Source organism: bacterium (assembly GCA_030697795.1).
Taxonomy (GTDB): Bacteria; Patescibacteriota; Minisyncoccia; order JACQLN01; family JACQLN01; genus JACQLN01.
The window spans coordinates 1-57278 of sequence record JAUYOV010000001.1; the positions used below are offsets into that span (position 1 = coordinate 1).

At 36.0% G+C, this 57278-nt stretch carries 61 protein-coding genes, 1 tRNA gene and 1 pseudogene (1 of these 63 running past the window's edge); 15 read left to right on the top strand and 48 right to left on the bottom strand.

What is annotated here, in order from left to right:
• Positions 1-612: hypothetical protein (locus Q8Q95_00005; GenBank protein ID MDP3763992.1), on the bottom strand; the 612-nt coding region annotated here is incomplete at its 3' end.
• Positions 613-753: 141 nt separating this feature from the next.
• Between Q8Q95_00005 and Q8Q95_00010 the strand changes: the two genes are divergently transcribed.
• Complete coding sequence (locus Q8Q95_00010) at positions 754-1239, top strand: hypothetical protein (GenBank protein ID MDP3763993.1); 486 nt, start codon at positions 754-756, stop codon at positions 1237-1239.
• Between the two features lie 361 nt (positions 1240-1600).
• Here Q8Q95_00010 and Q8Q95_00015 read toward each other — a convergent pair whose 3' ends face one another.
• The 7 genes from Q8Q95_00015 to Q8Q95_00045 form a co-directional block, all read right to left on the bottom strand.
• Positions 1601-1732, bottom strand: coding sequence for a hypothetical protein (locus Q8Q95_00015; GenBank protein MDP3763994.1), 132 nt, complete (start codon positions 1730-1732; stop codon positions 1601-1603).
• Between the two features lie 92 nt (positions 1733-1824).
• Positions 1825-2406: a GNAT family protein gene (locus tag Q8Q95_00020; GenBank protein MDP3763995.1), complete on the bottom strand. Its 582-nt coding sequence runs from the start codon at positions 2404-2406 to the stop codon at positions 1825-1827.
• Between the two features lie 73 nt (positions 2407-2479).
• Entirely contained in the window at positions 2480-3721 is a 1242-nt protein-coding gene (locus Q8Q95_00025; GenBank protein ID MDP3763996.1) for a pitrilysin family protein, read from the bottom strand.
• Between the two features lie 50 nt (positions 3722-3771).
• The gene (locus tag Q8Q95_00030; GenBank protein ID MDP3763997.1) at positions 3772-4302 is read right to left on the bottom strand and encodes a class I SAM-dependent methyltransferase; all 531 of its coding nucleotides are present in this window, start codon (positions 4300-4302) and stop codon (positions 3772-3774) included.
• A complete protein-coding gene (locus Q8Q95_00035) occupies positions 4302-4895 on the bottom strand; it encodes a lysophospholipid acyltransferase family protein (GenBank protein ID MDP3763998.1) in 594 nt (197 codons plus the stop codon). Before Q8Q95_00035 ends, Q8Q95_00030 begins: the two co-directional genes overlap by 1 nt.
• Entirely contained in the window at positions 4896-5348 is a 453-nt protein-coding gene (gene def / locus Q8Q95_00040; GenBank protein MDP3763999.1) for a peptide deformylase, read from the bottom strand.
• Between the two features lie 10 nt (positions 5349-5358).
• Positions 5359-5649 carry a hypothetical protein gene (locus Q8Q95_00045; protein MDP3764000.1) on the bottom strand — a complete coding sequence of 97 codons (291 nt, stop codon included), beginning with the start codon at positions 5647-5649 and terminating at the stop codon, positions 5359-5361.
• Between the two features lie 65 nt (positions 5650-5714).
• Between Q8Q95_00045 and fmt the strand changes: the two genes are divergently transcribed.
• The gene (fmt, locus tag Q8Q95_00050; protein ID MDP3764001.1) at positions 5715-6692 is read left to right on the top strand and encodes a methionyl-tRNA formyltransferase; all 978 of its coding nucleotides are present in this window, start codon (positions 5715-5717) and stop codon (positions 6690-6692) included.
• Here the strand turns inward: fmt and Q8Q95_00055 are convergent.
• The 5 genes from Q8Q95_00055 to Q8Q95_00075 all read right to left on the bottom strand — a co-directional run bounded on the left by Q8Q95_00055 (position 6689) and on the right by Q8Q95_00075 (position 10616).
• Positions 6689-7483 (bottom strand): metal ABC transporter permease, encoded by a 795-nt coding sequence (locus Q8Q95_00055; protein MDP3764002.1) that lies wholly within the window; start codon positions 7481-7483, stop codon positions 6689-6691. The two genes, fmt and Q8Q95_00055, sit on opposite strands and share 4 nt — an antisense overlap.
• 110 nt (positions 7484-7593) lie before the next feature.
• On the bottom strand, positions 7594-8334 hold the full coding sequence (locus Q8Q95_00060) for a metal ABC transporter ATP-binding protein (protein MDP3764003.1): 741 nt from the start codon (positions 8332-8334) through the stop codon (positions 7594-7596).
• 112 nt (positions 8335-8446) lie between these two features.
• Entirely contained in the window at positions 8447-9049 is a 603-nt protein-coding gene (locus Q8Q95_00065; GenBank protein MDP3764004.1) for a hypothetical protein, read from the bottom strand.
• Entirely contained in the window at positions 9046-9501 is a 456-nt protein-coding gene (locus tag Q8Q95_00070) for a DoxX family protein (protein ID MDP3764005.1), read from the bottom strand. The genes Q8Q95_00065 and Q8Q95_00070 overlap by 4 nt, the downstream gene beginning before the upstream one ends.
• Complete coding sequence (locus Q8Q95_00075) at positions 9453-10616, bottom strand: putative glycoside hydrolase (protein MDP3764006.1); 1164 nt, start codon at positions 10614-10616, stop codon at positions 9453-9455. Before Q8Q95_00075 ends, Q8Q95_00070 begins: the two co-directional genes overlap by 49 nt.
• Before the next feature lie 189 nt (positions 10617-10805).
• Here Q8Q95_00075 and dnaX point away from each other — a divergent pair, with 189 nt between their 5' ends.
• Positions 10806-12335, top strand: a complete 1530-nt coding sequence (gene dnaX / locus Q8Q95_00080) for a DNA polymerase III subunit gamma/tau (protein ID MDP3764007.1) — start codon at positions 10806-10808, stop codon at positions 12333-12335.
• Positions 12336-12432: 97 nt separating this feature from the next.
• Here dnaX and Q8Q95_00085 read toward each other — a convergent pair whose 3' ends face one another.
• Positions 12433-12738 carry a hypothetical protein gene (locus tag Q8Q95_00085; GenBank protein ID MDP3764008.1) on the bottom strand — a complete coding sequence of 102 codons (306 nt, stop codon included), beginning with the start codon at positions 12736-12738 and terminating at the stop codon, positions 12433-12435.
• 201 nt (positions 12739-12939) lie between these two features.
• On the opposite strand from Q8Q95_00085, the gene Q8Q95_00090 reads away from it, so the two are divergent.
• Positions 12940-14550, top strand: coding sequence for a hypothetical protein (locus Q8Q95_00090; protein ID MDP3764009.1), 1611 nt, complete (start codon positions 12940-12942; stop codon positions 14548-14550).
• Positions 14551-14581: 31 nt separating this feature from the next.
• On the opposite strand, the gene obgE is transcribed toward Q8Q95_00090, so the two are convergent.
• Together obgE and Q8Q95_00100 are read right to left on the bottom strand one after the other, a co-directional pair.
• Positions 14582-15694 (bottom strand): GTPase ObgE, encoded by a 1113-nt coding sequence (gene obgE / locus Q8Q95_00095; GenBank protein MDP3764010.1) that lies wholly within the window; start codon positions 15692-15694, stop codon positions 14582-14584.
• Between the two features lie 62 nt (positions 15695-15756).
• Complete coding sequence (locus tag Q8Q95_00100) at positions 15757-16965, bottom strand: DEAD/DEAH box helicase (GenBank protein ID MDP3764011.1); 1209 nt, start codon at positions 16963-16965, stop codon at positions 15757-15759.
• A 382-nt stretch (positions 16966-17347) separates the two neighbouring features.
• Here Q8Q95_00100 and Q8Q95_00105 point away from each other — a divergent pair, with 382 nt between their 5' ends.
• Positions 17348-19744, top strand: a complete 2397-nt coding sequence (locus Q8Q95_00105) for an ATP-dependent RNA helicase (GenBank protein ID MDP3764012.1) — start codon at positions 17348-17350, stop codon at positions 19742-19744.
• Between the two features lie 82 nt (positions 19745-19826).
• Here the strand turns inward: Q8Q95_00105 and Q8Q95_00110 are convergent, their stop codons facing one another.
• The 10 genes from Q8Q95_00110 to Q8Q95_00155 form a co-directional block, all read right to left on the bottom strand.
• Complete coding sequence (locus Q8Q95_00110) at positions 19827-20045, bottom strand: hypothetical protein (protein MDP3764013.1); 219 nt, start codon at positions 20043-20045, stop codon at positions 19827-19829.
• A 16-nt stretch (positions 20046-20061) separates the two neighbouring features.
• On the bottom strand, positions 20062-20505 hold the full coding sequence (locus Q8Q95_00115) for a GNAT family N-acetyltransferase (protein MDP3764014.1): 444 nt from the start codon (positions 20503-20505) through the stop codon (positions 20062-20064).
• Positions 20506-20510: 5 nt separating this feature from the next.
• The gene (locus Q8Q95_00120) at positions 20511-21254 is read right to left on the bottom strand and encodes a hypothetical protein (protein ID MDP3764015.1); all 744 of its coding nucleotides are present in this window, start codon (positions 21252-21254) and stop codon (positions 20511-20513) included.
• Positions 21255-21256: 2 nt separating this feature from the next.
• Positions 21257-21898 (bottom strand): MBL fold metallo-hydrolase, encoded by a 642-nt coding sequence (locus Q8Q95_00125; GenBank protein MDP3764016.1) that lies wholly within the window; start codon positions 21896-21898, stop codon positions 21257-21259.
• 11 nt (positions 21899-21909) lie between these two features.
• Positions 21910-22872, bottom strand: coding sequence for a hypothetical protein (locus Q8Q95_00130; GenBank protein MDP3764017.1), 963 nt, complete (start codon positions 22870-22872; stop codon positions 21910-21912).
• Positions 22873-22876: 4 nt separating this feature from the next.
• Positions 22877-23227, bottom strand: a complete 351-nt coding sequence (locus Q8Q95_00135) for a hypothetical protein (protein ID MDP3764018.1) — start codon at positions 23225-23227, stop codon at positions 22877-22879.
• A gap of 65 nt (positions 23228-23292) precedes the next feature.
• Positions 23293-23508, bottom strand: coding sequence for a hypothetical protein (locus Q8Q95_00140; protein ID MDP3764019.1), 216 nt, complete (start codon positions 23506-23508; stop codon positions 23293-23295).
• A 272-nt stretch (positions 23509-23780) separates the two neighbouring features.
• Positions 23781-24017 (bottom strand): GIY-YIG nuclease family protein, encoded by a 237-nt coding sequence (locus tag Q8Q95_00145; protein MDP3764020.1) that lies wholly within the window; start codon positions 24015-24017, stop codon positions 23781-23783.
• A gap of 372 nt (positions 24018-24389) precedes the next feature.
• Positions 24390-24695, bottom strand: coding sequence for a winged helix-turn-helix domain-containing protein (locus Q8Q95_00150; GenBank protein MDP3764021.1), 306 nt, complete (start codon positions 24693-24695; stop codon positions 24390-24392).
• A gap of 20 nt (positions 24696-24715) precedes the next feature.
• Positions 24716-25279, bottom strand: coding sequence for a nucleotidyltransferase (locus tag Q8Q95_00155; GenBank protein ID MDP3764022.1), 564 nt, complete (start codon positions 25277-25279; stop codon positions 24716-24718).
• Positions 25280-25545: 266 nt separating this feature from the next.
• Between Q8Q95_00155 and Q8Q95_00160 the strand changes: the two genes are divergently transcribed.
• Complete coding sequence (locus Q8Q95_00160; GenBank protein ID MDP3764023.1) at positions 25546-25935, top strand: type II toxin-antitoxin system PemK/MazF family toxin; 390 nt, start codon at positions 25546-25548, stop codon at positions 25933-25935.
• A 283-nt stretch (positions 25936-26218) separates the two neighbouring features.
• Here the strand turns inward: Q8Q95_00160 and Q8Q95_00165 are convergent, their stop codons facing one another.
• The 10 genes and pseudogenes from Q8Q95_00165 to Q8Q95_00210 form a co-directional block, all read right to left on the bottom strand.
• Positions 26219-26419, bottom strand: coding sequence for a hypothetical protein (locus Q8Q95_00165; protein ID MDP3764024.1), 201 nt, complete (start codon positions 26417-26419; stop codon positions 26219-26221).
• Positions 26420-26521: 102 nt separating this feature from the next.
• Positions 26522-27469, bottom strand: coding sequence for a DUF4268 domain-containing protein (locus Q8Q95_00170; protein ID MDP3764025.1), 948 nt, complete (start codon positions 27467-27469; stop codon positions 26522-26524).
• Between the two features lie 81 nt (positions 27470-27550).
• On the bottom strand, positions 27551-28372 hold the full coding sequence (locus tag Q8Q95_00175) for a hypothetical protein (protein ID MDP3764026.1): 822 nt from the start codon (positions 28370-28372) through the stop codon (positions 27551-27553).
• 31 nt (positions 28373-28403) lie between these two features.
• A pseudogene (locus Q8Q95_00180) lies at positions 28404-28949 on the bottom strand (Bro-N domain-containing protein).
• A gap of 40 nt (positions 28950-28989) precedes the next feature.
• Complete coding sequence (locus tag Q8Q95_00185; GenBank protein MDP3764027.1) at positions 28990-30264, bottom strand: aminoacetone oxidase family FAD-binding enzyme; 1275 nt, start codon at positions 30262-30264, stop codon at positions 28990-28992.
• Between the two features lie 55 nt (positions 30265-30319).
• Positions 30320-31774 (bottom strand): ATP-binding cassette domain-containing protein, encoded by a 1455-nt coding sequence (locus tag Q8Q95_00190; protein ID MDP3764028.1) that lies wholly within the window; start codon positions 31772-31774, stop codon positions 30320-30322.
• 95 nt (positions 31775-31869) lie between these two features.
• Positions 31870-32193 carry a hypothetical protein gene (locus tag Q8Q95_00195; GenBank protein ID MDP3764029.1) on the bottom strand — a complete coding sequence of 108 codons (324 nt, stop codon included), beginning with the start codon at positions 32191-32193 and terminating at the stop codon, positions 31870-31872.
• Between the two features lie 119 nt (positions 32194-32312).
• Positions 32313-35426 carry an efflux RND transporter permease subunit gene (locus Q8Q95_00200; protein ID MDP3764030.1) on the bottom strand — a complete coding sequence of 1038 codons (3114 nt, stop codon included), beginning with the start codon at positions 35424-35426 and terminating at the stop codon, positions 32313-32315.
• Between the two features lie 11 nt (positions 35427-35437).
• Positions 35438-37156 (bottom strand): HlyD family efflux transporter periplasmic adaptor subunit, encoded by a 1719-nt coding sequence (locus Q8Q95_00205; protein MDP3764031.1) that lies wholly within the window; start codon positions 37154-37156, stop codon positions 35438-35440.
• 90 nt (positions 37157-37246) lie between these two features.
• A complete protein-coding gene (locus Q8Q95_00210; protein ID MDP3764032.1) occupies positions 37247-37609 on the bottom strand; it encodes a hypothetical protein in 363 nt (120 codons plus the stop codon).
• A 303-nt stretch (positions 37610-37912) separates the two neighbouring features.
• On the opposite strand from Q8Q95_00210, the gene Q8Q95_00215 reads away from it, so the two are divergent.
• Positions 37913-37986 (top strand) — tRNA-Gln (locus tag Q8Q95_00215).
• Between the two features lie 32 nt (positions 37987-38018).
• Here the strand turns inward: Q8Q95_00215 and Q8Q95_00220 are convergent.
• Together Q8Q95_00220 and Q8Q95_00225 are read right to left on the bottom strand one after the other, a co-directional pair.
• The gene (locus Q8Q95_00220; GenBank protein ID MDP3764033.1) at positions 38019-39077 is read right to left on the bottom strand and encodes a peptidoglycan bridge formation glycyltransferase FemA/FemB family protein; all 1059 of its coding nucleotides are present in this window, start codon (positions 39075-39077) and stop codon (positions 38019-38021) included.
• Entirely contained in the window at positions 39067-39516 is a 450-nt protein-coding gene (locus Q8Q95_00225; protein ID MDP3764034.1) for a DUF192 domain-containing protein, read from the bottom strand. The genes Q8Q95_00220 and Q8Q95_00225 overlap by 11 nt, the downstream gene beginning before the upstream one ends.
• Positions 39517-39643: 127 nt before the next feature.
• Here Q8Q95_00225 and Q8Q95_00230 point away from each other — a divergent pair, with 127 nt between their 5' ends.
• The 5 genes from Q8Q95_00230 (at position 39644) to Q8Q95_00250 (ending at position 45054) form a co-directional block, all read left to right on the top strand.
• A complete protein-coding gene (locus Q8Q95_00230) occupies positions 39644-40792 on the top strand; it encodes a replication-associated recombination protein A (protein MDP3764035.1) in 1149 nt (382 codons plus the stop codon).
• A 96-nt stretch (positions 40793-40888) separates the two neighbouring features.
• Positions 40889-41320, top strand: a complete 432-nt coding sequence (locus Q8Q95_00235) for a hypothetical protein (protein ID MDP3764036.1) — start codon at positions 40889-40891, stop codon at positions 41318-41320.
• 14 nt (positions 41321-41334) lie between these two features.
• Complete coding sequence (locus Q8Q95_00240) at positions 41335-41937, top strand: alpha/beta hydrolase (GenBank protein ID MDP3764037.1); 603 nt, start codon at positions 41335-41337, stop codon at positions 41935-41937.
• Entirely contained in the window at positions 41930-43498 is a 1569-nt protein-coding gene (locus Q8Q95_00245) for a hypothetical protein (GenBank protein MDP3764038.1), read from the top strand. Before Q8Q95_00240 ends, Q8Q95_00245 begins: the two co-directional genes overlap by 8 nt.
• Complete coding sequence (locus tag Q8Q95_00250) at positions 43495-45054, top strand: hypothetical protein (protein ID MDP3764039.1); 1560 nt, start codon at positions 43495-43497, stop codon at positions 45052-45054. The genes Q8Q95_00245 and Q8Q95_00250 overlap by 4 nt, the downstream gene beginning before the upstream one ends.
• 48 nt (positions 45055-45102) lie before the next feature.
• On the opposite strand, the gene Q8Q95_00255 is transcribed toward Q8Q95_00250, so the two are convergent.
• The 4 genes from Q8Q95_00255 to Q8Q95_00270 form a co-directional block, all read right to left on the bottom strand.
• Positions 45103-46053 carry an NAD(P)-binding domain-containing protein gene (locus Q8Q95_00255; protein MDP3764040.1) on the bottom strand — a complete coding sequence of 317 codons (951 nt, stop codon included), beginning with the start codon at positions 46051-46053 and terminating at the stop codon, positions 45103-45105.
• 55 nt (positions 46054-46108) lie between these two features.
• Positions 46109-46720 carry a GtrA family protein gene (locus Q8Q95_00260; protein MDP3764041.1) on the bottom strand — a complete coding sequence of 204 codons (612 nt, stop codon included), beginning with the start codon at positions 46718-46720 and terminating at the stop codon, positions 46109-46111.
• A 108-nt stretch (positions 46721-46828) separates the two neighbouring features.
• On the bottom strand, positions 46829-49282 hold the full coding sequence (locus Q8Q95_00265) for a type IV secretion system DNA-binding domain-containing protein (GenBank protein ID MDP3764042.1): 2454 nt from the start codon (positions 49280-49282) through the stop codon (positions 46829-46831).
• Positions 49283-49383: 101 nt separating this feature from the next.
• Entirely contained in the window at positions 49384-49818 is a 435-nt protein-coding gene (locus tag Q8Q95_00270; protein ID MDP3764043.1) for a hypothetical protein, read from the bottom strand.
• A 37-nt stretch (positions 49819-49855) separates the two neighbouring features.
• On the opposite strand from Q8Q95_00270, the gene Q8Q95_00275 reads away from it, so the two are divergent.
• Positions 49856-51379 (top strand): glycosyltransferase family 39 protein, encoded by a 1524-nt coding sequence (locus Q8Q95_00275; protein MDP3764044.1) that lies wholly within the window; start codon positions 49856-49858, stop codon positions 51377-51379.
• On the top strand, positions 51376-53094 hold the full coding sequence (locus tag Q8Q95_00280; GenBank protein ID MDP3764045.1) for a glycosyltransferase family 39 protein: 1719 nt from the start codon (positions 51376-51378) through the stop codon (positions 53092-53094). The genes Q8Q95_00275 and Q8Q95_00280 overlap by 4 nt, the downstream gene beginning before the upstream one ends.
• 191 nt (positions 53095-53285) lie before the next feature.
• Here the strand turns inward: Q8Q95_00280 and Q8Q95_00285 are convergent, their stop codons facing one another.
• Entirely contained in the window at positions 53286-53618 is a 333-nt protein-coding gene (locus tag Q8Q95_00285) for a hypothetical protein (protein MDP3764046.1), read from the bottom strand.
• A gap of 12 nt (positions 53619-53630) precedes the next feature.
• Entirely contained in the window at positions 53631-54143 is a 513-nt protein-coding gene (locus Q8Q95_00290) for a Panacea domain-containing protein (GenBank protein ID MDP3764047.1), read from the bottom strand.
• Between the two features lie 48 nt (positions 54144-54191).
• Here Q8Q95_00290 and Q8Q95_00295 point away from each other — a divergent pair, with 48 nt between their 5' ends.
• On the top strand, positions 54192-54338 hold the full coding sequence (locus tag Q8Q95_00295; protein ID MDP3764048.1) for a hypothetical protein: 147 nt from the start codon (positions 54192-54194) through the stop codon (positions 54336-54338).
• A 58-nt stretch (positions 54339-54396) separates the two neighbouring features.
• Here Q8Q95_00295 and Q8Q95_00300 read toward each other — a convergent pair whose 3' ends face one another.
• The 4 genes from Q8Q95_00300 to serS all read right to left on the bottom strand — a co-directional run.
• A complete protein-coding gene (locus Q8Q95_00300) occupies positions 54397-54828 on the bottom strand; it encodes a hypothetical protein (GenBank protein MDP3764049.1) in 432 nt (143 codons plus the stop codon).
• 34 nt (positions 54829-54862) lie between these two features.
• On the bottom strand, positions 54863-55879 hold the full coding sequence (gene rhuM / locus Q8Q95_00305) for a RhuM family protein (GenBank protein ID MDP3764050.1): 1017 nt from the start codon (positions 55877-55879) through the stop codon (positions 54863-54865).
• Entirely contained in the window at positions 55876-56484 is a 609-nt protein-coding gene (locus Q8Q95_00310) for a hypothetical protein (GenBank protein MDP3764051.1), read from the bottom strand. Before Q8Q95_00310 ends, rhuM begins: the two co-directional genes overlap by 4 nt.
• Positions 56485-56590: 106 nt before the next feature.
• Positions 56591-57278: the 3' portion of a serine--tRNA ligase gene (gene serS / locus Q8Q95_00315; protein ID MDP3764052.1), read on the bottom strand. The gene runs 596 nt beyond the window's last position; the window shows 688 of its 1284 coding nt (coding positions 597-1284); its start codon lies beyond the right edge, outside the window; it ends in the stop codon at positions 56591-56593.

Sequence of the window (57278 nt, forward strand, 5' to 3'; positions counted from 1 at the left end):
ATCTATTAAAATTATTTTTTTAAAAGACTCATTTTTTAAAAGTTTTGTAACAGTTTTACCCACTCCCCCAGCTGCACCAACAACTGCTATTACAATTTTATTTTTATTTAAATTAAACCTGTTAATAACATCGTCCACATAAGATTTAATTGTATAGGCCGTATAAGCCCTGCCTGCTGTAACTAAAATATTATTTTTTTTTGATAACCCTGCTCCACCCTCCATTAAAGAACCTGTTAATGCTCCTAAGCCAACAACTTTGGCTCCACTTTTTTCTGCTAGTTTAATTGCATTGGTTATTTTTTTTCTGGCCGTTATTTTGTTTTCCATCATTTGATGGGCCAACATTGGCACTCCAATAACCATACCCTTAATATCTTTCCCTGTTTTTACCGATTTTAGCCCATAAATACCAGAGACTTTAAAAGGCCAAAGTAAAGGAAAAAGTTTTATTATTAACTTTCTTGGAAAATTTTTTAAAAAAGGAATGTTAGAAATAATGTCGCCATAACCTCGAGGATGGACTATAAAAGCAAAACCATCTCCTTTCTTCGAGAAAGGAGAATGGATTTTTATAAAGCTACCAAATAATCTAAATAAAAATTTAAGCATTAGTTCCGCTTACCTCCAATTGGCTTAACATGTTTGAATTATACTTTAAAAAACACTCATTTGACAAATTATATTTTATATATCAAACTATTCTTATCACGTAGTTCTTTCTAAACAACCTCCAAACAAAGGAGACTCATCATGGAGGCTATTCGCGAACATCCTGCTTTGCAGGTTCAGCTTCAGTATCACGGTCTAGTTCCCGATCAGCTCTGGGATAGACTGGTTGCTAGGATCCAGAAGGACAATCCTCTTCTCTCCAAAGAGTGGGCCGAGATGATCATGGATGGTGCGCTGGGCTTTCTTAAGCTCTGTGCCGACTTCCCTGGTAATGGCTTTGCACCCTCCAAGATGGTGGACATTGGATGGCACACCTTCCTGATGTACACCAAGGAATACCAGGAGTTCTGCCAAAGAGTGGCAGGACACTTCATCCACCATGTGCCGAATGATATTCCTGGCAGGGAGGGTTCCACTGCCAAGAGTACTAGGGTTTTTATGGATGGAATTGCTATGGTCTACAACCCTTCGGTTTGGGGAAAAACTGCTGAGTGCGGAGAAGAAGGTGATTGTGGCATGGATCATTGCGAAACAAGTTGTGATGAAGACGGAGGATGTCAAGATTGATGAGATTCTACGGACAGTAAAAAGCTGTCCGTATTTTTATTTCCTATAAACCCAAAAAATACCTGATTTTTACACGGGCTTTAAGCAGATGAGAGAAAGAGATGTGAGGGGCATTGGGAATGTATAAACGATGGTAATGGTTAAGAATAAAAAAGACGCGCTTTTGGAGCGCGTCTTGTGGTATTGGTAGATGATTTCCTTGCCAGCGTTAGTCGTTGCTGGTATCGGCATCATCATCGCCGTCGTTTCCTTGCTCTTCGGCTGGGCCACTATCCCAGTTACTGTAGTCGGAGTCAGAATCTCCTCCGCCCATAAAGGAATGGATCATTTTTATCACCTCCTTTCGCGTTTTAAAGGTGCCCTAAGACCAATCTGTAGGTTCTGGCCTGATTTCATAGTGGGGCCCAGTTTCTTCCAGTTCAACTGTTGGTTCAGGATCTCCCCAGCCAGACTGAATCTCTTCGTCTCCTCCACCTAAAAAGACTTGATCCATTTTTGTCACCCCCTTTCATCAGAAATTAAGAACATTAAAATACTACTTTTAGGATATCTCAATGTATAAATGCTGTCAATCTACATACTTTTTTATCTGTGCCCTTGAAAACGTTTTAATAGATTAATGATTTTATCAAGTGAATCTCTATAAATTGCAAACCGAAATACATCGTGGTAACTGCCATTAAAAAATCTATGTTCTTTAAACCTACCCTCTTCGCAAAAACCATACCGTTTTCCATTCTGCATTGTCGAGAGAGAAAGTACATTGTAACCAAAAATTTCAAAACAAACTTTATGTACGGGCAAAAAGGTAAAAATATAGTGGACAAATAACACTATCGCCTCAACACCATATCCTCTGCTTTCCTGTTCAGAATCAATATAAACATTTATAAAAATATAGCCGTCTACTTGGCTGAAGTTGAAAGAAAATATTGTGCCGACAGGTATATTTTTATCTTTCCGTTCAATAATAAATTGCAAATGCCGGTTTCGTTCAAATTCTCTTTTTATTTCCTTTGTAAAATTTTCAAAACTAATTACCTCTCTTTTTGCAGAAAAAAGAGAAAGGAACCTGAACTCATTTCTCCATTTATACAGTATTGGGTAATCTGATTCTTCTACTGGTTTAAGGAGTATACGCTTAGTCTCTAATCCTGAAGTTTCCATGCCAGAATCTCCTCCTTATTGTTAATGTTCTATTGTTAGTATTTTTACCACCTATCTGTAAGTAAGTCAATAATTAGTTTAGGTTTTCTTTTATGTTAGTTGGCCCCATTATTGCCAATAAACTGTTATTCTTGTTTAGATATTTTTTAGTAGAGTTTATTACATCTTCAAAAGTGACCCCGTCAATTAGTTTCTTATAGTTTTCTGGTTCAAATAACTTACTAAATAGAATAAATCCTTCTCCTAAAAATCCTAGTTCATTTTTTCGATCTGTATAAAAACGTTCAGAAATATTATGTATTCTTTCTTTAGTTTCTTCTATTTCTTGTGGGGATGTATTTTGTAAAAAATTATTAATTGAATCAAATATTATTTTAACTGTTTTTATTGGATCAGAAGAAGCTGTTTGTATTTGAAAGATTCCAGCGTCTGTATATCTCGTATTGGAAGTGCTGACTGTATAAACTAACCCTGTTTCATGTCTTAATTTTTCAGATAAAAAGCTTTTTACTCCAAAACCTAGATGATTACCTATAACTATAAGGGAAGCTTCTTCTTGTAAATTTAACCCCCCCGGAGAGTGAAAATTTAATATTATTTTTGTTTGTTCTGTTTGGGTTGGTACATAAAAATAATTTTCATTATTAGCGGGAACTAGTACAGGTATTTCTTTTTCTTTCATCTGATTATTACTCCATAATCCGAAGTATTTTTCTATTTCTTTTAGTACTTGTTCATGCTGTAAATTACTTATGACAATAACAGCGCTATTTTCTGGAATAAAGTGATTGTGTTGATATTCTCTCAATTGTTCCACTGTTGAGCTTTTAATTATATCCATAGATCCGATCGGATCTTGAGAGAGTGGATGTTTGTCAAAAAATTTCTTTAATGTTAAGTGATTAAACTTTTTAATTGGTTTATTTTCATCTGCTAGTGCTTCTTCTATAATAATTTTTTTATTTATTTCAAAATCTTCAGTATTTATTTCAAAATCACTTATTACTGAGCTTAAAACTTTTATAGAGTCATTTATATATTTTGTTGGCACTTCTATTATAAAACGAGTGCTTTCTCTGCTCGTAAAAGCGTTTGTGTAAGCACCAATTTGTTTTCTGGTATTTTCGTTATAGAGATTACTTATTTTTTTACAGAGAAGATGTTCTAAAAAATGGGTGTAGCCTAATTGGTCTTTTTTTTCGTGTCGTGAACCGGTTTTTACCCATAACGAAACTGTGGCAATAGAAGTATTTTCATTTGTTGATGTAATGAGTTTTAGACCGTTCTTTAACGTATTTTCTTGATATGTTGACATGTTTTTATGAGTGTTATTATACTAAAAATTTTATTTTTTGACAAATAAAGTTATTTTCTATACACCCAAAAAATACCCTCTTGTTTAATTAAATCAAAATCAAACATCGGGAAGCCGGCGCTAGCAATAATGGCGCCGGTTTTTAATTCCTTTTTAAATTTATCGGTCAAAAGCGCATTTACGTAATTTAACTGAAACAAGTAAACAAAATCGTATTCGCTTAAATCAGTTTTCCAAAAATCCCCTCTTATAATATGTGCGTTTTTTAATCCTGAACGTTTTATCTTGTAACGGCTATACCAAACAAGTAATGGGTTAAATTCTATGCCGTAACTTTCAAAGCCATTACGGGCGAATTCTATAACCACTCTACCGTCGCCCGAACCAATATCTATAATTTTTTTTACATTTTCTTTTTTTGCAATTTCGAATAATCCATCTAGAACATCTTTTCTGCTTTTTCTATACGAAGGCATAAAAGGTGCGCCGGTAAATAAAAGTGGTAAACCCAAAAGCAAAAAAGCTATACCAAGCCCAGTTAAAATTATTATTTCTAAAACAATTAAGAAAGTAGTTAACATCAGCTTAAATTATAAATTTTTTCGGCTAAAAGCTGAGAAACTGTTTCAATATCTTGGCTATCTGTAATGTCGTTTAATCTAAAATGTTTACCAATACTAAGTGTTGTTTTACCTTTGCTTACGCTTATATACATTGGGACAATATTTAGATCTGGTTTTTCTGTAGCTAAAACTGCAGCACCTCTTTTTGGGCGTGGGCGTGGGCCATATGTGTGCCTTTCGCCTGTAGGAAAAATTAAAAACACTCCGTTATTTTTTAAAATTTTTCTTGGTTTACGTAGCGAAACATCTAAACCTTGTCCATAATAAGAAGGAAAGGTTTGTGTTAAAAGAAAAAATGGCTTTAAAAATATATTTTTGTAATAACGGTCATCTACCATAAAAGTTATTGGTAAATAATTAGAAAAAAATGGAAAGACTGTACCAATAACAAGCGGATCAAAAAAAGTTTTGTGGTTAGATATAATCATTAAGGGTTTGGGTATGTTTTTTAAATTTTCTTGCCCAACAATTTTAAACGAACCAAAAAACCGGCTACAAATAAAAGTAACCAGCCAAACTATTCTTTGAAAGATAGCATAAACAATAACCATCTATTTACGTTTTAAATGATCTATAAAAAGAGTTCCGTTTAAATGGTCCACTTCGTGAAGCATTAATCTGGCTAATATTCCTTTTACACGAATTTTAAACTTTTCTCCTTTTTCATCCATTGCTTTTATTGTTACCTTGTCTGCGCGTGGCAGTTCGTGCCATTCCCCTGGTAAACTCAAACAGCCCTCTTCTTCGCCTATAAGTTTCTTCGAAACTTGGGTAATTTCTGGATTAATAAAAACAGTATACCCTTCTTTGGCTATCTCTTCGGCAGCTATAAACAATCGAACGTTTTCTCCAACTTGAGGCGCAGCCAAACCAATGCCGTTTTCGGCATTTAACAAAGTCTCTTTCATTTTTTTAATCAGCCCCAAAATTTCCGGTGTAATTTCGGTTATAGTTTCAGATTTTGCTCTAAGTATTTTGTTTTTATTTCCTGTAATTATTTCCATAATTTTATTATTAGGACTTGGGAAAGTCTTTTACTATTTGCGATATTTGTTTTTTTACCAATCCTTTTAAAGCTCCAAAAAAATATTTGCCACGTGCTTCCATCGGTAGGTCGTTTTTTTCTATTACTCTTTTAGCAAGCCCTCTTAAATCGCTTTCGTGATATAGCTTAGCAATTCCTAGGTATGCAGCAAATCTTTTAGGTTCGTGCATTAAACGCGAAATATCCTCGGCTAATAAGTGCTCTTTTGAATGAAGCTTCCTGTTAACCTTGGTGTTTCTTATTATATCGCCAATACGCATATTTGTTTGATTTTATAGTAGCAATTTACTGGCTATTTGCAAAACAATTAAGTATAATTTTACAAATGAAGATAGTTTTTGTTGGAACCAGCGAATTTGCGGTACCCATATTAAAGGTTATAACTTCTCAAACAAATTGGGATGTTTCTTTGGTTATTTCTGAACCCGCCAAGCCATCAGGTCGCAAAAATCAGTTAGTAGATTCCCCTATCTCCAAGCTTGCTAAGGAATTAAATTTAAATTTACTTACGCCCGTTTCTATTAAAGATATTAAAGAAGATATTTCAAAATTATATGCCGATATTTTAATTGTGGTTTCTTATGGCCAAATTTTACCAAAAGAGATTATAGACCTACCTAAGTATAAAACTATAAACATTCATCCCTCGCTTTTACCTCGCTTGCGAGGATCTTCGCCTATTCAAACAGCATTAAAGGAGGGTTTAACCGAAACAGGTGTTTCTATAATGTTAATAGACGAAAAAATGGATCATGGTCCAATAATTTCGCAAGAAGTTTTTTTAATTAACGAAAAAGAAAATTATTTAACCCTCGAATTTCAATTGGCTCAAACAGCTTCTCGCATGCTTGTTCGCGATTTACCCGAATATTTTTTTGGTGAGATTAAACCACAAGAACAAAATCATTCCGAAGCTACGTATACAAAGTTAATTAAAAAAGAAGATGGGTTGATTGACTGGTCTAAATCGGCCAGTGATATCTATAACCAATGGCGGGCTTATATAAACTGGCCAAATGTTTACACATTCTTTAAAGATAAAACAGGAGCAAGTGTTCGTTTAAAGTTGATTGAGATTGAAATTGCTAATGATACTGAAACCGCGTCCTACTCCGCTAAAGCTTCGCAGGATAAATCAAACGCGGCTGGAAAGGTTTTCATAGATGAATCTAAAAATATTTATATTGCTTGTAGTGAAGGTGCAATAAGATTAATTAGAGTTCAACCAGAAAACTCTAAGGTTTTAACAGTAGACGAATTTTTAAACGGCCATAAAGAGATTATAGGCCAAGATTTAAGTTAGTGATGCTTATTAAAAATAGAGGTTAGTACAAAAGTTAGAAAGAATATTCCAGCGCTTACCAAAATTATAGTAGGCCCTGGTGGCGACTGCAGAGTTGTTGTTGTAGCTAGTCCTAGTAATACAGATAATAAACCAAAAATCATACTCCAACCCGTCATTGTGCGAATTTGAAAACTAAATAATTTAGCAGTGGCTGCAGGAATTATTATTAAGGCGCTTATTAGCAAGGTTCCAACTAATTTAATGCCCATTGCTACACCAAGGGAAAGTAATAATACGAAAATCATTTCGTATTTTTTTACGTTTATTTTATCTACTTTGGCTAAGTCCGGTGCAAAAGAAGTAAATGCAAAACTTCTAAATTTAACAAGTAAAGTAGTAATTATTAATGCGGCAAGAGCGGTAGACAATAAAACATCACCTCTTGTTAGGTTTTCTACTCCACCTAAAAAGGTTTCTAAAAGTTCTTCGGAAGGTATCAGTAAAGATCCTAATGCTAAGGAAGTTGTAAAGAAAACTCCTATAATTGCATCCAGTCCCAAGTTAGCTTTGCCTTTTAAGTACGAAATAACCAAACCAGCTAGTAACGCAAAAACTAATATGCCTAGTAGCGCATTTATTTTAAAAGTTATAGAAAGCGCTATGCCAAGCAGAATAATATGAGCCACGGCATCGGAAAGTAAGGCTTCACGTCGCAATATTACAAAAACACCTATCAATGGTAGAGATAGTCCAAGTGAAAGGCTAATCAAAATTGGATATATATTGTTTAGTAGTTCTATTAAATACATTGTGATAAATAACAATCACCAAATAACAAATTACAAACAAATTCTAAATACTAAATCCAAAATTCTAAACCATTTTTATTTGTAATTTGGAATTTGTGGTTTGGGTTTTATTATGTATGATCATGTTCTAAGTTGTCTATGTGCTTATGAACAGATGCATGATGCCCAAAAACTTCTTGTAATGTTTCCGGTGTTAAAGTTTCTTGTGGTGTGCCTTGGCAAACCAAATCTTTATTTAAGCAAACAACTTTAGTAGCAAAGCGGTACACAACCGAAAGTTCGTGTGAAACCATAACCATAGTTAAACCAAGTTTTTTATATAAATCGTAAAGCAAATTATATACAGTTTCTTCGGTGCTAATATCTATTCCAGCTGCTGGTTCATCAAAAAAAATTATTTTAGGATTTTCTAGTAAGCTTCTGGCTATAAGCATTCTTTGCATTTCGCCTTGAGAAAGATCGCCTAATCTTTCGTTTAGTAAGTGTCCTATTTTAACGTCGTCTAATCTTTGCTTTATTTCGTCTTCATTTTTTTTGTTGGGTAGCCAAAAATTTAAATCGTTGCCTACTTCAAATAAAAAAAACTCTTTAACAGTTAAAGGAAAACCTTTTTCAAAAGACATTTTTTGAGGCACATAACTAGTTTCTATTTTTTTATGCCAAACAATGTCTCCTGTGTAATTAGAATCTAAACCTAAAATACTGCGTACAAGCATTGTTTTGCCTGCACCGTTCGGGCCTATAATTGCCAAAATATCGCCTTCTAAAATATCGAAGGATACATTTTTTAGAATTTGTTTTTTACCAAAACCAAAACCTAAGTTTTTTACGCTTATTATTTTTTCGGCCATTGAAGTCTAATATTGGGGAGTAAACCCAGTAACATCCTTGCTTTTTAAATCTTGTACAAAATAATTAGTGTAAAAAGATATAAAATCGTAAATACTCTATAAAGCGGGGATGTTACTGGGTGAATTTTAATGTATCAGCTACTAAGTTGTGAAAGGATCTTTTCTCGGCATTTAGGGCCTCGAATCCTATGAAATCTGTTTGTAATTGTACTATAGATTTACCTTTTAATACATAAGTAATTATAGAGATTGTTTTTTCTCCTGCAGAGTATTCTTCGCGTCTAATTGCGCTATTTCCGTCTATGGTTATTTTTTCTTCTCTTATTAAATAAAAGTTGTTGTCTTTGGTATTAGCTACGTCTATATCTTTAAGCATAGACTCCACATTTGTGTATTTTTCTGTTTCTCTGGCCATTACCTTTAATATGGTTTTCTCGTCTGGACTTTCTACATATAAATTTTCTTCACCCACAAAGCCACCGCCATAAGTTACACGCCAACCAAATGGATATTTAATTTGAAAAAGATTGTTTGTTTTTGTTTGGTATAAATACCAGCCAAAAGTTGGGTCTTGTACAATTGGGGCAGCTTCAGTTACAACAGGTTTTGATTCTTCTTTGTAATAAAGAAAAAAAGCACCAGCAAAAACTGTGGCAATAACAATAGTTATTGAAGGAAGTATATTATTTTCTATTTTTTTTATTTTCTTTTTCATAAAGTCCATTCACCTGGTCCGTACATAGCAATTAATAAGGCTAAAGCCAATAAAGATAAATCTAATTCGTATCCCCCAACCCATTTGTCTTTGTTAAAAATTTTTCTAACAAAAGTAGCAACCAACATATTAAAAGTAATAAGTAAGGCTGGAAGTTGTGTATATACACCCAAAAGAATGGCTATTCCGCCAAAAAATTCAACTACAGCCACTATTACAGACATTAGCGTGGGTGCAGGAAAACGCATGCTTTTAAGCCACGGAGCCATGCCCATAGGTTTTTTTATTTTAGGCCAGCCATGCAAAATAAACGTTATGCCAAGTATGAATCTGGCGATAAAGAGGAGTAAATTTTGGTAATCAAATAAATCCATAGAGTTTAAAGATTTTGGCACGAAATCTTCTATTCTGCAAGTAATGCTTCTTTGGTGTATCTGTTTGATGAATTCCACAATAACCAACTATCTACACCTGTGTCGTAGACGGCTTGAATTTGTGCCCTAACTTTTGTGGCGTCATATTTTATTCCACCAAGATCAAAATCTTGTAACCATGGTCTCAAGTGAGCTTTATAAGAAGTTGTAGCTTTTAAATCTTGCCAAGTCGAGAGCGAGCTGTGAATTATTTCGTAAGGTTTTGTGGCGGGTTTTTTAATTCCGTTAAAGTTATCTGGGTAATGCGATGGATATATCATTGGCGAAACATAATCAAAATATGGCAAGGCATCTATTAAACGTTGGCCAATGTTTAAATCAAAATTAAAATCCATGGCACGCCAAGCGGCCAAGCCAAAAATATCGGCCGAGGTTGCAATTCCAGAATCTTTTAATTCTTGGTTTAAGAATGCAAAAAAACTTCCGATAATTTCGTATTTTGGCCGAACCGCATTCCAAAATGGGTAATCTACTTTTGCTATATCGCCATCTGCAGGGAAACGAACATAATCAAAATTAACTTCATCAAAGCCATGCTTGGTCATATCTTTTGTAATATCTACCGCATATTGCCAGGCAATTTGGCTGGAAGGATCTATCCAACCTAAACCTTTGTTATCTTTCCATGTTTCGCCGGTTTTAACATTCTTAATAGCAATATCTGGGCGGCCAGCCGCCAAAACAGGATCCTGAAAAACCTGCACCCTGCCAATTACATAAATATTTTCTTTATGAAATTTATTTATTAAATCGTCTATGTTTCTAAGTTTAATTTCGTTATTCGCTCCAATTTTTTCGGCTAACGGAATATCCACTTTATACGTAAAATATCCTGTAGCATCTTTTACATCTAGCACAACGCCGTTAAGTTCTGTTTCTTTAATTAACTGGATAAGATCATCTATTTTTTTAGAATTTGTGGTGGACCAAGCCGAAATATATATGCCTTTTATAGGGTGGGGCGGGTTAACTAGTTTTTGGGCCGAAGTAATATTTGTGACATTAGAAACAATGTTGTAGGCTGTGGATGATACTAAGTTAAATGTATTTTTTTGCGAAACAAAGAAAAAAGAACCAATTATTATTAAAAAGCCTAAACCGGAAAATATAGCAATTTTCTTTTCAGTAGTCATTGATTGATTAATATTATAACATTAGCATATGGAAAATCTTGTTTTATACAGAAAATATCACCTCGTCGCACCAGCGATGCTGACGCTCTTTAGAAACCCACGGTTTCTAAAGCTCGCTATTTTCCTCCACGGGGAAACTATAGTTTCCCCGACCCCCTTTGCCGAGGGCGATATTTTATTTTTTTAAATATGGAACACTTAGTCTTATATCGAAAATATCGCCCTCAAACATTCGCCGAGATTGCTGGGCAGGAACATGTTGTTAAAACATTAAAGAATTCTTTGGCTAGCAATAAAATTGCACATGCTTACCTTTTTGCTGGTCCGCGTGGTAGTGGTAAAACAACAATTGCTCGTTTAATGGCTAAGGCGCTTAATTGTGTTGAAGCCGATGGTTTTAAAAGGCCATGTAATAAATGCGAAAATTGTTTAAGTTTTAACGAAGGAAAATTTTTAGATCTTATAGAAATAGATGCCGCGTCTAACCGTGGCATAGACGAAATTCGCAGTTTGCGCGAAAATGTTCGATTTGGGCCAAGCACCGGTAAATACAAAGTTTATTTAATAGACGAGGCTCATATGATAACCAAAGACGCTTTTAATGCTTTTCTAAAAACTTTAGAAGAACCGCCAGCTTATGCTGTTTTTATTTTAGCTACCACCGAAGCTCATCGCCTATTACCTACTATTGTTTCTCGTACACAGCGTTTTGATTTTAAACGTTTAACCGTTAACGAACTTTCAAATAGACTTGCGGATCTTGCTAAAAAAGAAAAGGTAGAAATCGAAGCCGAGGCCTTAAAACTTATTGCCTATGAAGCCGATGGTGCCGCACGCGACGCCGAAGGTTTATTGGGGCAAATTATTGCTACAGGCGAGAAAAAAATAACTTTAGAAAGTGCCGAAGAACTTTTGGGTTTATTTTCGCACAGAAAAATAAAAGAATTAGTTTCTTTGGCTTTAGATCGCGACCAAGCCGGTGCTTTAAATTGGTTACATAACACGGTTAATGCCGGCTACGATGTTAACCAACTTTTAAAATCTCTAAACTACTATGTTAGAAAACTTATAATGATTTCTGTCTCACCTCAATTGGCCCAAACCGCCAAAGCCGATTTAGCCGAAGAAGATTTTAAGCATATGGTGGAACTCGCCAAAAAAGCACCGGTAGCAGAACTTGCTAATTGGTTACATATTTTTTCGCAGGCTAAAAATAATTTTAATAATTATCCTCTGCCGCAAATGGCGTTAGAAGTGGCATTCATCAATTTACTTGGTGATAAGATAGAAACTAAAGTGGTTGATGAAATCCCAAATCTCAAATTACAAATAACAAATAAACCCGAAATTCAAAATCCAAAAACAGAAGCTGTTGTTCAAAAAGAAGTTTTACAAACAAAAATCGAAATTGCAGAACCAAAAGAAATTCCAGTAGTTCGGGAAGTTAAAACAGATATTCCGGATGCCGCTATGTTGGAATTAGTAAAATCTAAGTGGCCGGAAATAATCATCGAAGTAAAACCCCACAACCATTCCCTTTCTGGTTTTTTGTTAGGTATGAAACCAAAAGAGGCTTCAAACTCTTCGTTAACATTGAGTACTAAATATTCTTTTCATCGTGATAGATTAAGCGATATTAAAAATAAAAAAATAATAGAAGACGCCGTAGAAAAAGTTTCCGGCTATAAACTTTTCTTAAGTTGTGTTTTAGAAAAATGATCTTGCTAACAACATCCTTATAATCTCAAGTTTGTAAGGATGTTATTATTGTGGTCAAATAAAAATCCCCTGCTCGTACAAGCAAGGGAAAAGGAAACTAAGTAGTTTTTGAATAGTTACCATATGAATAGCTAGAAAGCTGTGCAAGATATTTACTGCCGTCGGGATCTTTTTTTCTGAATTCTTCATGGAGCTTGGCAAATGCTCGCAGATTTCTGCGGCGCGATAACCATATCGTAATATGGCGTTTCCAAAGGTTTCTTGGGTCAGGATATTCTCTTGTTATTGGGCAACAGGCACAAAAAGATCTCCAACCATCCTTAATCTCTCCAGAAGCATTTGTAAAAGCTCCTTTAAACATATCTCCAGTGAGCTTGTGTCCAAAAAGCCAGCACCATAGCATTGGTAGTCTCCTTATTTAATAGTTAAAGAGCATGTTTGATGTAAAGCTAAAACATCTATATTGTTTAGTCAATCTAATATTTGAATAGGGTTTTGAAAATAAGGCAATAACCTGCTAGGCTTACCGAAACTGTCAGCCGAGTTTAGGCCAGCTAAGCTGGCTAGGTTCGGTCAAGGAAAGTTCATTAAAAAGGAGGTAAATATGTATCTTTCGCATTTAATAGAAAGGACCATAGAGTTAGGTGAAACAAGCTTTACCATAAAGGTTGGAGTTGCTACTTTGCAAGAACTAAAAGCAGCCTTAAAGGTTTATCCGGATTTTGTTTTTTTGGTAGCAAAGGAAATAGAATATCAAACTCCAAAAAATGCGAGCATACGAGCGCCACTTAGGAAAATAGAACGTTATTCCCATGTTACCGAAGAAAAGCTGGAAATTTTCCATAACCATAACATTACTCATTTGCAAATTATTATGTTGCACAAAGACTGTCCCCGTGATTATGATGTTATCGAAAAAATGATAGAAGAAGCTTCTAAGATTCAGGAAGACGCGCAAAGGCAAGCAACTATATTGCATAAATGTGCGGTAGATGTTTATAAATCCTGTTCTGCACTAATAGCCAGCATTGTTGTTGGTGGTATAAATTCTAGGGCTTTAGATACAAAACTAGTAAAAGAAATTGCTTCTTCCGGAAGTGCCATTAGAGAACTTACAAAGATTTATCGGCATATTTTGGAAGATCTAGAAATTAAAAACGGAAAAATTCTTGCTGGTATAATGGAAATTTGTTCTCCAAACAAAGATGAAGCTTCGGCTGCAATGTTGGCTTCGTTGGATGCGGCAAGAGTTGCCCATTGGTTAAACAGGATGATAAAACGAGGTATTCTAAAAAGCACCTACCCAAATCTCCAGCTTTTTAATTTGGAAGATTTAGAGTTAATTTCTCTTGCCGCTTTTTTAGTGCCTAGTGGTACATGGGGTGGTCACGGTAAAACCGAAGGATACGAAATAAGAAGTTTAACATTAATAAAAATCTTACGAAGAAATAACTGTAAACTTCCTATAGGTTTAGAGGAATTGGTTTTACATCATATGCATTCCGATTGGCGGAAACGTTTTATTTACCAAGTGAGTGTTACTTTTGGCAGAGATCTAGAACTTGAAGATAGAGAAAAAGAAATTGGTACAGTAATATTCATTGGCAAAGATGAAGAAAATGCCGAGGAAGAAATTTATGCAGAATTAAAACCAGTGGCAAATCTGGTAAGAGGTGTAAGTGTTTTAGATGCACTAGAACCCGTAGAAGCAAGAACCGAAGTAAGCAGGTTAAGAACAGATTTTGTGGCTAAGGTTTTGGTTCTTGCCTTAACCGAAGATTTTCGTAAAACAAATAATATGGATGAAATGAAGCAATGTATAAAAACGGATGCTGGCTACGATCCATTTGTTTATGGATATAAATATTTCAGTATGTATGCATATGTTTTAGCCGCAATATGTAACTCTTTTAGAGTTTTACCTGTTGGAGCAATGGTTACTTTCAGTGATGAAGGTTATCAAACAGAAGAAATAAGAAGTATTCTTCGAAACTTGGTAGCTGTGGTAATTCACCCTAAAACAGAAGATACAAATTCGCCTTATCTGGAAAAACTAGTAGTGGACGATGGTAAAGTTGTAAAGCATATCCGTTTGGGGCATCCCCACGACGGCAAAGTATACAAAGAAAGAATGTTGGTTGCGACTATACTTAGCCCAGTTGTTTTCAGTAAGTTCTTTGCTAATGCTTTTCAAAAAATGCCTAAAACAGTGTAAATAACAAAAACAGACGCCCAAGGCGTCTGTTTTATTTTTCCTGTTTCGCGTTTGCCGCAATTACTTCTTTCTCCAATCTTATTTTTTCTTCTAAAGCCAGTTGATGTAGTTTTTCATCTTGGATTTTATTTAAAATCTTTTTTACTTCTTCCATACTATCCCAGTTGTGTATAGAAATAGCCACAACGTTTTTGTTTATCTTTTTAATAGCCGTAAGTTTCTTTTTTAATTCCGCTGGCGTAATTAAATCTGTTTTAGTTAAAAATAAATATTCTTGCTTACTAGCTAAACTTGCCTCCTTCGCCGAAGTGGCTACGAAGGCCGAGTCGGCGTAGGTTTTAAGTTCGTTTCTAATAACTTTATAATCGCGAGCAATATTTTCCGATTCCGCCGAGATTAAATGGAACAAAATTTTTGTGCGTTCGATATGGCGCAAAAATTTTATGCCCAAGCCCTTACCGCCAGATGCTCCTTCTATAATACCCGGAATATCTGCCAAAATAAGTTCGTAATAAGCGCCCAAGCTTGGTTCTAGTGTTGTAAATGGGTAATTAGCTACTTTACTATTAGCGCGTGTAACTTCGTTTATTAAACTAGATTTTCCAGCGTTAGGTAAACCCAATAAACCCACATCGGCAATAAGTTTTAATTCTAACCTTATTTTAAAACCTTCCCCCGGAGTACCTTTTTGAAACTGCATAGGTGATGTGTTTGTAGAAGACCTAAATTTAAAATTGCCCCAGCCGCCTTTACCACCTTTAGCCGCTAAAACTTGCTCGCCTATTTTTGTAATTTCACAAATTTCGCCTGTATCTAAATTAGTTATAACAGTGCCGATCGGAATTTTTAAAATTGTGTCTTCGGTGTCGGCGCCATCATTGTTTTGCCCTTTGCCATTTTCACCATTCTTGGTTTTGATTTCTTTTTTATATCTAAACTGCGCCAAAGCATTTAAGTTAGAAATGCCTTCAAAATATATACTGCCACCTTTGCCACCATCGCCACCAACAGGCCCCAAGCTTTTCATATTTTTATTAAAAGCTACGGCGCCTCTACCGCCGTTACCTGCTTCTATTTTAATTTTTACATCGTCTATTAACACGGTTTTAATATCGTTTCTTGCAGCGACAAGGAGTCCTTTCAATTGTATATTTGGCCATCTCCGTGAATGCTACAAGAAGCGATATTTCTAGAAATAAAAGAAGATTAATCTATAAAGGTTAAAGCTTTACCCATTTTATCGCCACGTCCTGTTCGGCCAATTCTATGTACATAGTCTTCGTATGTATTAGGTAAGTCGAAATTAATAACGTGAGAAACATCTGGAATGTCTAAACCTCTGGCCGCTACATCTGTAGCCACTAACACCTGCACGCGATTATTTTTAAAAGCGGTAAGTGCGCGTTGTCTGCCGGAGTGATTTTTATCTCCATGAATGGAATCTGCTTTAAAGCCTCTTTCAGCTAAGGCTTTAGAAAGTTTTTCTACACCATGTTTGGTGCGTCCAAAAACTAGAACCTTGTTAAATTCTTTTTGTATAAGTAATTCGTGTAAAGTCTCTATTTTGTTCTTACCTCCAGTAATTTTTACTACGTCTTGGTCGACGTTTTTGGCGGTGTCTCGAGTTTTTACGGAAATACGTACTGGGTCTTTTAAGAATTCGTGAATAAGACGTTCAATTTCTGAGCTAATTGTGGCCGAAAAGAAAAGCGTGTGCCTGTCTTTTGGCATACCAGCCATAACGAAACGCATATCGTGTATAAAACCCATATCTAACATCCTGTCGGCCTCGTCTAAAACGATTGTTTTAAATTCGTTTAAACGAATCATTCTGCGTTCTATAAGATCCTTCAACCTACCTGGCGTACCAATTATAAAGTGGTTACGCAATCGAAGTTCGGAAATTTGTCGGCTTATGCTCATACCGCCAACTGTGCAAACAGAAAACATTTGTAAGCCTTTAACTAAAGACTTAAATTCGGAATCTATTTGAATAGCTAGTTCACGAGTTGGTACAACAACTAAAACTTTGTCGTTATTATTGGCCAAGTAAACTTTGTTTATTAGAGGAATTAAAAAGGCAGCGGTTTTACCGGTTCCGGTATTGGCTATACCAACAACATCCTTGCCTTCCAAAATTAATGGAATGGTTTGGTCTTGTATTGGTGTTGGTAATTTATAGCCTTTGTTTAAGACGTTGCTTTTTAACTTGTGATCAATATCAAAGTTCTGAAACTTGTGTTCGGGTGTATACTCTACACCTTCTACAGCGGTTACAGCTTTGCTAATGAATTTAGCTGGGTTTATATATTGACCTATTTGACCGTTGCCTCGTCTATTCGGAGGACGGCTGGTATTATTAAACTTTCTAACAGGAAAAGGCCTTCTAGGGCCTCTATTACTGAAGCTTCTCATATAATGCTTGGGCCTCATGAGTTTCCAGACAAAAGCCCTTAAGCTTATATTTTTAGGTATTATTCTGCAGATATGCAGTAACGCCTCTAAACGTCAAAAACCGATGAGATATTAGATTATGCACCTATTATATACCATATGGTTTTCTGTGTCAACTAGACGTGGTTTTATTGCTTAAATACTAATGTTTATGGATGTAAGCTATATATTGACATATCTATTTATATATGATAATATATTCTAATAGTTCGTTGACATTAAAATAGCTTTTACCTTATCCAAAACACGGGCGGCCTTGCCCTACAACGCCTCGCTAAGAGGAAGTGCACGGAGTGCGCGCGAGTAGACAAGGCGAAAAGCAGTCTGCTCGTTTAAGGATAATATGGATTTTAATCTACCCATTTTTGATTCCAAGGAGGAGATCGTTGATCTTCTTTTAGGAAACAAAGTAGTTATCGTTGTAGGAGAAACTGGTTCTGGTAAAACAACTCAGACTCCGCTGTTTCTCTATGAAGCTGGTTTTGCCGATGGTAAAAAAATCGGCGTAACCGAACCACGTAAAATTGCGGCAACGTCTGTGGCGGCATTCGTAGCAAAGCAGTTGGGAACTAAATTGGGGGAAGTTGTTGGTTATCAAGTTCGTTTCGACGACACTACGGCCGACAGCACCCAAATAAAGTTCATGACCGATGGAATTTTACTTCGTGAGCTTCAGACCGACCCCGATCTTAACAAGTATTCAGTAGTTATGATCGACGAGGCCCACGAACGTAGCAAGAACATAGATTTTATTCTCGGTCTTTTAAAAGGAGCGCTTGTGAGGCGGGAAGATTTGAAGGTTGTTATTGCTTCGGCAACTATCGACCAAAAGAAATTTTCTCGTTACTTTGACAACGCTCCTATAGTGAATGTTTCTGGAAGAACTTTTCCGGTGGATGTTCACTATACCGAGAACGATTACAGTTCAGACGATATTGTAGATGGTGTGGTAAAAAAAATCGAAGTGATTCATCGCTACGGCGATCATGGAGACATTTTAGTTTTTATGACCGGTGAGGACGAAATTCGAAAAGTCATTACTGGTTTAGAAAAACTTGCTCTCTCTGGCCTTGTCCCCTTGCCTTGTTACGGTACGTTGTCTCCGGACGATCAACAGAAGATTTTTAACGATTATCCGGGAGAACGTAAAGTGGTTGTGGCCACAAACATAGCCGAGACTTCCATTACAGTGGAAGGAGTCGTCTACGTAGTGGATGGCGGTTACATAAAACAACTGAACTTTCACCCAGAAATGGGCATTGAAAGTTTGGACGTGGTAAAGCATTCGCAATCTGGTTGTGACCAGCGCGCTGGGCGTGCTGGCAGAACTCAAGCGGGTGTTTGTTACCGCATGTTTACCAAAGAAAATTTCGAAGCTCGGCCGAAGTTTACCGAGCCCGAAATTCGCCGGAGCAGTTTAGCTGGCGTGGTTCTTATGATGGAAGATATTGGAATCGAGAACGTAATTGGTTTCGACTTCATTGACCCACCAGAACTAAAAACTTTCCGCGAGGCCTACGAAACCCTTATCGCACTTGGTGCGATTGAACGGGGCAAGAAAGGTCTTACGGAAGTTGGTCGCAGAATGGCCCAGCTCCCTTTGGAACCGCGTATCGCCAAAATGGTGCTCGAGGCAGAGAAATATAACTGCATGAGTTCCGTCATCACTATCGCCTCTTTTCTTTCGGTTAGGAATATTTTTAACAGACCGAGAGGAAAAGAAATAGAGGCCGATAAGGCTCACAAGGATTTTAAGGATTCTAGATCCGACCTTCTTACATACCTGAACATTTGGTTTGAGTATGCCAGTTCTGGATATTCCATGAGTTGGTGTCATCAAAACTTCCTTAACGGCAGGTCGCTAAATGAAGTTGGAAATATCCGCAGGCAGTTAGTGGATATTCTCCAAAGAAATGGCATCGAAATTTCGGAAAACGGAACAGACGAAGACGTAATGAAAGCGGTTACGGCAGGATTGATTTTTAATCTTTTCCGTAACATGGGCTTTGGTTATTCTTACTCCGCAATTTTACGGAGTTGCCCCGACGTTTATATCCATCCTAGTTCCATCCTTATTAATGGTGGTTCGAGATGGGTGGTTGTAACCGACATTATTGAAACCTCGAAGATTTTTGCTAGAGGTTGCAGTAGTGTTGAGGTTGGATGGTTACCCGAACTGGTACCACATCTGTTTTCTTTCAAAGGAGAGTGGGAGATAGTTTCTCTTCTTCCTGATGGAGATGGTGTCGAAGTTCGGCGTGAGGTTTTCTTTAATAAGGAAGAACGCGTAGGTTATGCCAATACCGTTGTTTCCTTAGAGGAAGCTGACACAATTCAGCAAAGAAAGATTGATGAGGCCGAACTTAATGGTTTAATCAAACTTTCGTTTGTTGAAAAATCGTATGGTCTCTCTACTGCGTACATAGCTGAACGTGGCAGAGAAATGTACCGAGCAACACAATGGTATGGAATTGATGAAGGGGTTCCCTATTACTGTAGGATTCTTCCTTACGATAGTATCTTCGACAATGGAACAGGAGGAAGAAGGGTTGAAATTAGATTTAGACTCTTCGAACTTCCGTCCATGCCAGAAAATATTCAAGTTGTGGAAGAAGTAACAGCGGAGGTGCCGGTAAAAAAAGAAATTCCTGTGGCCCTAAAACGGCAGGTTGATGAATCTGATTTCGCAAAACTAGCCGATATGTGGGGAGTAAAAGCAGGAAAAATTAACAAGAAGTAAAAGTACATTAGTTGGGATGCAAATCCCCGTTGGAGCCTATCGCGTAACGCGATCGTTAAGGGCTCCTTTTTTTATTTTAAAATTAGAGTTTACTTATTTCGTTTAGATCTTTGTCTGGGGCATAAAGCACAATAAGGCCTAAAACTATGCCTCCGATAGCACTTATTGTATGGTCGCCACTGGCAAATAGTATGTCTACTTCATCTAGCACATACCAAACACCCCGCCAAATAAGCACTAATCCAATAACAATGGAAAGGTTTCTGGCAAAATAAGATAATATGTTTCTATTTTTTTTCATAGTAATTCTAATTTTATTATTTTTCTAAAACTAATACTAGTCGGGGTTCGCCATCACCGAAATAATTTTCTTGGCGAGATTCTATAATAAAACCAAGCGATTGATATAGTTTTAAAGCGGGATGATTATCTGGATGGGTTACTAGATCAATTCTTTTAATATCTTTATGTTCTTCCAAGACCAAGTCCATTACTTGTCGAGCAATACCTTGGTTTTGAAAACGAGGATCAATAACTAATCCACTAATATAAACATGGTTTTCGCCTTTATTTTCATACGAAACACTACCTACGGCTTCACTGTCTTTTTCAATAATATAAACAGTATTGTTTTGAATTTCGTGTTGCCATTCATTCTCGCTCAACATTGCTGAGTAAATTTTTGTTTCAGCCACGCTTTTCTCAATTTCCAATAGTTTTGGAATGTTGTCTAGTTCGGCCTTTTTTAGGTTTATTGCCATAAAATTTATTTTATTTCAAAAGTAAAACCATTTCTACTCCAAAACCATAAAGGTGGATGCATATCTATTGGATTAATTTTACTACCAGTGAGCAATGATCTCCAGCGATCAGAGATTTCATTTTTGGATAAAATTTCAGCTTCCTCTTTGGTTATAACACCAAGCTTTACCGAGCATTGAGTTATATGAGTATCTGGAGCTATATCAATATGATTAGAATTTTTTAGTTTTATTCCGCCATATTGTTGGATTATAAAAGACCAATAATTAAATATTTTGGCTCCGGAAAGATATGGAAAACCTTTTTTATGTTTATCCTGAACTAAAAATTTTAATTGAAGAAAATCATTATTGCTCGCTTTCATTAATTCACTAATGGAGCCCCAGTTATCATTAATTGTCTTTGAGATAGTTTGCCAAGTATGGATGTGTTTATTTGGTTGTAGAGCCAGTTTATATTGTAATAAGTTTTTTCGCAGGGTTTCTGAGTTAGTTTGCGCCGACCAAGATATGTTAAAAACTTCTTTTGTATTGGAATCTCTATATGTTTTCAGTGCGGCTTCCCAAAGCTTATAGCTATCGCGTTGATAATTAAGGCTCATGGGTAATGTGAAATATGCTAGTTTGGATTCTCTATCCATATTGTTTAATCCAGGATTGGTATCTTCCGGCATAACCGTTTGTCCAAGGTTACCCAACTTATATGCTTCAATAAGTATTTTGCATGTTTTTATAAGATTAGGGTTCATTTTTAAAATTCCTCGGTTTCGCCTTCTTTAATAACAATAAATTCAATTTTTAAATCTTTCAGAATATTTTTAGGCAAATTATGAATCGGGCCAAAGCCGATTTCTTTTATATGACCATCGTGAACAGGAAAGCAAATTCTTGGTTTTATAGTTTTAGCGTAATCCAGCGCATCGGAAATTTTCATCCATGGGCCGGCCACAGGCAGGGCCAAAATATCAACCGGTATACCAGGGTTATAAAAAGCATCGCCAGGGTAAAATAACTTGTCGGCTATAAAATAACCTGTATTTTGAACTGGGATAATTGTTTTATAAATATCGGCGTGTTCTTTACCAAAACCTTTAATTTCTATTCCTTTTATATTTATAGATCCGCTATCTTCGAGAATATTATATTTAATTTGATCCTTGTCTAGAATTTTGCCAACAGCGGTATTGGTAACAACTTCTGCATTAGGGTTATTAGTTAAAACAGTTTTTAAAGATTCAATATGCAAATGGTCTGGGTGTTCGTGTGTAATAAGAACAACATCAACGCCAGTTATTTGATTTTGGGTTGTAGAAAAAGCCCCAGGATCGGTTAAAATTTTAATTCCCTGTTCTTCTATAATTAAACAACAATGCCCAATTTTTGTTATTTTCATATTTATTTTGTTTATTTATCAAAAACAAGTGCTGGCATATATTGTCTTCTATCTGGTTCGTCTTCGATAAGTCCGGGATATTCCGGAGTCCATTTTTTAAATTTATCCGATAATTCCTCTAAACTTATTTTTGTTGTTGGGAGCTCACCTGTAATTGATCTTCTTATTCTTCCATAAGCACCAGCATGGTAACTGTTTATATTTTTTGCTTCTACAAAAGCAGTTGTATCGTCTAGCGGAATCATGAAATCTTTAGCAATAGCTTCTTTTGCTTTAGCCAAGTCTTCCGAACCAAGCTTCCATAAATCTTGCGGGGATTCATTTTTTGCTATGGTAATGGCTTTAGCAATTTTTGTTAAACGATCTGAATTTTGCCCGTATACATATATAATTATTGTATTGTCTTCAAACGGTTTATCTAAACTATCGTCTTGATAACTTTCCAAATTCAAAGCGAGTCGAACATAATCCATTACCCCTTCATCTACAAAAGAATCAAACAAAGCCTTAAACGCTTCTGGAGAATTTCTTGTTAAAACACTCAAATATATTCGTGTTAAATGATTATCAATAGGGTTATCTCTTTCGTCCATTACGGGTTCACGCCCCTGAACCATTAATTTCTTTCCTCGGTCTTGATAAGCAAAGAAAGATGACTGTTTATCTCTACTATATTCGGTGGTTAAGAATTCCGAAAGTTCTTTGGCTCTTGCGCTGGCTTTAATATTTAGATTGTGTACTAACCATTCTGGTACAGATTCTGTTTTAGGTTCTTGTTTGTTTTTAATCTCTTTAATTTGATCAATTTGGTGATCAATAACATCTGCATAAGAAGTTTGAGTTAATGCTTCGCGATATTTTCCCCACCCAACTTTAGATATTTCTTCTAAACCACGCCCCTCTAAAACATTTTCGACATTAACTTCGGGAGGTTCCTTCTCTACTGGTATAAATGTTGGTTTTTCTAAAGACATAAGTTTATTTCTTACACTCGCCTATTACGTAAGAACTTACTAATTGATTTTTGCACGCTTCGCACGAACTAGAAAAAGTTTCTTTAATTGGGTAGCACGGCGCTTTAATGCACTGGATTTGAACTTCGGCGCAAACTGGTGCATAAACTTGAGCACAAAAATCTGCACCGCGTTGCTCTTTGGTACATAAATTTAGATATGGTTCGGAAATTGTAATAACTGGTTTAATAGGGATAGGCTTAGAGATCGGATCTTCCGGAACATTTTTTTCTATATAATTTTTATGCCAAAATGCACCGACTATTAAAATAATAGCTATTGCTAAAAATACGTAAACTCTCTTAATAAGTATCATTGTGTTTATTATATCTTTTATAAATAAAAACGCCCAGCAGGTTCGCTGGGTCGTTAGTTAAGGGGTTAATCGGCCAATGTAGACATGAGTTTTCCGCAGTAACAGTAGTAACCGTTAACTCTTTCATCGTAATGCGAGTGATCACAGGTTTCCTCCGGTAGATCATCGGCAAATACAAGTTTGTGATCCACGGCCACTAGTTTTGGGCGATGTCTTTCTGGTTCCGGATTGTTTGGAATTTGAGAGCTATCACTGCACGAAATTCTATCTCTATCGTTCATTATGTTCTCCCCCTTTTAGTTGGTTATTAAGAAAGGACTGAAGAATATAATATAACCAGCAAGGTTTTACGTCAAATAAAAAATCCCCTCCAATATAGTCTGGAGAGGATTTTTTAATAGTTAACGCTGTCTTCTTTTTTTATCTTTACCTTTCTTAAATTTCTTTTTTCCTTTTACCTCGCCTTTTTTCTTTTTTGCCATTTAAATTAGTGGGTATTATTAATAATAAACTAGTATATTCGCCTTTAATCCATTGTCTGTTGATTGTAACACTATTTGACCAAGTTAAGTTTTTTAACTCTCGGCCATTTTTTTATTTCTGCCTCCCGCTTGGAAGCAGAAGATCGATTGGAATGTTTTTCTTTGTAAATAATTTTTATAACTTTTTTAGCTCTGGTATAACTTCCACCCTTTCCTGTTTTATGTTCTTCAAACCGACGTTTTAAATCTGTAGTGATTCCTGTATAAAGCGACCTATCTTTGCATTCAATTATATATACAAAATACATTTTAGAAATTTCGAAGGGTAACCCTTTGCTTAATGTTAATTGACCATAAGATCAATATGTACTATACTCGCTTTGTGGCAATTTCGCCACAAAAATAATAAAGGAGTTATTCAATGGGAGGCGGAGGCACTTCTCGCACGAAGCAGAAGAGTAGCTATATCGATCGGCTCGTGGGCAACAAACCGCACCACGAGACCACCATCAGGGGTGGCGGACGCCAGGTCACCGGCAGAGGCAATACCTCGCAGGAATCCCAGCGCAACGCCAGCAAGCGTTGGGACAAGGGCAAGTAGCCCGCATTCCCAAGCTCCAGAAACACAAGCCCAGCAGAATAAAATCTGCTGGCTTTTTTATTTTAACACCCCAACATTCTCAAGTTTGTAAGGATGAATTGTTTGTGGTTTGGAATGATTTTAGAAATTTAACGAAAATTTTGCCGTAGGGCGACAAAGTATGTTCAACAAACTTGCCTCGATAATTTTTATTTACTAAACCAGCAGTGCAAAGTCTTCTGGTGTGTTCGCCTAAAGTTTTTTCGTTGGCTTCTAAAGCGTCTACTATAAACTGAAGCGTTATGTTTCCGTGTTCTGCAATAAGCAAAAGAATTTCTATGCGATAGTGATTCGCCATTCCCTTAAGATGCCTCTCCATTTGTTTGGCAGTCTTATTTTTAGTCATATCATAGAATATAAATAGATTTAGAAAATATTCCCAACTCTTTCTTTTGCGTCTAATTCTTTAATCCTTTCGTTAAGATAATTATTATCTATTTGATAGATGTTTAAAAAGTTATGAATGTCCTCTATATCTTTTTTACCTTCTTCTGGCCCACGTTGCAATAAGGCTTTTATAAGCAAAACATCTTCTGGAGGTAATAAATACAGATTAACCCCTTTATATTCAAACTGAATTCTTTTTTGCTTAATATTTTCAGTAATGCCAAATTTATAGTGCTTATCAAGATTAAATTCTAAATGGCTAGTAAATTGTATAGAATGATTTCCTTCGGGATTAGAGTTTCTAACCGGTCCAGCTTTCGATGTGTGTGTATACGATTCTATGTTAAACAACTGGTCAACAATGTCGTGTTCGCCGTTTGGTAAAAAAATATCTACATCATCCGGAATTCTTTTGTTACCCAGCAAGAAAAGGCAGCCACTACCGCCTATCATCCAATTTATAGAAGCCTTATTTAATTTTTCCGCAACAGAAACCAACATCGGAAACCTAAGCATAGATTCTTCTAGCTTTTTAATATCCATATTTAAATTATACAGCACACCCTTATAATCTCAAGTTTGTCAGGGTATGTTTATTGTGTTGAAACGATAGCTTGGATTATATTAAACCATAGTCTCAAGTATGTTGGGGTGTCATAAGTTAGCCTGCCCAGAATAAAAACTAAACTCCCTGCTTCTTTAAACGGACTGAATGGAAAATTAGACATGAATTTAATTCTCAGAAGGGCAACCCTTCGTTCTTTGTTTTTATATTGATATAATAAACCTATATTAAGCACCCGTCTATTATGAATAAAAGATTTAACGAATGGATTAACTTAAAAGAATCTTTAGACAAACAAAGTAACCGTCCGCCGCTTGTTTCAAAAGGAGATATTTGGTGGGTAAGTGTTGGAGAAAATGTTGGATCGGAAATCAGTGGTAAAGATACTTTATTTTCACGTCCGGCAATTGTTCTTAAAAAACTTGCTCATGGTTTTTATTTTGTAATTCCAACAACAACTAGACCAAGAAAAGGAACTTGGTATGTGGATTTTAAACATCAATCTATAGATATGGTCGCTTGTCTCCATCAAGCGCGTGCAATTGATTATCGCAGGTTATCTTCTAAGCTTGGAACGCTTGATGACGAAGATTTCGCTAGAGTCAGAAAAGGATTCCAAGAACTCTATATATAAACGAATTCCCCGCCTTTTGAGGGGCGGGGCCGCGGGAAAATCCCGAATATAATACGAGTATATTACCAATCACTCCTACTGTCAATTGTTCCCTTATTTTGCGATAGGGTCGGGCCGAAGCCATTGTTAATATATATTAAACCACAATATTAACATACTGACATACTTGAGATTGTTGGTATGTTGTTAACCTAGGATCGAGCTGAGGTTAGTGCCCAGAAATAAAAATCAAATTCCCCCTGCTTCTTTAAACGGACTGAATGGGAAGTTAGACATGGAAGATTTATAAAGAATCTTTTTTAATTTTATCTTTTATCAAGCCCTCTTTTTGTTCTTTTGTTAATAATCCCCTTGCTTCATCTAATAAGTTTTTGCAAAACTCCCAGTCTTTTTTTAGCTTTGTTATTTCTTTGTTTCTTTCTTTAATTTCGATCAACGCCACTACACTTATAAGAATAATAGAAATTAGTAATGATATTGTCATAAGGTTATTTGTCTAATGGCATATTAATAAATTGATCCCGAAGGGTTACTATTCGTTTTTTATTTTTTACAGTTTACTGGTTGAAATTGATGGGGCATAAAATTATTTTTCTAATTTTTGTATGTATTTTGGAAATATTTGTTTAAATATATCCATTTGACCGATTGCCCATCGAATAAGCTCATTGATTTGGTTATCTGTCATTTTCTTAATATTTGAAGGCATTTTTTTATAAACCACTATTCTTGATGCTCGTTTTTCTGATAATTCTTCCCAATTCAAATCAGAAAATTTTATATCTATTTCTGTTTGATATTTTTTCAATACTTGGAAATAGGCTTTTACTTCTTCCTTGTCCCCCGTATCAATATAAAGTTCGGTATCAAAACGATTATCTCCTCGAAATGCCCAGGCAAATTTAAATCCTGTTTTTCCAGCTCCAAATGCGATCCAACTTGAAGGACGTGCAGTTAGGTGTCCCCATTCTGGTTTTACTTTTTCATATTCAGAGACAAGACGAGTAAAAAATTGTAAATACTTTTGATGTCTCTCATCAATCTGCTCTGTGGCTTTTTTTACTTCCTTACCCCACGTATTCGGTTCAACCACCGATTTAAAACTTAAAGCCGGATTACTTTCATCTATAGTAATTGCAGAAACCTCAACTCCAAAAAAAGACACATCGCTTGCGTTTTCGTTTAACCACTCAAGAGCTTTTTGATGCTCCTCTCGTATTTTTTCTGATACCCATACCACATATCTCGCGCCTACACCTGAAGCGTATGTGATAATTTTTCCAAGATGATCATGATTAGTTTGGTTAAATTGATTTTCAATAATTACTTTATCTTCAGAATTTGCCTCTTTCCCTATAAGATCGCAGTTAAAATCTCCAATTCTCTCTTCTCTTTTGACGTCTATAATTTCAACTCCAATTGCTTCAGATAACTGGTCAATATTGCTTTCGAGCCATGGAGTAAAATCTGACGCTTCACCAGGGAAAACATCTCTCAAATCTACTTTTTTAATTTTGCCTAGATTTTTTTTCATATTTTTTATTTAATTAAATCATCAACGCTAACTCCAAATATAAAACCAGCAAGGATTGTTCTTGGTAAAGATTTTTTACTTCTAGCGAGTAATAAGAACTATAATCTCCAGCTCTTTACCACCCATACTAATTTTACTCTCTATGCCTGACTTAAAAGCATATTCGTTATCTATTGCGTGGCTTGGATCAAAAATAACAAATATTATTCTATAGCAAGAACTCTGATTACCGTATGAAATAATATCCTCTTTGCATTGTTTTTGAATTTCTTTTTCCTTACCTTTATCTGAAATATATTTTGTCTCTATAAAAAGTCCAAGTTCTTCAATAGTAAAATCAATTGTGCTTGAAGCGGTACCAACTTTTTTATTTGGGTCTTCATATTGTAGAGTAGGAAATGGTCCTTTCAACATGACATACAATATATCTTGAATATCATACTCGTCTCTGACTTCTAAGGAATTCTTTCCTTTCCTACGATGCTTAAGACGACTAATCACATCTGACAATCTATTCAAGATATTTATCACTTGATGGACCGAAGGGAGGGTATTTCCAACTAAAGGGATCCCTGTTTTTATTTTTGTTCTTGCACTCATCGCAAGACCTCGGAGTTTCAAAATACTTTTTGTTTTTATAGTATTTTGGAAAGACCCAATAAATCCATCAATAAATAAATCCCCATCATGCAGTTTACTTTTTGGATCAAATTCATCACTTAAATCTCCAGTAGTGGAAATTCCAAGTTGTTTAAATATTTCTTCTATAATCCCCCAAATATTCTGTATATTACCTAGGTGTTCCTCTATTTCTTCTATATTTCCTTCGCTCCTTTTTTTCAACCAGTTTGAGATGTTATTGATGAAACTATCAAGGTATTTAATTTGGGATCGTTTATCCATATATTATTTTATAATCTTTTACGCTTCTATCTGCCCAGGCTTTTGTAATCTCGTCGGTTAGTATCGCATATTCTAATCCTTCTTTCATTTCCCGTTCTTGCCATTCATCGGTTAATTCTTTGCGTACTTCAATACTTTTTAAGCGTTGATTTATCCATTCTTTGCTGTATCCTTTTTGCAAATATGTTTTCATCGCCCTATTAAAAGCTAGTTCTGGATCTGCTGTTTCTTCTATCCGTTCATAGCCAACCTTAGCCAGCCATAATTTAAAAGGTTCTGCTTTTGGGGAAGGGATTGATTGGACTACACGGAGCAAATCTTCTGTGGAAAAACAGTCTGTTGCATATTTCTTTCCATCAGAAGCTACAAATTTCAGTTGTACGATTTTCTCGTACACCTCACCGCCTTCATCTTTCAACTTATTCTTTAAATCACTCCAATATCGTTTCGGAATAGTAGAATCAACTAAGACTCCTATTACATCAATAACAGAGAAATACCAAGTTTCTTTTTTTTCATTATAAAAACGGCGTACTTGCTTTTGGTTAAATAAGACTATTGAATTTGATTTTTTCATAATGTAGTACTTGATTTAAAGTATACCAATCAAAAATAGTTTAACAACTATTCCCCGCCACATAGCCAGTTGTCCAGCAAAGCTGGAGGCTGTAGCCGCCGGAGGGGCGGTTTATGTTTAATACATCGCCCACCAAATAAAGCTGGGGCAATATGCGCGATTGCATCGTTTTAAAATCAACCTCGCTTAATATTACTCCACCACTAGAAACCGCCGCTTTATCTTTGCCTAATAATCCATCTACATTTAAAATAACAGCTTTTAAAAGCGAAACAAGTGTTTTGCGTTCGGCTGTTTTTACACTGTGGTTAAATGTCTCGCCGTCTATGACGGAAAGCATAAGGATAGGTTCTACCATGGCTGGTTTAACCAGCATAGAAAGTGTGTTTTTAATTTTTTTATTGCTTTGTTCGGTTAAAATGGTTTGGAGTTTTTGTTTTAAAGCAGATTGGTCTAGGTTTGGGAATAAATCGAGTTTTATGGTTACATCCGCTTTTTCGGCGTAATCGGCACCTTCGCCTGTGTTTAAAAGTTCGCCAACTTCGCTACTCATATTTAAAACAGTTGGCCCGCTTATGCCAACGTGTGTAAACAAAAGTTTGCCTTCTTTTGCAAAACATTTCTCTATTCCTTTATATACAGTCATTTTTACGTTATCCAAAGTTACACCGGCTAATCTTTTTACCCATTCGTCTTTAAGTGTAATTGGTACAAGCGCTACATCGTTTTCTTTTACAGTGTGCCCCAAATCTTTAAGCCATTTAAAACCTTCGCCGGTAGAACCTGTTTCTGGGCGAGATGTTCCGCCAGTTGCCACAATGCATTTGTGGGCGTGGATTATAGATTTATCGGCAAGGGTTATAGAAAATTGTTTTAAATTTTGATCAAAACTTATTTTTGTAACTGCGGAATTAGTTTTAACTTTTACTCCTGCATTTTTTATATATTTAACTAAAACATTTAAAACAGTTTCAGCTTTGTTAGAAACCGGAAACATTCTGCCTTCGTTTTCTTCTTTCATCTGCATACCTTTTTTACCAAAAAAAACTATTGTTTCGGTTACGCCAAATTGAGAAAACGCCGAAAACAAAAATTTATCGCTTTCTTTATATTTAGCTAATATTTCGCGGATATTGGGCTTGTTGTTGGTTACGTTGCACCTGCCACCGCCTGTAATTAAAAGTTTTTTGCCAAGAGTTTGGTTTTTTTCTAACAGTAAAACGCTTTTGTCTTTTTCGGCAGCTCGCCCAGCCGCCATCATACCAGCCGGCCCTCCGCCGATTACTACTACATCAATTGGTTCATTAGATTTCATTAAATATATTAAACCACAATATTAACATACTGACATACTTGAGATTGTTGGTATGTTATCGTTCTAAATCCAGAACTTCGTCTATGCGTATCTGCGCCACAAATTCTGGAACGTGACTAACTAAAACCATCGCGCCTTCGTAATCATTAAGGGCTTTAGCAATTATGGGTAAATGCCTAAAGTTTATGTGGTTGGTAGGTTCGTCTAATATAAGTAAGCCTGGGCGTTCTAAAACCAAACGGGCAAATGCCACTAAACCTTTTTGCCCTTCGGATAGTGTTCCAATTTTACTGTGCATATGTTCGCGAGTAATTAAAAAACCGGCCGCAATAGAACGAAGTTCCTCTTGGCTGGTTTCGTGTGTGGTAACAGCAGAAAGAGATTCGTAAACTGTATCGTTAAAATTAAGTGTAGAAAAATCTTGGCGGTAGTAGCCTACTTTTACACCACTCGCAATTTTAGCGCCTTTGGCTTTACCCGAAGCTAAACATTCTAGTAACGTACTTTTACCAATTCCGTTTGGCCCTTTTAAAAGCAGATGCGTTTTCTTTTTTAAAGAAATTTCTACTTTTTTCTCTACAACTTTATGATTAATTATTATACCAAGCGAAGTTATGGCAAGCGCTTCGCCCACAAAATCGGTTTGGTTAGGAATAGTAAAAGGCCTAATGGTTTTATCTTCTTTACGCACATCTACCATTTCGTCTTCCATTTCGGCAGCTTTTTCGCGCATACGTTTGGCTAACAAACGTAATTGGCCACCTTTGTTGGCAAAGAAGTTAGATTTGTCTTTGTTTTCTTGAATCTGTTTGGCTAACTGTGCATTTTTTCGGTTTTCTTTTTCTATGCGGGCAGTAATATCTTTTAAAGCATCGTTGTAGTTACCCACATACCATTCTAATTTTTGGGTATGAAGATCTAAGTATAAAACACCTTCGGTAAACGAATTTAAAAAATCGGCATCGTGCGAAATAACAATACAGGTTTTTTGATATTCAATTAAAAATTTTGTTAAATGTTCAATACCTTGTTTGTCTAAATTGTTGGTAGGTTCGTCTAAAAGTAAAAGATCTGGATTTTGAATAAGGGCAAAAGCCAAAAGAAGCCTAGCTTGCTGACCACCAGAGAATGTTTTTATAACTTTATCGTGTTTTGCCGTAAGGTTAACTGCTTCTAAAACTGCATCTATTTTTGGGTCGATGTCGTAAACTTTTTTTGGGAAAGCTTTGGCAAAAAATTCGGTTACGGTTAAATCGAGTTCGTTTCTAGAAATAACTTGGCGTGCGATAGCAATAGAAAGATTAGGCGAAATTATTACACTGCCACTTTCGGCTTTATATGTGCCAGTAATTAAACCGAAGATTGTGCTTTTACCTGCGCCGTTTTGACCCATTAGCGTTATTTTGGCTCCACGACGCACCGAAAAAGTCGCCTCGTCTAGAAGGCGCTTACCATAGGAATGTTCGAACGAAACCTCGTCGAACCTTAGTATTACTTCGTCTCGAGCCATAGTACTTTACAGAATAGCGTATTTATTACTTAAAAACAAACTCCGCAATTTAAACTTGCGGAGTTTGTTTGGGCTAACTGTAATTTCTTTGTCGATTACTTATCCATTATATCTTTCATTGAAGCACTGCTTTCTGTTGCTTTTTCGTTTTCTTTAACATATTTTTCTCCAACAGCTTGCAAATCTTTACCTTTTTCAATTGCGGTTTCATCTTTATACTTCATTCCCATTTCTTGCATTACTGTTCCGCTTGTTTTCATCATTTCCGCCATTTTTTGAATACTACCCGATTGTTCTTTCATCATACTGATTGAATCTTGCAATTTTTTATCTTGCATACCACCATTAGAACCTCTGATTGTATAACCTATACCACCAGCAACTACGGCAATTATTATAATTATTATTACGTTTTTCATTTTATTATTTTTATTTTAATTAATTATTAACTACATTACACGATTACACAAACACAAATATTAACAGGCGGTTCACGCGAAAAATTATTATGTTTCATTTTGATTTATTTTAAGTTTTATTAGAATCCTGATGATTCATATCTTTTATACTGTTGTGTTGCAGCTTTTTTGCCAAAGCGATAAAACAAGGCAGGGGTTAGAAAAAGCGAAATAATAGTAGAAGATACAAGCCCCCCAAATATTACTACCGCTAGCGGATGAAGCATTTCTTTGCCTGGATCGTGCCCAGAAATTAAAATTGGCACAAGAGCTAAAGCTGTTACTAACGATGTCATTAAAACTGGCACAACTCTGTCTAGTGTTGCTTTTACAATTGTTTCGGGCGCAAAAGGTAGACCTTCTTTTTGCACCAAAGTTAAGCTACGTCCTATAAGCATTATTCCGTTTCTAGAAACAATTCCTGCTAGCGAAATAAACCCAACCATATGCGCAAGATTCACCGATCCACCTGTAAGCCAAATTCCAACCATTCCGCCAATTAAAACCGTTGGAATATTGGTCATAATCAAAAGCGCAATTGGTATTGATCTAAAGGCGTGATATAGCACGCCAAAAATCATTATAATGCCAACAATAAATACCAAGGCTAACCTTTGTGAACTTTCTTTTTGGCTTTTATAATTTCCTTCAAAAGAAAGTGTGGTGCCCACAGGAAGTTTTTGTGATTCAATTGCGGTTTTTGCTTTATCAACCGCTCCCACCACATCGGAACCTTGATAATTTGCAGAAACCACAAGAACTCTTTTACCGCCTTCATGATCTAAACTATTTCGACCGCCTTCAATTCGAACATCACCTATACTTCCCAACGATTCCGCTCCTTTAAAAGGAAGAGACAAATCGCGGATAGATTCCATAGAGCCTTTAGATTCTGCGTCAAAATACGACACAACATTTACAGACGCAGCCCCAAGACGAACTTGGCCAAGCTTATCGCCCATTAATCCCATTTCAATATCGCTGGCAACCGAACCAGGAGAAAGACCATATTCTGCTAGACGGTTTTGATCAACATAAATTCGAAATTCTGGAACAACTGTATTTTGTTGAATACGCGCATTCGAAATTCCTTTTTGTTTTTTTAATTCGGCCACAACTTGTTTAGCGGCGCGTTCCATATTTGCAGGATCATCGCCAAAAACTTTTACAACGATTGGCGCACGCACACCAGAAATTAACATTTCTACTCGGTGGGTTATGGGTTGCCCTAAACTAAAATCTGCACTGCCGAATTTATCTAGTATTGCTTGAACATTACTAAAAATTCTTTTGTATTCTTTTTCAGAACCAGTTTTAATAGCTATTTGTAGTTCGCTAGAATTAGCACTTCCGCCATGAGGGTCTGCCGGAGCACGACCAGCAATATGACTAACTTGGCGAATACCTTCTACCTTAAGAAGTGCGTTCTCAAGTTTTGTAACATATTCATTTGTTGTAGAAAGAGCGGTGCCTGGCGGTAAAAAAATCATTGCCACCATAGAGCCTTCATTAAAAGGAGGAATTCCTTCTTTGCCAGCAAAAAAATACATACCCACAGTAAGAAGCAAAACAATAATTATTGCGCCACCCATACTTTTTACATTCTTAATACACCAATATATCCATGGAGTTATACGTTCTTTAATTTTTTGAACTATTTTTGTTTCTTTTTCGTGCCCTGCTAGAGCTTTATCGTTAAGCAAAAGAGCAGATAAAACCGGAGTCACTGTAAGCGATACCACCATAGATGCCACAAGAGAAACAAGATAGGCAGAACCAAGAGCAATAATGAGCCTGCCTTCTATGCCCGGCATTAGGAATATTGGAAAGAATACAACAGCTACAAGAATGGTTGCGTAAACAATTGAATTTCTAACTTCTTGTGAAGCTTGTAAAACAATATCTTCACGATTTTCTTTTTTACCGCCCGATACCCAAACACGCAGTCGATGAAAAATATTTTCCACATCAACAATAGCGTCATCAACAAGTTCGCCCACAGCGACTGCGATACCACCCAGCGTCATAACATTTACCGAAAAACCAAAATATTTAAACACTATGGCTGTAGCAAGAATAGATAAAGGAATTGCTGTAAGAGTGATAGCTGTTGTTCTGGCATTCATTAAGAAAATAATGAGAATAAGTACAACCAGCAACGTACCGTCTCTAAGCGCATCTTTAACATTATCTAAACCTGCGCTAATAAATTTTTCTTGTCTAAAAAGATCTGAATGCAATTCAACACCTTTTGGGAGACTAATTGATAACGATTCAAATGTTGTGTTTATGGCATCTGTAACATTTATTGTTTGTGCGTCGGGTTGTCTAATAACTCGCAAAATAACGCCTGGTTTGCCATCGATGCCACCGCTACCACGGATAGGGCTAGCGCCTTCAATTACAGAGGCAATATCTCCAATACGAATAGGTCTTGATCCTGTCATACTGCGGCCAATAGCTACTTCTTGTAAATTTGAAATTTCAGTAGGAGCAGTAAGAATGCGTATGGAATATTCTTTTTCGTCTTGCGTAACTAAACCGCCACTTCTGTTTGTTAAAGTATTTTCTATGCTTTTGCGAATATCGTCGAACATTATTTCATAACGCCGCATACGTTCGGCGTTAATATTTATTTGCCATTCGCGAACATCTCCACCCATAACAAGCACGCTGGCTATACCTGGTGTTTTTTGAAGCGCTGGACGAATTGTCCAATCCGCAAGTGTTCGAAGTTCCATTGGGGTTATATTTGAATCAGAAGAATTGATTCCTACCCACATTATTTCTCCTAAAAGAGAAGTCGATGGACCAAGTATAGGTTTTACGCCTTGCGGTAACACAGCTTGTGTTAAGCGTTCTTGCACTATTTGTCTGTTACGCAAAATATCGCTTCCCCAAGCAAATTCAATATTAACAGTCGCTTGAGAATACGATGCATTCCCTGTTAATCTCTCAATGCCCGGAGCGCCAGCTATAACTGATTCAATCGGGTTAAGGACCAACTTTTCTATTTCTTCCGAAGCCATGCCAGGGTTTTCTGCAAAAATTGTAACTGTAGGTTTATTTATATCTGGAAGAATATCTACTTTCATTGTGGCGACACTCCAAATACCTATTACTGTCATAAATCCAGCAATAAGAAGCACAAAAATTTTATTGCCTAACGACCATGAAATTATTTTATTAAACATATTTTTATTTATTACATTTCCATTCCGCCCATTGATTCTTCTTTGTCTTTTTTATTAGAAGGATCCATATTGCTCTCTTTGGGCAATATGTCTTCGAGCAACATATCTTCTTTAATATCGGGTGTTGGGTTTATTAGATAGTGATCACTATTTTTAATTCCGCTATATATCTCTACCGATGCACCCAGAGTACGGCCAATAGTTATCTTTTTAATGAATATCCTGCCTCCTTCAGATACCCCCAACATATAAGGCAGGCCTGCTTCATTCCACAAAATTGAGGAAAGCTTAATAATAGGAGTACTTGAATTTTCTGGAGCAATAACGCGCACCGAGGCTCCGGCTGGCCAATTAACTTTATCGATAAGGACGGCATCAGCCATATATGAACCTGATTCGTTAAGGGTAGTACCAACGCCAAGTATTTTGGCTTTATATACATCTCTTGGAAATCCAGGGCGAACGACTGAAATTTCATCTCCCTTTTTAGGTTTAACAATATTGTTTGGAATATTCATTCTTACAATAAGATTGCTATCATTGAACCCAGAAATAACGGCAATCGGCATGGTAGGGTCAACAAGATCGCCAACTTTTCTATAAATTGCCGATACAGTACCTGCCCGCGGAGATATAATGTATGATCCGCCGTTAATTTCTCTGGCCACTGTGTTGTACGCTACCTCTGCCGCATCTGCTTCTGCATGCGCCATTAGCCTCTCTTTTTCAATCGCCGACCCTCCTTCATTCACCATAATTTTATATTCAGTTTCTTTGTCATCTAGTTCGGCTTGAGTCATTCTGTAATCGGAAAGCGTATCTAAAAATTCTTTTCCATCTTCAATAGCAGATAGTTTAAATTCGTTTACAGCTGAATCTCCTGCAAAATTTCCAGAATTATTTGCAAGCTGTACTACAAGTGAAAAATAATTTTCCGCATCTTCTATGGGTAAATCGGTAGAATTTTTTAATTTATCGGCTAATTTAAGAAGTGCAGTTTCATAAGCGCTTTGGATATTTGGGCTATAAATTCCATATTGTGGATTTAGTCCACCAAAACGGAGATATCGCCAATCGGTAAAATTGGTTAAAACACTAACATGATTTGAAAGTGTTCTTTCTATAAAAGATCGGACAGTGTTTTTTTTAGATACTACTTTTTTACGCATACCATCAAGCGCCATAAAAGAAAGATCAGAACTTGAAGTATTGTTGCCGCTAAGAGCATTTTTTAAGGCATCAAGACGTTTTTTCTCTTTGGATGAAAATTCATCGGCTATACTTGCTTGCGCCTTAGATCGATTAGCCGCTTCGGCTTGTTCAGCCAGCATTTTAATCAGCTCGGGCGTGGCTGGCGCAGCAGATATTTTTCCTAAGATTTTTCCAACTGAAACAGTATCTCCAATACGTACTTTCCAATCAATAATTACACCTTCCCGTTGGGGTTGTATTTGTGATACTTCCGAAGAAATAATTTCTCCAGGCCAAGAATTATTTAATTTATTGTTATCATCTGTCCCCACTATTCCAACAATAGAGGTATCATTTAAAGGGTTATATGGAGTGGTTGTTTCTGTACTGTCTGCCTTAGTTACTTCTGCTTTGTTTACAAGGGGAAAAAGCATAAAAATAGTTACGATAATAGATAAGACCAAAACCGATAATAACGTAAGTGTGGGTGGATGGCGTTGTTTTATTTTCTGTGTAATATTTTTTAATTTTTCTTTCATTTGTTTATGTGATTTTTTAATTTTTTAACAAAAAAATCCTTGCACTATACAAGGATTTTCCGACATAAAAACATAACTAAAACGATGTTATTATGTCGGTTTTATAAAGTTTGGACTTACTTCAAACAAAGATAGCCAACTTCTGATTTTGGGTTCACCTATATATAAGTTACTCCAGTACTTCCATTTTGAATAACTTAATATATTAAGTTGGAAAAAAGATAATGCTATTAAACTTAATGTCGAAAATAGAAAAATGATTAAAGATAGAGTACTTAAAATGGTAGTTGCTAATACTAATTCTTTAGCATGGAAAATATGAGACGTAAACTTATCATGGCTTGATGCCATATTATCCATAGAAAAAACTGAGAAAAATGCGCAAAACAAAACCGCACCTATTACGGTGAGAATTGAAAAAACAATAGAAGCTTGTTTAAAAGTGTTTTTCATCAATAAATCTATTTAACTTATTTAATAAGGATATACCCTATAGGGGTATCAAGTCAAGAAGTGGGTATTTGCTTAAAAATATGATCTACAGAAGATTGGGTATATAAAAAAGACTCCCTTTTATAGGAAAGGTATAAACTGAGCCAAGGTCGCTTCAACAAATGGATTGGGATATCTTTTGAAACAACTCGCCAAACAAGCTCTCCTGCACGCCAATTTCGCTCATAGCAATTCCTCCAGTTTAGGGTTTTAAAGAACTTTTGATTGAATTTACTGCCTTATTTTGCTATTATACTCTCATATTGCGGGATCGTCTAATGGTAGGACACCTCCCTTTGAAGGAGGGTATCTTGGTTCGAATCCAGGTCCCGCAGCCACCGTGCACGAACAGAGGTGAGAGCCTTTGTTTTTATATTGATTTCTTAATTTTTCTGGCTAAATTAAACAGTTTGTAAAATAAAGGTTTTATAATTATGTCTACATTGCCGATGTATTCAAATTCTTCACCTTTAAAACGCCTTTTAAACGTAGTTAGCGAAGCCCACAGCTTTTCATCTATACCGCCCAGATCGTAATACTTAAAACCCATTTTTTTAGATTCCTTAATGCCGTACCAATGCAAATACGTAGTTATTTTTGAAGGAAGTTCTAAAGTTGCCGAAGCGCCAAACAAATAAGTTGCCGTTCCGCCAAAAAATAAAACCATATTTATGGCTCCCACCCTACCCTCGTGTTTACCCACAAAAAAACAAATTGATAGATCATTCTTTTTGGCTTTTTTAACACTAAGCGCAATTTTTTGTATAGTTTCAAAATAACTCATATCAGGAAAAATATGCTTGCTGTTGTTTCTGTAGCTTGTATCTTTAGCTAAATTAAAAAACTGGTTTAATTCCTCTGTATTTAAAGATTCTTTTGTTTCTACGGTTACGTTCTTTCTTTCGGCTTTTCTAACGTTAGCCCTATTAGAGGGATGGAATTCGGTTAAAATCTCTTCTTCGGTTTTATTTAAGTTAATAGCCAAATTGCGGCGAGGCTGAATATAGTATTCTGGAAAAGAAACTGCTAGACCCTTTATTTTAAATCTCTCCTTTATGGGCGGTTCGAATCTTACAAAAATAAATTGCGGGAAATTTTCTTTAACCCACACCTGTAAAGATTTAAAAAGGTCGCCTATTTTTTCGTTTGTATTAAAAAAATTTAAATCAAGCGCTGGACCGCGCGGAATATAACCATAAGATTGTTTTAAGGGTAAATTGCAATAAATCAAAGTAAAAAAACCAACAATATTTTCACCCGAAGTTATTTTAAAACGCTCGGTTTTTCGCCCCAGTGCGGTTTGAAAGCTACCCCACTCCCACGAAAGCATAAAACTACCTATGGGGGGGTAATTTTTTATAACAAAACTATTCCAAATTTCTTTTTCGTCGTCAGTTATAGGTTTAATTTTAATTTCGCTATTTAACATTATTCAAAAAAATGGTATTACCTATTTTAATATTGTTCTTTTTGCTAAACCCTGCGTTAACTTCTAAAATATAGTTGGCTTTTTTAATGGGCAAGTAAAATTTTGGGTTCGCCGGATCAAACTTATTAGAAACATTGTGGCTAATATCTACTATTTGATTGTTGTTTATCCAAATAATATCTATAGGGAAATACATATCTGGCATCCAAAAGTTATAATAATCGGCCTTAGAGAATATAAACAACATTCCGTTTGATGCATCCAGACTAGTACGCCCCGACAAACCCTTTTGAACTTCGGCTGGAGTTTCGACAATTTCTACAGAAATTTTTGTATCATTTATTTGAACATAAGGGACACTTTGCTTAATTGTATTTTTAACTGTGGCCGTAAGATTTGTATTAACTATGTTAAACACTGGATGTTTAACATTTTGCACCCAAAAGACCGCGGACCCTAGAAAAATTAAGCCACTTAAAATATATTTTCGCATAAATATTTCTTTTGCATTATAGCATCAAATCTGGATTTTTTAATAGAAAAGGGCTAATCTGAAACCAAAGTCTATGGAACCCCTAGCTTCTAAAATCCGCCCAAAAAACCTAGATGATTTTGTTGGGCAAGAACATTTGGTTGGTTTGGGCAAGCCGATACGGGTTGCTATAGAAAAAAAGCATTTGTTCTCGTTTATTTTATGGGGAACCCCTGGAGTTGGCAAAACCACGCTCGCTAAAATTTATGCCAATGCCTTAGATGCTAAATTTTACGAACTTTCGGCCGTTTCGGCCGGCAAAGATGATATTAAAAAAATTCTCAGTGAAGAAAATGGCCAACGTCGAAGGTCTGCCATTATGCAGGCTAAAGTTTTATTTCTTGATGAAATACACCGCTTTAACAAAGCCCAGCAAGATTTTTTATTGCCCTATGTGGAGTCGGGTCAGTTGACGCTGATAGGCGCCACCACCGAAAACCCAAGTTTTGAGATTATATCTCCCCTGCTCTCGCGTCTGCGAGTTTTTATTTTAAACGAATTTTCTAATGCAGAAATGGAAAAAATAATTAATCGCACCGGTTTAAAATTAAATAGCGAAGCCAAAGAATGGTTAATTGCCATGGCTAACGGTGACGCAAGGCAAGCTATTGGCCTTTTGGAAAATACCAATAAGCTTTACCATAAAATCACGCTAGAAAATTTAAAAAATGCCTTGCAATCTAAATTTTTACGCTACGACAAAAAGGGCGAAGAACACTACAACACCATAAGCGCCTTTATAAAAAGCATGCGAGCGAGCCAACCCGATGCCGCCATCTATTATCTAGCCCGAATGATAGATAGTGGCGAAGACCCGAAATTTATTGCGCGCAGAATGGTGGTATTTGCTAGCGAAGATATAGGGCTTGCCCAACCTACTGCGCTAGTTGTAGCTAACGATGTTTTTCGGGCTTGCGAGACCATCGGTCTGCCCGAATGCGGCATCAACCTAGCGCATGGTGTGGTTTATCTGGCACAATGTAAGAAAGACCGCAGAGCTTACGACGCGTACAAAGAAGCCATGAGCGATGTTAAAAAATTAGGCAACTTGCCTATCCCCTTAAAAATCCGCAATGCTCCAACAAAATTAATGAAAGAGCTCGGCTACGGCAAGGGTTATGAAAAATATACCAAAGAAGATTTACTGCCAGAAAAACTCAAAAGTAGAAAGTATTTAGAATAAATTTATCGAAGTGGGACTTCAATAATTTAAGTTTGTAAATTAACAACAACACTCCGACATTCTCAAGAATATTGGAATATTGAAAAAAATTAAAATATGGAAATAGAACAACATTCAGAGGGACAAAAAGAAATATTTTTAGAACATTTGCGAGATGAAATCTGGCAAGTAGCGCAGGAAATGGGTGTTGAATTAACAGCTGAGGAGTTAAGAGTAGCATGGGCAGGGTCAAAAATAGAAGAAGAAATGTGGGTACCGTTTAAACTGGGCGACCGCGCTTCCGATTTTTCTTTAAAGGCCAAAGATACAACTCGATCTTCCAAAGAACGTCGCGAGGCTGGCGTGCATAGTTTGGTGTTAAAAGCTGCTACTTATCTTAGAGGCTCTCCCGAGACTTCGGCCGAATGCCTCCAGTATGCCCGTGATGTTTGGAGCGAAAAATATGTTTGGGATGAACGTGATGTGCCTCAACCGATTCCAACCCCGCAACAGGATCAAGCTATTAAAGAGGAAAAAGAAGCTGCTTAAAATTTTTATTAAAAATGAAAAGAGTTTTTATTATTCACGGCTACGATGCCACGCCCGAAGACAATTGGCTCCCTTGGCTTAAAAAAGAATTGGAAGCTAAAGGATTTGATATTGCGGTGCCCCAGATGCCCGAAGCCGATAACCCAACCTTGGAGAAATGGCTTTCGCATATTCAACAACTTATCGGCGAGTGCGATGAAAACACTTTTTTGGTCGGCCATAGTTTAGGCACTATAACTATTTTAAGATTTTTAGAAGCTTTGCCCGAAAACCAAAAAGTTGGCGGAGTTGTTTTGGTAGGCGGTTTTTCTGAATCTTTAAACTTTAAGCCCTTAAAAACATTTACCGAAAAACCGCTTGATTACGAAAAAATAAAAAGATCAATAATAACTGACCAAATTAGCACGAGCTTGCGATCGCAAGCTCGTGCTAAAGAAAGAATAGTAGCTATACATTCTACTGATGACCCCAGCGTTCCTTTTAGATTCTCCGAAATTATTCGCGACAAGCTTAGCGCGGAACTTATAACTCTGCATGGACTCGGCCATATAAATTGGAAGAGTAATTGTCTTGAACTACCACAAGCCTTGGTTGCTATACTCAAAATGAATGAATAAAGAAAATTTGTACAAAATTCTGCCGATTGCTGCCTTGCTGGCCTTGGCTGTTTTTTTTGCTTTTTATTACCCGCCTACTGTCGGCATAGATAATTATTACCACATCAGACACGCTTGGATTTATCAAACTCAAGGAATCTTTAATAGCGATTTTCCTTGGCTGGAAAATTCCGTTATTGGGAAACTAGGTGGCGATATTTGGTATGGTTTCCATATATTACTTATTCCTTTCACTTTCTTTACAGATCTTCTTTTGGGAATTAAGCTTGCAACTGTAGCTATTATTTTTTTCGCACTATTTGCAGTTTATTTTATATTTAAAAAATTTAATATTCGCTGGCCATTTCTATGGACTATATTTTTCTTTTTTTCTGTACCTGATGTTCATTTTAGATTAATGATGCTTCGCCCACATGTTTTAACCTTGGCTTTATTAGCTATAATATTCTACTTGTTAGTACAAAAGAAATTTGGTAAATCAATTTTTATTACTTCGGCTCTAGCTTCATTTATACATATTTCTCTTTTATGGTTACCCCTGCTTATAGCTTTTGTTATTTTTATTTTCCAAAAAATATTCGAAAAGCGTTGGGAAATTAAAAATAATATTTATTTATTCGCTGGTTTAATTTTTGGTGTAATTTTAAGGCCAAACGCTCTATCTTCCCTAAAACTTGCCTATATTCAGGTTATTCAACTAAGTTTAGAAAAGTTAAATAACGCACCTTTAAGATTTGGCACAGAACTTCGTCCTGGCAATGATCTAAGTATACTTTTATTCGAAATTTTACCAATATCTTTAATTGTTATAGCAAGCATTGTTAGTTTGGCAATCTTTTTAAGAAAGAGAAAAATTAGTTTAGAAAATCAAGAAAAAACCGTTATATGGAGTTTAGTTACCTTTTTTATAATCTTTGGCGTATTGTTTTATACTTTTGCCCGCCGTACTGCCGATATCTGGGTTTTATTTTCTATATTACTAGCTGCAGTAGCTTTTTCTATGGTTTTAAAAAATAACGAAATATATTTAAAGTTTAAAAAAATATTTTTAACTATATTTTTTGTGGTAATAATTGGTTTTGGCGCTCAAACATTAAGAATTGTTTCTGGTTACATTTCTGGCTTGCCACCACAAAATATGTTTAAGGAATCTGCCAACTGGCTCAAAGAAAATAGTGAAAAAGGAGATATTGTTTTTAATACTCGTTGGGATAATTTTTCTTTTATGTTTTTTTGGAACCAACATAATCATTTTATAAATGGCATGGATCCAATATTCGAATATTCAAACAATAAAAGCTTATATCTACAGCATTACTTTTTAGAGATAGATAAAATCTTAATGGTGAATGGCGAAGCCTACACTTGTGGTGCTAACCCTTGCCAAGAAGGTGCTGTAAGCACGGTTTACGATTCGTTAAAAAATAACTTTAAAGCAAAATATATATTTGTGGAACCTGCCAGAAATCCTATGCTCTATAAATTTTTAGATTCCAATAAACATTTCGATAAAGTTTTTGATGCTAGAAATAGCTTAGAAATTGTTTTCAAAGTTTTATGAAAACTCTAATTCCAGTTTTATTTTTTTTATTACTTTCAATAGTTTTTAATTTTTCCTCACCCAATATCCCCGACCCCGATTCTTTTTATCATATTGCGCACGCTAAAATTTACCGCACCGAAGGAATAACTTTTAAAGAATTTCCTTGGACACAGTTTTCGACCATCAAACAATATTCTGCCGACCTTTGGTATGGTTTTCATATTTTATTGATTCCTTTCTCTTACTTTTCCGGAACACTTGGCATTAAACTTGCTGGGGTTTTGTTAACATTTTTTGTTTTACACTCTCTGTTTTTTGTTTTAAAAAAACTGAATGTTGTTTATTCTGGGCTTTGGACATTTCTGGCTTTTGTTTCGGCACCTAACATATTAAACCGCCTGCTTATGATGCGGCCGCATCTTTTATCTTTAGCTTTAATCATCTTGATTTTTTATTATCTGACACACCACAAAAATCAAGTAACACATACACTGAGCATACGATCGTATGCTCAGTGTATGATAATTTTTACCCTTTCATTTTTAGTCTCATGGATACATTTAAGCTTAGTTTGGATTCCCGTGATGGTTTTTGGAATAGTATTTTTAATTAAACTAATTATCGAGAAAACTTGGTTCTGGCGCGAAGGCTTGGTTTTATTAGCCGGTAGCATAACAGGCTGGTTGGCTAGGCCAAACCCTATTGGAGCCATAAAACTTGCCTACATTCAAGTGATAGAGCTTATGCTTCAAAAACAACAAGAAGTTACACTTCTTTTTGGGCGAGAAATCTTTCCTTTAGCACTCCAGACTCTTTTCCAAAACTTCTCTGCATTTGTGATTCTATGGTTTTTTGCCATAGTGGTTTTAATCTTGCTGATCAAAAAACATACCAACATACTTGAGAATGTTGGTATGTTATCTTCGGGCATAATATCTATAATATTTTTTATCTTAACTTTAACCACCGCTCGCCGTTCGCACGATATCTGGATTCCTTTTGGCATAATTTTTATTGCGTTAGTGTTAAGCGAAGCACTTAAACTAAATAAAAAAAATAGTTTATATTACATAACTATTTTTATAACAGGCTTAGTCACAATATTTTTAACAATTTATACTCCCTATAAAAATAGTACTAGCTTAAAAGAAAACGCTATAAAACCAACTAAATTCAAAGAAGCGGCACTATGGCTAAAAGAAAATTCCCAACCAAAAGATATTGTTTTTAATGTACGCTGGAGCGATTTTCCCATGCTTTTTTATTGGAACAATAAAAATTATTATATTGGGGGTATGGATCCTATATTCCAATATTCTTTTGATAAAAATCTCTATTGGAAATTTCACTATATTTCGGTAGACGAAGTCACTAAATATACTTGTGCCACCCCTGCTTGCACCAAAGAGATGCTTGTAGATACCTATACAGTTTTAAAAAACGATTTTAAGGCCAAGTATGTATTTTTAGAAAAACAAAGAAACCCGCTTTTTTATTATTATCTAGAATCAACTCCAAAACACTACGCCAAGAAAATAGATACCTTAGCCGAAGCGGTTTATGAAATAAAATAAAAAGTCGAAGTGTTTTTGTTTACTTCGACTTTTGTTAAGATCGACCAATTAAGCAGTTTTTATAAACTTCTCATACACCATTTTGGCGGCATTAACATCTTGAACAGCAAGGCCAGTAAAATAAGCTACTTTAACTCCATCGCCGAGTTCTAATCTGCCCAATGAAGCATCACCTATATTGGCTACGCGATTATCTATTCTTGCAAAGTTTATATCTTGATAATAACCCTCGGTCAAAGCCTGTTTAAACTCACCACTTTTTTTACATTGTTCTTCGTTATCTGGAATAACAATTGCCCGTATCATTATTTCTTTATCAAGCTGAGTCGTGCGAGAATCGCCACCCATAACTGATATAAAAACCCCTGCTGGCAAATCTTTAAAAAACAATATCGGCTCCGGTGTAGGCACAGCGCTCAAAATCGCTTGAGTATCGACTAGAGCAGAAGCGATTGAATCATGTAGTATAATATTATCGAACACCGAGTGTTTGATAATTTCTTGCTTAAATTTTTCTCTATTTTCAGCGTTGCGACTATGAACATTTATAGTAGTTACCCCTAATTCAGCAAGGCACAAAGCAACGGCTTTGGAAATTTTTCCCGTACCTAATATGGCAACAGATTTAACTTGTGGAGCAAAATATTTTAAACCAAGCGCGCCAGCCGCGCCAGTTCGCATATTGGTTATATATTCAGCATCCATCTCAATCGCGTTTGACGCGACTTCATTATTTTCAGGCTGGATTTTTATAACCGCGCTCCTTTGACCTAACTTGCCTTGAGATTCGGATGGCAACTCTTCTATAAATTTATATCCTGTATAGCCCGGTATACTCGCTGGCATTTTTAGAGTAAACCGACCCAGTGCATCTACATTTTGCTCGCGGGGCGGCATAGTGGCTAGGCCTTGCCCATACAATCTAAAAACTTCATCGCAATTAGCCAAAAAATCTGCCGCAGAAAAATTACTTTCTATAAAATCTGTTGGGATTTTCATTTTCCTCCTTTGGCTATTTTAAGCAATTTTTTAGATAAATAAAAGAACTACAGAATTACTGATTAACTGGCGGGGGAAGTCTTTTTTTAAAAACAATATATTTCATACCCAAAAAATTCCAAGTTAAAACTAAAAATACCGAACTTAAGGCGGCAATATTATCCCAAAGTTTTGCCGAAATGCCTTCGGGCGCGCCTATCACGTCTACCATATAAGAAGCCCAGCCGACATTTAACAAAGCGCTACCAGAAACTACCACAAGAAACAAAAAGAAATTGCCTTGCTTTTGAAATGTCCAGTTTTTATTCCAAATAAAGCTATTTACCACGGCACAAGTAAAAGATATTGCCTTAAAAATAGCAAAATAAAGCCCATGCGTAATGTTTGTTATGTAAATTAAAAAATTCAAAACCCCTAAATCTAAAAATGTGTTAGATAAACCCACTACAAAGAATTTTCCAAACTGATACACAAAAGGCCTCCAGATTTGAGATATTTTATAAGTTGCATATAGCCCCAGCACCGACAGGGGCGATATAATAACCGGCAACAAATATTTATTTATTGGTAATTTAAAATCTAAATTCTTAATAACTACCAACAACATTATAGAAACAAAAAAACCTAGAAACAGCGCCTTTAAAGCGTCTTTTTTTGTAAAAATCATATACTTTTCGCTAATATACGAATTAACACGAATATGGCTAATAAGAATTTACATCAAATCTAAAACCATTCACTATATTAGCGCTGATTAGCTATATTCGCGAGAACTCTAAAGATTAAACTTTGGTTCGTTGGGTTGAAGCTGGGGTTGAGCCTGTTCTAAAGATGGCCCCAACCTAGCTCGCGCCAATATTTCCTGTTCTACCACCTCCCTTTCTTTACCATAAGTCATACGCGACAAATTCTTAACAACTTTTATAGTTTCAGCATTGCCCTGAACCGGCGGATAAGTTTTTAAATTAAACGGCCTCGATGTTTGCCCTTTAAACATAAGTTTAACATAGGCATTATGATTATCTAAATTTATTAAATCGCGCTCATTAAAAAGTGGAGCCAACTGCGGTTTTAAAAATTCTGCATCTTCCACACCAATCCTAAACATAATCATGGTGCCGACGTTGCCAAAAACCGCAGCCTTAATTTTATCGGTCAGCTGGGCAATATACTGATGCGCCATTACCATGCTTAAGCGATATTTTCTGGCTTCGGAAAGAATAGTGGCTATAGAATCGGTAGTAAAATTTTGGAATTCATCTAAGTATAAATAAAAATCCACTCTTTCCGATTCGCTAATATACGCGCGTCTCATAGCATTTAACTGCAACTTGCCCACAATCATTAAACCTAAAAGATTAGCATTAACGTCGCCGACTTTGCCTTTAGAAAGATTGGCCAAAAGTATTTTTTTCTCGTTCATTATTTGGGCAAAATTTATGCCAGATTTTGTTTGGCCAATAATATTTCGCATCATGCCATTTTCTATAAACCGGCCCACTTTGGAAACCAAATAACCCAACATTTCCGATTTATGAAAATCGCTGGTTTGAGCCATTTCTTTTTCCCAGAAAGATTTAACTATGGGATCGGTGACTTTGGCTACTTTATTTTTTTGAAATTCTTTATCGGTAAAAATTCTTGGAATTTCCACCAAAGTGCCGGGGTCAGCCTCGTCGGCCATCAGCGTAAGCATGGCATTTCGCATATTATGTTCAAACATCGGCCCCATAGTTTCGGGCGGAAATAACTTGTAAAAGATCGACATCATTTCCTGAACCACAAAATCTCTTTCTTCGGTGCTGGCCGCTTCCAGCATATTTATGCCAATCGGGCGTTCTATATCGGAAGGATCAAACAAAATTACATCTTTCCATCTGTGTTGTGGAATATGCGATAAAGTATATTCAACTAAATCACCGTGCGGATCCAACACCGCAATACCATTACCCATTTCTACATCTTGGCGGATCATTTCTTGCAACAAAGTAGATTTACCGGTTCCGGTTTGACCAATAATATAAGAGTGTCTTCTACGATCGTCTGGAGCAATCCTGACAATAGTTTGCTCTGAACGAAATTCATTCCAGCCCAAATACGGCCCATCATTCATGCCCCAAGGCGCAGGCGCCGAACGGGCTTTCAACCATTTAATTTTTGGCACTCTAATACCTTGATGAGGCAGGTGATAGATGCTGGCCAGTTCTTCGGAACTTAAAATTATTTTTTTATTTTCATCAAAAAGCCTAAAGCTAAATTCAAAAATAATATTTTTCTTTTTTTCTCTGCTTTCTGAAAAATCATTTAAATTAGGAAAATTAAACTGATTAAAAGAAGTTTCAAAATCTTTTAATATGAGTTCGGCCCGTTCTTCGGTTGGGGCCGAAGCTACTAAACGAATATTAACCTCAAAATTAGGCTTAGCGGCATGGTTTTCTATGCCTTTTATAATTTCTTGATCTTGGGGAGTTAAAACAGGATTAGCCTTTTCTGCTTTTACCTTAAACGGAGCCAGCCACGATTTTTTAACCAAATGAAAGGCTTTATCGAAAGAATAGCCCTCCTGCATTTTTTTAGTAATTTTAAAAGCTGTTTTATTAAACTTTTTAGGAGATGGCCGCATTAAAATCTGCATGACCGCGCCTTCGTTATCTATTAGTTTTGAAAAATGCGTAGCAATTTCATTTAAAGGATCAACTTCTAAATCTTGATATGTTTTTATAGGTAAAAAAGAACTGCGACGCGTTCTTAAATAAGAAGCGGCTACCCCGCCACCCTGCTCTGGTATAAAAATATTATAGTCGGGCGCGGGTTCAACCACAGCTTCCGAAGAAACAGAATGCACCGCCCTTACCAACATATCTTTATATCTAGCAGGCACAGAAACATAAAACCTAATTTCATTTTTTATATAGGCAATTTCCCAAACCAAATAGGGCTGGCCAAATTCAAAAATTCTCCATGAGCCTTTTTCCATCATAGAAGCAAACACAGAATAGAGCTGTTCCATAGGCTGAGTTCTTTCTTTGTCTGTTTTAGGTTTTTGCCCAGGCTCTAAATATTCATCTTGGGGAATCAAAATTAAAAAAAGCTCCATATTAAGCCCGCGAGCTACCCGCCCGCGATTCTTAATGGAGCCAACAACCAGATAAAAAACAATAAGCCCGGCTAAAAATAAGCCGAACAATAAACCAACGCTAGGGAAAAAACCCAATAAAATCTCAGACATTAGTTTTCGCTAATATACAAATCTACGCGAATATACTAATAAGGCATATAAATTCTGATCTGATTCGCCATATTAGTATTAATTAGCTATATTGGCGAGAGTTATAGTTTTTCTATTTTGCCCAATTCTTCTAGCTTCATTCTAAAATCTGGATCGTCTTTCAATTCATCGTGAAATTTATCTTCCAACCAAGGATCATTCATATTCTTAACCATACGAATAGCCTTTTCCAAACTAGTTTTTTGAGCTACTTCTTTTAAATGCACCAATTTTTCTTCTTGGGGTAAATGCGCTACATCTAAAACTTCTTGCTGTATTTCTTCATCCAATAAAACTTCCTCTTGCACTTCTGCGGCATCAGTATTTTGATCGTCTGCCACCTGAGGTTGAGCAGTTGGAAGTTCTCCAGATTCCTGTGCTGAAATTTCTGGCGCAACCTGTGCCTCAATATTTTCTTGGGGCAACAAAACCTCGGGCGCGACTTCTGTTTCTGAAGCTTCTGGGTTTAATATGTTTTCTTTAGAAATTTCGTCCATAAGATGATATTATTATAGCATATATCTAAACCTTTAAATGAAGAAAATAACCTTTTTGACTTTGTTAGGTATTTTAGCTGTTTCTGTTTTTTTTAGATTTTATCAAATCAAAGAAACTCCATCGGGTTTATACCCCGACGAAGCAGTTAATGGTGTAAATGCCTTAGAGGCTTTAGCCTATAAAGATTGGAAAATTTTTTATCCCGAAAACTATGGCCGAGAAGGCTTATTTATAAACCTTCAATCCATAAGCGTTAACCATTTTGGTGCTTACCCTTGGGCTTTAAGAATAGTTTCGGGAATATTTGGCGTTCTTACCGTTTTAGGCTTGTTTTTACTAACTCGAGTTTTATGGGGCGATCGCATAGCTTTGCTTTCTAGCTATATGATGGCGATAAGTTTTTGGGCGGTTAATTTTTCGCGCATAGGTTTTCGGGCAATTATGCTACCGTTTGTTTTAGTCTGGGCTTTTTATTTCTTTTGGTCTGGAATTTTAAAACAAAATCGATATTTAATTATTGTTTCAGGCTTAATTTACGGTTTAGGCTTTCATACATATATTTCTTGGCGATTATCTCCCCTTCTTATACTTTTAGTTTTTTTAATGCTTCTTGTTAAAAAGGATTACAACAAAAAGTTTATTTTAAAATCTGTTTTATGGTTTTCTATAGCAGGCTTTATAGTGATGTCTCCCCTCGCTTTATACTACTTTAATAATATTCCCGACTTTTTTGGCCGGGCCGGTGATGTTTCTATTTTTAAAACTGCCTCACCCGCAAAGGCTTTCGCTGAATCTGCAGTAAAAACATTGGGTATGTTTAATATTTACGGCGACGCTAACTGGCGACACAATCTTTCCACTAGGCCTGAACTTTTTTGGCCTTTTGGCCTAGGTTTTATTATTGGCCTTGCTTCTGTATTAAGACGTTTTACCTCGGATAGAAATTTCTTTTTAATTTCTTGGTTTTTTGTAATGTTATTGCCCAATTTTCTTGCACCCGAAGGTGCGCCCCACGCCTTGCGTGCTTTAGGCGCCATGCCGGCTGTATTTATTATGTCGGCTATAGGCTTAAATAATTTTTATAATTGGGCTCAAAATAAATTAGATCACAATTCAAAAAACATAAAGCGCATTAAAAAAGAATTTACTTACTTATGTTTACTAAGTTTGATTTTATGTGGCGTTTGGGAATTTAGAACTTACTTTGTTGTTTGGGCCAACAAAATGCAGGTTATAACTAGTTTCGAAACTCGCTTAACCCATATTGCCAATTACTTAAATGGTCTAGACTCTAAAACTCAAAAATATGTAGTAGTTAACGAAACTGGCTCTATAATAAAAGGCGTTTCTATACAGGCTCAACCTATAATGTTTTTGGCGCACAAACAAAATATAAAATACCTAAACACAACCGAAATTGATTCTATCCCCTTAAATTTAACCGATGCGACTATCGTTTTAACAAAATACGACCCAGAATTATTCCAAAAAATAATGGCCAAATATCCCAAGGCGCACGAAGCTAACTTGATAACATTTAAAGCGATACGAATACAATGAAAAATTTAAAATATAATATTCTTGCTGGGTTAATAATTACTTCGGCTTTAATATTAGCCGTTTTTTCGGTCAAAAACGATTCTGTAACCACCGATGAATCGCCTCATGTTTCGGCTGGCTATTCCTACCTAACGCAAAAAGATATGCGCTTAAACCCAGAACATCCGCCTTTGATGAAAGATTTGGCGGCAATTCCCCTATTATTTAAAAAAATTAACTTTGATGCAGGGCATTATTCTTGGCAGAATGATATCAACGGCCAATGGACTTTTGGCACGCACTTTCTTTATGAAAGCGGAAACAACCCCGACAAGATAATTTTTAATGCCAGGCTCGCTGTAATGCTTATCTTTGTTTTGTTAGGCATTGTGGTTTATATATGGGCAAAAGAAAGATACGGCGGTAAAACCGGATTGTTTGCATTATTTTTAACTGTATTTTCGCCCAACATTATGGCGCATGGCCGTTATGTAACCACCGATGTCGCCGCCTCATTCGCTTTTGTTTTAGGTACTTACTTTTTTGTTAAGTTTATAAACAATCAAACAAAAAAGAATTTATTGTTTGCTGGCTTAGCGTTTGGCGTGGCTCAACTTTTAAAATTTTCTTTAATAATTTTGGTGCCATTATTTATTTTTACGGGACTCGTTTATTGGATAGTTTCAAAAAAGATTTCTTTCTCGCGACTTATCTTGTCCCTAGTGGCTATTTTTACTATTGGCTATTTGCTAGTCTGGCCAGTTTACCAATTTCACGTCTGGAAATATCCCGTCGAAAGGCAAAAAGCCGATACAACATTTACTTTGCGTTCTTACCCAGTTAAACCTTTGGCTAATGCTGTTATTTGGATGACGGATAAACCATTACTGCGCCCCTACGCTCAATATTCGCTTGGGCTTTTGATGGTTTTTCAAAGAACCGGCGGTGGCAACACAACTTATTATATGGGCGATGTGGCCTCTGTTGCTTGGAAAAGTTATTTCCCCATAATCTATCTGCTTAAAGAACCCATTCCCATTTTAGCTTTAATAGCCCTCGCTGTTATTTCTGTTTTGCCGCGAAATAAGTGGCGTTGGTCATCAATTAAATTTTGGATTAGTAACAATTTTACCGAATTTGTCTGGCTAACTTTTATAGTTATCTATTGGGGTTTAAGCATAAAAGGAAACTTAAATATTGGAGTCAGACATGTTTTGCCAACTTTTCCATTTATATATATGCTTACAGCTGGGCAAATTTCTAGCTGGGTTAAAACTGGTTTAAAACCAATAAAAGTTTTAGTTGTTTGTATTTTTGCCATATGGCTTGGTATGGAAACACTAAGCACTTACCCCTATTACCTTTCGTACTATAACGAATTCGCTAGTGGCCCAGATAACGGTTATAAATATGCGGTAGATTCCAACCTAGATTGGGGGCAAGATTTAAAACGTTTAACAAATTTTGTTAATGAAAATAATATAGAAAAAATAAAACTAGATTATTTTGGCGGTGGCAACCCAGAATATTATTTAGGCAATAAATATGAACGTTTAGATGCTAACGATACTTCGCAACGCCACGGCTGGCTAGCAGTTTCGGCTACTCTATTACAAAACGGCCGAGCCACCGCCACCAAAGGCTTCCAAGGTGATACAACGTTCTATAAATGGTTAAACGATTACGAACCCGTAACTAAAATTGGGTATTCTATATTTGTTTTTAAAATTGATTAAAAAAGACTTATATTTCTCTTTCTATCGAAGTTCCACTTCGATAGGTTTTAATGTCTTAGATAACTTTGACTTTTACCACAATATTTGCCATACTAATTATAGCGTTTGGAGGGTTCGCCCTCTCACAGCTTTCAAGCTGTAGCCAGACGCTAACAAAGAACCCGCCTTTTGGCGGATTTTTTGTTTTAAATTTATAGCCGATCTTTTACCATACGAATCAAATCATACTCATTGTGATATATACCGTGACGAGAGAAAACAAGGATTTTGTATGATTCTCCCTTAATTAATTGAAAAATAACTCTATATCCTTTTGATTTGCCAATATTTTCTCGCAAAGGAATAACTCTTCCTTTATATATTTTTAACCCACCAAACCCAGGAAACAGATCAATCCCGGGTGTTTCTTTAATACCCTTTAGGCAAAAAAGACGTTCCCATGCTTCTAACGATTCTTGTGGAGTTGGAAACCGTCGCAAGTTTCTGAAATCTTTTTCAATATCATTATGCCGAGACAACTCCATGAATATTCTTGATCAAATATTTGCCATCTCGCCGTATTTGTTACGATAGAGAGATAAATTATAATCAATAACCTCATTTGGCTTAGTAGCAATCCACGGAGCTTCACCGTGACTGGCATTTTTCATTTCTGATCCAGTAAATTTATCCCACTTAACGGCAATTTCTTCAAGCATTAACAATTCTTCTTTTTCAAAAACATTTACATCAAAATCAGCCACTAAAACTTCGATGTGCTGTTGATCATTATATCCATTTCCAATTTTTCGTTTAGTGATTTTTATCTCTTGCCCATCCATCTCTTTAAGAATTTTTTCTGCCATACGAGGTACAGGTCCGTTTTCAAAACGAAGATATTCATCACCAGTAACTGAACGGCCATATTTTTCAAAGAAATCAAAGTCTAGATAATATAAAAGCTTCATCATTTTGAGCTTACCCAAAGTGCCATTCTGAATCCTTTTTGCAAAGAAAATAATGGCGTTTCTATACTTTTTTTGATTGATTTTAGTTACATTTTTAACCATACATATATAATACGCCTTTCTCTTAAATTCTACAACTTAGGGCAAACAATGACTTCTTCTACGCTACTACTCCAAAACGGCGGAGCTAACGCCATAAAAGATTTTAAAGGAAGTACCACGCAGTATAACTGGCTAAATGCCTACGAACCCACAGCAAAAATTGGGTATTCTATATTTATGTATAAAATAGATTAACCACACACCTAGCAAGGATGGTCATTGCTAGGTGAGGAATGGCTTTTACTAATTTAAACTATTTTCTGTAACTTTTTATTAAACTCAAACACTCTCCATAAGCTTCTGCCTTTCCACCAATAAACTCATTTAGTCCATATTCTTCTATTTTGTTGCTCTCTGGTAATTTTTCCCTGTAATCCTTTCTATAACTTTTTACTAATTCTGCAACGTGTAGCTCTAAAGATTTATTGGTTATTTTTTCAATAAAACCCCTTGCTATTATTAATTCAATCGTCTCCTCATATAAATCTTGCAAGTTTTCCCAGAGTTGAAATGTTTGGTATTTGTCATCTTCTTGAAGATTCTCCCACTCATCCGGTTCAATTTCCACAAAATTATCATCCTCTTCAGCATATTCATGGTTCATTACGAGGAATGGAAAATAAAAATCGGGATGCTGGTGCAAATATTTTAATATTTGAATTGCAAGTTCTCTACTTATGTCCATACTCGATCTTTGATCAAGTATTAGGTAAAGTCAACTATCTAACTCTGTATACACCTCTACCCATAAATTCAAGATAATTTTTGTCACGTAAAACCTGTAATTGTTGACGAATTTTATCCTTATGGTTTGGGCTACTTTCTGCCACAAGAACTGTAAGTGCGGTAAGCGCGGAAGGAGTTATCTTTTTAGTATCTAGAATATTCGCTTGTCTTAAAAACCAAGCAAACGCAAAAGCACCCGATCGTTTATTGCCATCGATAAATGGGTGATCTTTAACTATAAAATATAACAAATGTGCCGCTTTTTCTTCTGCGCTTTCATATAATTCCTTACCGCCAAAAGTCTGCATTACATTACCAACAATTCCTGCCACAGAACCCTTGCTTCTTTCCGTACCAAAAATATTAGTGGCTTCTTTTTTATGAATAAGCTCTGCTTTTAGTTTATTTAAACTATCGGTAATTTTCTCTGCAGTTAACTCAACTTTCTTTTTTGTTAATTTTCCTTTTGGTAAAATGCCTTTGTCGTAAGCATCAAGCGATAACCAAGTATCCGCAAAAAGCGATATAAGTTCAATGGCGTCTCCCGCGTTCACACTAGACCCTACAGGTAAAATCTTTTTAATGTTTTCTACAATGCTTAAAAACTGTTCGTAATTTTTAGCAATTCGGTTTTTGTTTATAGCAAAACCATCTACAACATAGCTTTTTAGTGTTTTAGTTGCCCACTGGCGAAAAATAGTTGCTTTTTTGCTATTAACCCGATAACCAACCGATAAAATCATATCAAGATTATAGAATTGCACTTGATATATTTTTCCATCGTCGGCAGTATGTGCAAATTTTGCACATACTGAAGTAGCATCTAATTCTTTATCTTTTAGGATATTTCTAATATGCTTTGTCACAACCGAACGTTCAGCCTGAAAAACCTCGGATATTTGAGCCTGCGTAGCCCAGATAGTTTCGTGCGTAAAATCACCCCGAAACTCAATAGCTCCGCTTTTTGCTTGATAAATCACTAATTCCTTATTTTTCTTTATATTCTTCATTTAAACTTATAGTAAACCTTATTCTGAATGCGTAGATCTAAATAATCCAACAAAGCGGTTGGGCCGGTTTTTTTAATTTCGCCTAACGATTGTTTTAAAGTTTCTAAGGTTTTATATATATTCTCGCTTAAATTTAAACGCAAGACCCAGCCTTCGCTGGTTGTAAAATCAAAATCGGAATAATTGGAATCTTCGGTTTTAGTGTCTAATAATTTAATTTCAAACTTTGTTGCTAATTCCTCTTTTAAAAAATTTATTTTACCTAAAGTATTTGGGTCCAAAAGTTTATCGCCAACTTTAAGCTCTTTATTTGTTTTATCTTCTACAACCGGAACCATATTGCCACTAACCTTAGCCCCTTCGTTAAAAGAAACGCCTTCCTTGTTTAACCAAAAACACTTTCCTGTTTGGCATAAAACTGCCGACAAGGTTTTATCTATAGAATTTTCTTCTTTTACTTCTTGGCTAACAGTATGCTTTTTAAAATAGAAAAATATTCCAGTAATTAAGGCTAGGGTTAAAAACAAAAGTGGCCCCGCATAGCTAGGGACTTTTACTTTTGAAAAAACATTTTCTTTTTGCGCAAGACGGAATTTTTCAGCCATTTGAAAAAACTCTAAATACTAAAAACTAAATTCTAAACAAACCCCAATTCTCAAAACCCAAAACTGTTTAGAACTTAGAATTTATAATTTGTTTAGAGTTTAGATATTAGGATTTGGGATTTATGGATTTAAAGGTAAGGTATCTTTGCAGATTCTTTGGAATAGTTACCGAACCATCCTCTTTTTGATTGTTTTCTAATATGGCAATTATAGCGCGTGAAGTAGCCACAGCTGTGCCGTTTAATGTATGAACAAAGTCTGTATCGCCATTTGGTAAACGATATTTAATATTTAAGTTTCTAGCTTGGTAATCTGTGGTGTTAGAAGTAGATGTAACTTCGCCCCATTCGCCTTGTGGTGAGCCTGCTGTCGAACCACCTCTACCCGGCATCCAAGCTTCTAAATCGTATTTGGCAGCAGCTTGCGCGCCTAAATCGCCAGTGCACATTTCTAAAACACGGTAAGGAATATTTAAACCTTGGAAAATTCTTTCTTCCAAACACAAAATTTCTGCGTGCATATTTTTAGATTCTTCGGGCGTGGTAAAGGCAAACATTTCCACCTTGGTAAATTGGTGTACTCTATATAACCCCTTGGAATATTTGCCATATGCGCCAGCTTCTCGGCGGAAACAATGCGATAATCCAGCATATTTTTTAGGTAACACTTTTGAATCTAAAATTTCATCGGCATGATAGCCCGCCAAAGCAACTTCGGCGGTAGCAATCAAACCTAAATCGGAATCTGTAATTTCGTAGGTTTGAGCTTCGTCGCCTTTTGGCAAATAACCTGTG

Bases quoted from the DNA above. Each gene is read 5' to 3' on its own strand.
- Q8Q95_00150 (MDP3764021.1), bottom strand. From the start codon at position 24,695: ATGACTAAAAATAAGACTGCCAAACAAATGGAGAGGCATCTTAAGGGA.
- Q8Q95_00090 (MDP3764009.1), top strand. From the start codon at position 12,940: ATGTATCTTTCGCATTTAATAGAAAGGACCATAGAGTTAGGTGAAACA.
- Q8Q95_00220 (MDP3764033.1), bottom strand. From the start codon at position 39,077: ATGTTAAATAGCGAAATTAAAATTAAACCTATAACTGACGACGAAAAA.
- Q8Q95_00260 (MDP3764041.1), bottom strand. From the start codon at position 46,720: ATGATTTTTACAAAAAAAGACGCTTTAAAGGCGCTGTTTCTAGGTTTT.
- Q8Q95_00105 (MDP3764012.1), top strand. From the start codon at position 17,348: ATGGATTTTAATCTACCCATTTTTGATTCCAAGGAGGAGATCGTTGAT.
- Q8Q95_00140 (MDP3764019.1), bottom strand. From the start codon at position 23,508: ATGAACGATAGAGATAGAATTTCGTGCAGTGATAGCTCTCAAATTCCA.
- Q8Q95_00310 (MDP3764051.1), bottom strand. From the start codon at position 56,484: ATGGCTGAAAAATTCCGTCTTGCGCAAAAAGAAAATGTTTTTTCAAAA.
- Q8Q95_00170 (MDP3764025.1), bottom strand. From the start codon at position 27,469: ATGAAAAAAAATCTAGGCAAAATTAAAAAAGTAGATTTGAGAGATGTT.
- Q8Q95_00145 (MDP3764020.1), bottom strand. From the start codon at position 24,017: ATGTATTTTGTATATATAATTGAATGCAAAGATAGGTCGCTTTATACA.
- Q8Q95_00250 (MDP3764039.1), top strand. From the start codon at position 43,495: ATGAAAACTCTAATTCCAGTTTTATTTTTTTTATTACTTTCAATAGTT.
- fmt (MDP3764001.1), top strand. From the start codon at position 5,715: ATGAAGATAGTTTTTGTTGGAACCAGCGAATTTGCGGTACCCATATTA.
- Q8Q95_00295 (MDP3764048.1), top strand. From the start codon at position 54,192: ATGACTTCTTCTACGCTACTACTCCAAAACGGCGGAGCTAACGCCATA.
- def (MDP3763999.1), bottom strand. From the start codon at position 5,348: ATGGAAATAATTACAGGAAATAAAAACAAAATACTTAGAGCAAAATCT.
- Q8Q95_00175 (MDP3764026.1), bottom strand. From the start codon at position 28,372: ATGGATAAACGATCCCAAATTAAATACCTTGATAGTTTCATCAATAAC.
- rhuM (MDP3764050.1), bottom strand. From the start codon at position 55,879: ATGAAGAATATAAAGAAAAATAAGGAATTAGTGATTTATCAAGCAAAA.
- Q8Q95_00030 (MDP3763997.1), bottom strand. From the start codon at position 4,302: ATGTTAACTACTTTCTTAATTGTTTTAGAAATAATAATTTTAACTGGG.
- Q8Q95_00165 (MDP3764024.1), bottom strand. From the start codon at position 26,419: ATGACAATATCATTACTAATTTCTATTATTCTTATAAGTGTAGTGGCG.
- Q8Q95_00255 (MDP3764040.1), bottom strand. From the start codon at position 46,053: ATGAAAATCCCAACAGATTTTATAGAAAGTAATTTTTCTGCGGCAGAT.
- Q8Q95_00065 (MDP3764004.1), bottom strand. From the start codon at position 9,049: ATGAAAAAGAAAATAAAAAAAATAGAAAATAATATACTTCCTTCAATA.
- Q8Q95_00085 (MDP3764008.1), bottom strand. From the start codon at position 12,738: ATGCTATGGTGCTGGCTTTTTGGACACAAGCTCACTGGAGATATGTTT.
- Q8Q95_00110 (MDP3764013.1), bottom strand. From the start codon at position 20,045: ATGAAAAAAAATAGAAACATATTATCTTATTTTGCCAGAAACCTTTCC.
- Q8Q95_00210 (MDP3764032.1), bottom strand. From the start codon at position 37,609: ATGAAAAACACTTTTAAACAAGCTTCTATTGTTTTTTCAATTCTCACC.
- Q8Q95_00010 (MDP3763993.1), top strand. From the start codon at position 754: ATGGAGGCTATTCGCGAACATCCTGCTTTGCAGGTTCAGCTTCAGTAT.
- Q8Q95_00015 (MDP3763994.1), bottom strand. From the start codon at position 1,732: ATGGATCAAGTCTTTTTAGGTGGAGGAGACGAAGAGATTCAGTCTGGC.
- Q8Q95_00120 (MDP3764015.1), bottom strand. From the start codon at position 21,254: ATGAACCCTAATCTTATAAAAACATGCAAAATACTTATTGAAGCATAT.
- Q8Q95_00055 (MDP3764002.1), bottom strand. From the start codon at position 7,483: ATGTATTTAATAGAACTACTAAACAATATATATCCAATTTTGATTAGC.
- Q8Q95_00115 (MDP3764014.1), bottom strand. From the start codon at position 20,505: ATGGCAATAAACCTAAAAAAGGCCGAACTAGACAACATTCCAAAACTA.
- Q8Q95_00020 (MDP3763995.1), bottom strand. From the start codon at position 2,406: ATGGAAACTTCAGGATTAGAGACTAAGCGTATACTCCTTAAACCAGTA.
- Q8Q95_00205 (MDP3764031.1), bottom strand. From the start codon at position 37,156: ATGAAAGAAAAATTAAAAAATATTACACAGAAAATAAAACAACGCCAT.
- Q8Q95_00285 (MDP3764046.1), bottom strand. From the start codon at position 53,618: ATGGAGTTGTCTCGGCATAATGATATTGAAAAAGATTTCAGAAACTTG.
- Q8Q95_00300 (MDP3764049.1), bottom strand. From the start codon at position 54,828: ATGGACATAAGTAGAGAACTTGCAATTCAAATATTAAAATATTTGCAC.
- Q8Q95_00075 (MDP3764006.1), bottom strand. From the start codon at position 10,616: ATGACTACTGAAAAGAAAATTGCTATATTTTCCGGTTTAGGCTTTTTA.
- Q8Q95_00240 (MDP3764037.1), top strand. From the start codon at position 41,335: ATGAAAAGAGTTTTTATTATTCACGGCTACGATGCCACGCCCGAAGAC.
- Q8Q95_00275 (MDP3764044.1), top strand. From the start codon at position 49,856: ATGAAGAAAATAACCTTTTTGACTTTGTTAGGTATTTTAGCTGTTTCT.
- Q8Q95_00190 (MDP3764028.1), bottom strand. From the start codon at position 31,774: ATGGCTCGAGACGAAGTAATACTAAGGTTCGACGAGGTTTCGTTCGAA.
- Q8Q95_00135 (MDP3764018.1), bottom strand. From the start codon at position 23,227: ATGATACTTATTAAGAGAGTTTACGTATTTTTAGCAATAGCTATTATT.
- Q8Q95_00270 (MDP3764043.1), bottom strand. From the start codon at position 49,818: ATGGACGAAATTTCTAAAGAAAACATATTAAACCCAGAAGCTTCAGAA.
- Q8Q95_00265 (MDP3764042.1), bottom strand. From the start codon at position 49,282: ATGTCTGAGATTTTATTGGGTTTTTTCCCTAGCGTTGGTTTATTGTTC.
- dnaX (MDP3764007.1), top strand. From the start codon at position 10,806: ATGGAACACTTAGTCTTATATCGAAAATATCGCCCTCAAACATTCGCC.
- Q8Q95_00290 (MDP3764047.1), bottom strand. From the start codon at position 54,143: ATGGTTAAAAATGTAACTAAAATCAATCAAAAAAAGTATAGAAACGCC.
- Q8Q95_00245 (MDP3764038.1), top strand. From the start codon at position 41,930: ATGAATAAAGAAAATTTGTACAAAATTCTGCCGATTGCTGCCTTGCTG.
- Q8Q95_00195 (MDP3764029.1), bottom strand. From the start codon at position 32,193: ATGAAAAACGTAATAATAATTATAATAATTGCCGTAGTTGCTGGTGGT.
- Q8Q95_00155 (MDP3764022.1), bottom strand. From the start codon at position 25,279: ATGGATATTAAAAAGCTAGAAGAATCTATGCTTAGGTTTCCGATGTTG.
- Q8Q95_00025 (MDP3763996.1), bottom strand. From the start codon at position 3,721: ATGTCAACATATCAAGAAAATACGTTAAAGAACGGTCTAAAACTCATT.
- Q8Q95_00045 (MDP3764000.1), bottom strand. From the start codon at position 5,649: ATGCGTATTGGCGATATAATAAGAAACACCAAGGTTAACAGGAAGCTT.
- Q8Q95_00035 (MDP3763998.1), bottom strand. From the start codon at position 4,895: ATGGTTATTGTTTATGCTATCTTTCAAAGAATAGTTTGGCTGGTTACT.
- Q8Q95_00235 (MDP3764036.1), top strand. From the start codon at position 40,889: ATGGAAATAGAACAACATTCAGAGGGACAAAAAGAAATATTTTTAGAA.
- Q8Q95_00160 (MDP3764023.1), top strand. From the start codon at position 25,546: ATGAATAAAAGATTTAACGAATGGATTAACTTAAAAGAATCTTTAGAC.
- Q8Q95_00185 (MDP3764027.1), bottom strand. From the start codon at position 30,264: ATGAAATCTAATGAACCAATTGATGTAGTAGTAATCGGCGGAGGGCCG.
- Q8Q95_00060 (MDP3764003.1), bottom strand. From the start codon at position 8,334: ATGGCCGAAAAAATAATAAGCGTAAAAAACTTAGGTTTTGGTTTTGGT.
- Q8Q95_00280 (MDP3764045.1), top strand. From the start codon at position 51,376: ATGAAAAATTTAAAATATAATATTCTTGCTGGGTTAATAATTACTTCG.
- Q8Q95_00130 (MDP3764017.1), bottom strand. From the start codon at position 22,872: ATGTCTTTAGAAAAACCAACATTTATACCAGTAGAGAAGGAACCTCCC.
- Q8Q95_00125 (MDP3764016.1), bottom strand. From the start codon at position 21,898: ATGAAAATAACAAAAATTGGGCATTGTTGTTTAATTATAGAAGAACAG.
- Q8Q95_00200 (MDP3764030.1), bottom strand. From the start codon at position 35,426: ATGTTTAATAAAATAATTTCATGGTCGTTAGGCAATAAAATTTTTGTG.
- Q8Q95_00100 (MDP3764011.1), bottom strand. From the start codon at position 16,965: ATGAGAAGCTTCAGTAATAGAGGCCCTAGAAGGCCTTTTCCTGTTAGA.
- Q8Q95_00230 (MDP3764035.1), top strand. From the start codon at position 39,644: ATGGAACCCCTAGCTTCTAAAATCCGCCCAAAAAACCTAGATGATTTT.